Consider the following 55,005-nt stretch of genomic DNA (forward strand, 5'->3'; position numbering starts at 1 on the left):
CCCCGTCCGCTTCTCGGCAGTGACGTTCCGTGACACTGGAAATGTCGTTGATCCAGCTCATGGTTGCCTTGAGGTGGAGGCCGGCGTCGTAGCCCTCGGGGGGTTTTGTCGTAGCGGGTGGGCCGCCCCTGCGGCCTCTGTTCTTGCGGTGGGCGGCGTGGTTCATATCCCCGGCCTTCCTGGTCCCGCACGGCTTCCTCCAGGGCCTCCAAGGCCTCGGGATCTATTGCGTCAGCTCTGAATCCGCTAGGAAGGCGCCCGGTTCACCACGTTGCTCCATCCGGTGCCGGTGGCCGGTGGGGTAGCAGGAGGCGGAACGTACAGCCTTCGCCCGGCCGGTTGCCCAGTTCGAGGCGGCCGTCGTGCGCAGCGGCGATCGCTGTGGCGATGGCGAGGCCCAGCCCGGAACCCGGTTCGGTGAGCCCGTCCTGGGACGCGGCCCGGTAGAAGCGGTCGAAAACATGGGGGGCGTCGTCGGGCTGGATCCCGGGCCCTTCGTCCGCGACCTCGACGACGCTGACGAGCACGCCTGCCGGAGCCCCAGGCCGGTCGTCCGGGCGGGAGCCGACCCGGACATGGACCGGCGTGTCCGCCGGGGTGTGCGTGCAGGCGTTGGACAGGAGGTTGTTCAGGATCTGGGCGAGCTGGTGAGGATTCCCCGGTGCCTCGATGACGTCGAGCTCGGCGGTCTGCGCGCCGGGCCCTGCGGGGTCGGCCGTGAGCGGCTCCAGGGTGATCGTGCGGCCGGGGTGGCGGACAGCGGTGGTCGCGATGGCCTCGGCGGCCAGGGAGAGCAGGTCGACGGGCTCGTGGTGGGGGGCGGGGGTGTGGCCGAGCTTGGCCAGCAGGAACAGGTCGTCGACGAGCCGGCTCATGCGGTCGGCGTTGTGCGCGATCAGGGTGTGCGCCTCGTGGCGGCGGGGTCCGTTCATCACAGGGTCCGTCAGCAGCAGTTCGGCGAAGCCCTGGACGGCGGTGAGCGGGGTCCGCAGTTCGTGGCCCGCGTCTGCGAGGAAGCTCCGCAGCTGCTGTTCGGAGTCCTCCGTACGGCGCAGGGCGGTCCGCAGCCGGTCGAGCATGGTGTTGAGGGCCACCGCCAGGCGCCCGAGCTCGGTGTCGGGGTCCTCGACGGGAACACTGAGTTCCAGTGCCCCGTCGGTGATCTGCTGCGCCGTTTGTTCCACGCGGGTGAGGGGGCGCAGGCCCAGCCGGATGACTCCGTTGCCGAGGATGACCACGCCGGAGGCGACGGCCAGGCAGAGGCCAAGGCTGAGCCAGAGCAGTTTGGCCGTGGCGCCGTCCACGGTGTCGAGCGGGAGGGCGACGACTGACCGCGTCTGGCCGGGTCCGGCGTGGGAGACGACGCGCCAGTCGGATCCACTGTCGTCCTGCCCGGGCAGGGTGCTCGGCTTGCCGAAGGGCAGACGGAGATCGGTGGCTCGGCCGGGCAAGCGCGGCCCCGGCTCCTCACCGGTTCCCAGGGACCTGGCGAGCAGGCGTCCGTCCTGGTCGTAGAAGTAGACGCGGTAGTCCGAGGGCAGCGAGTCGCCGGGTTTCGGCGGTGGACGCAGGGCTTCTCCGCGGGCGAGGTCCTCGTAGACGCGGTCGGGGGGACGGAAGTGGCCCAGTCGGTCGTCGACCTGGTCCATCAGCCAGCCGCGCAGCACGGTCAGCCCGGCGAGCTGGCACACCAGGACGGCGGCGGTGGCCAGCAGTCCGGAGATCAGGACCAGGCGGGTACGCAGCGAGCGGGGCCGCAGTCTGTTCACCGGGCTCGTCACGGCGCCGTGGGGGACTCGTCGCGGGGCAGACGCAGGCAGTAGCCGACACCGCGGACCGTGTGGATCAGTGCGGGTGGCTCCTGGTCGATCTTGCGGCGCAGGTTCTTGACGTAGGTGTCCACGATCCGGGTGTCACCGGAGAAGCCGTACTGCCACACCTGCTGGAGGATCTCCGCCTTCTCCAGCACCCGCTCGGGCTGCGTGAGCAGGCAGGCCAGCAGCCGGAACTCGGTCGGCGACAGCTTCACCGGGCGGTCGGCCCTGTGCACCTCGTGGCTGCTCTCGTCGAGGGTGAGGTCGGCGTACCGCAGGGGCGGCCGGGTGGAGCCGGCGGACGGGGGTGTGTTGCTGCGGCGCAGGATGGCGCGGATGCGCAGCAGGATCTCCTGGACGTGGAAGGGCTTGGTGACGTAGTCGTCGCCGCCGGAGCTCAGGCCGATGATGCGGTCCTCGACGCCCGTGCGGGCGGTGAGGAACAGCACGGGGGTGTAGACGCCCTGGGCGCGCAGGTCGCGGATGACGTGGAAGCCGTCGGTGTCGGGGAGCATGACGTCCAGGACGATCAGGTCGGGCCGCCGGCTGCCCGCCTCCAACATGGCTTCCTGCCCGCTGCCGGCACTCGCCACCGCGTACCCGGCCGCGGTCAGCGCGGAGGTCAGCAGCGTACGGATGCTGGTGTCGTCCTCCACGACGAGCACGGTGTGCCGGGCCCCCGGCCGGTCGGGAGGGAGATGTTCGTCGATCACGTTCTGGCACCTCGGGAAACGGGGAGTGGAGCTGCGGAGTGGCGTTGCTCCGCCGTGGTGCCCGCGTCAGGCCGGACCACCGTACGCCGGACATTGCCGGAAACCGCACATGGGGTGTGCCCGGCACCCCGGTCGGCGCCCGGTCGAGGACGCTTCCGGGGTGCCGGGTTGATCAGCCGGTCACGTCCTTGTTCTTGGCCAGGGCCGCGGAACGGTCGGTGACCGTCTTGGACAGCTTGTCCACGGCGGCGTCCAGGTCGGCGGAGTCGACGCCCGCCGAACGTGCCTGTTCGGTGATGTCCTTGAGGTTCTCCGTCGCCGTGCCGGAGGCGTAGAACTTCTGGTACAGCTCGCGGTACGCCTTGTTGTAGACCTCGTCGAAGGCGTCCAGGGCCAGGAACTTGGTCTTCAGGATGTGCGACATCCCGCCTCCGCCACCGCCGGGCCCGCCCTGCTGGTTGCCTCCGCCACCGCCGGGCCCGCCCTGCTGCCTGCCGCCGGCGCCGCCGGGTGCTCTCTCGGGCATCCCTTCCGGCATGGTGCCGGGTCCGCCCCGTGCGGCGCCGGGCGGGGCCTGACCGGTGTTTCCGCCGGGGCGGGCCCCGCCGGGCATGCCGCCGCCCCTGCCGGTGGAATCGTCCGGGCCGGCGGCCGTGTCCCCGCTGAAGGTGAGGTTGTAGTCCCAGCCCAGGACGGAGAACTTCTTCATGTCCAGGTCGTACCAGAGCAGGTAGTTCTTCCCCGGGCCTGCCATGTCGTCGAAGTTCAGCAGCAGGTTCTGCGACGCGATGTACCGCGCGAGGGAGTCCACGTCGACGTATTTGCCGAGGTCGCGGGCGAACTCCTCGTCCGAGGCGCTGTTCGCCCACTTGATCAGCTTCATGACCGGTTCGAGGTCCTGGCTGCCCTTTCTGTTGAGCTGCTCGAAGGAGTTCTCGTACTTGGTGGGGTCGTCGCCGCGGTACTCGAAACTGCCGCCGGCCTTCGCTTTGTAGAGCACACCGTTGCCGTCCGTGATGTCCGCGGCGTAGTCGGTGTCGGGTGCCTCGACCATGAGGCGGGCGGTCGCCGGACGGTCGTTCACCTCGAGCTTGGTGAAGGCGTACCGCTCCGCCTTCTGGCCGCTCGCTCCGGTCAGCGAGAGGGACAGGGCCTCGTTCAGGGGAACCTGGACGTTGCTGCCGGGCCGCAGGGAGATCTCGCGCTCGCCCTGATAGGCGCGGCCCTCGACGAACTCGTCGATCTTCACGAGCCAGGGCAGTTCCTCGGGCTTGTCCGCGGAAAGGTTGTACTGCACCATCCCTCCCGCCCCGCCACGCCCGCCTCCGGGTTCCTGACCTTGTGCCGTGCCTCCTTGGCCGCCCGGTCCCCGGCCTCCGGCTCCCTGCTGCCCGGGGCCTTCCGTCGCCCGGCCCTCGGTGGCCTGGCCCTGGCCGCCGCCGGGAGCGCCCTGAGGGAAGCCGCGGAGGTTCCGGTCGCCGCCGACTCCACCGGCCCCGACTCCACCGGCCCCGCCTCCGTCGCGCATGCCCCGGTTGCCGCGCAGGGAGGACAACGTGGAGTTGCCCTTCAGCCGGATCCCCACGTTGTCGAGGTAGACACCGTCGATGACAAGGTCGGCCGCGATGTAGTCCTTGTTCCCGTCCTCCTTGAACTCCTTCATCATCTTGTCGAAGTCGGTCTGCTTGTAGGTGAGCTGGATCGAGTGCGACACGGAGGTGTCGTACAGGCCCACCGTTCCCCGGATGTCCTCGGTGATCGGGTCGCCCTCGGCGCGAGAGGCGGAGGTGACGTACGGGGAGATCCGCACGTCCCCGAGGAAGAACACCATCGCGGCCAGGCCGACGCCGAGCGTTGCGGCAGGCTTCCAGTGGTGACGCAGCCGGACCGGGACACGGTCCTTGAGCCGCCGCTCGCGCCGCACGGCGCTCCCGGTCTCGCCGCCCATCAGAGGTCCGTGGTGTCGTAACCGGTCAGGACGGTGACGCGCTGGCCGGACGTGCGTTCCTGCAGGGCGCTGACCAGGTCACCCGGCTCGGCGCCCTTCTTCAGGCGCACGGTGTAGAAGATCTCGCACAGGGCTCCGCCGCGGATGGTCTCGGTGCTGACGAGCTCGAACTCGCTGGTGTACTTGATCAGCACGTCACGGATCTGCGGGGTGTAGTCGTCACCGGCGGGAACCTGGACCTTGACGACCTGCCGCTGGACATTGAGCGCGAACCAGTTGAACTTCGACATCGCGAGAATGACGGAGCAGATCACGACGGCGCCGACCGCGGCCAGGGTGTAGAACCGGGCGCCGCATGCCATGCCGATGGCCATGGCCAGGAAGATGAAGCCGACGTCCCTCGTCTCCTTGACCGCGTTGCGGAACCGGACCACCGACAGGGCACCGACCAGGGAGAACGCACGGGCCAGGTTCGAGCCGACGACCAGCATGATCAGAGCGACGATCATGCCGACGATGACGAGGGTCTGCACGTAGGACTCGCTGTAGGAGATGTTGCGGTGCGTGTACCGGTACACGTAGCCGATCAGCGTGGACAGGATGAACGACAGCGCCATCGCCGCGACGACGTCGGCGACACTGAAGGTGCCGCTCAGCTCCTGCAGATTGAGGTCGAAGTTCACTGGGCTCCTACTTTCGACGACGCGTCGTGCTGCGCCGGCTGCTTGTGAGTGGGGGTGGGAGGCGGGTAGTCGGCCTCGTTGACGTGGAAGACCGAGCGGGGGGCCAGCCCGAATGCCTCGACGGACTGCACGTACTTCGAGATCCGGACGAGGTTGAGGTTGCGGCGCGCGGCGAGGTCGGTGATCCAGTTCGGGGTGCGCTCGTTGACCTTGATCTCCATGACCGACATGTGCGGCGGGATGGTGAACCGGTTCTCGGGGGTGGTGATGCCGAAGTGGAAGTCCCGGTCCCGGCCGCGGACCCGGCGGTCGAAGGTGACCCGCAAACCGGTGTCGGCATCTCGGCCGACCAGGGCCTCGCGCTGGTAGCCGGTGATCGCCGTGGGCTGCAGGTTCAGCCGCACGATCAGTTCGAGGACCTCCTGCACGAAGGCACTCTCCCGCGGGGAGTGGTCCACCATCCGGCGCTCGTCGCACAGCCCCCGAGCCACGCCGTAAGGCAGGGTGATCCGGCGCTTCTGCGTGACCCTGTTGACCCGCTGCTTGATCTCCACGCAGACCGGGGACTCGTCCGTCACGGCGTCCAGGTCGCCGTAGTGGCGGATGCGCAGCTTGCGGCGGAACTTCAGGCCCTCGATCTTCTCCCAGTAGAACCGCAGCTGGGGGGTGTCGTAGTACAGGCTCCACACGCCGTACCCGCCGACCGGGCTGTGCAGGTCCCGGTCCATCCGCTCGGCCAGCTCGTCCCGGATCTCGGCCGCCTCCTCGACGGGGACCAGGTACTTCAGCTCGAACCGGTTGAACGCGTGCAGCCGGCTGGCCACGTGCAACGGCTCCTCGGCCGTTCCCCCCTGGTCGGAGGGCGCCCGTACGGCGTCACCCGGGCCTTCACCGGCCGTGGCCGTCCTCGACAGGAACACCATGCGCCTCCACTGCTCGTGCCTTCCTGGTCAACCGGCTGGACACAGCCAAACAACGGCGCATGAGGAGCCCATGAGAATCACGGGTCGATTCCAGGAGTCTTCCAGGGCGCGAATGGGTTAACGGAAGGTGTCTTCATCCCTGTGCTGTGGGCAGCAAGCACGAAGTACCGCCCATGGGCTCACCCGTCCCACCCCGACCCGAACAGCAGTTCCTGCGCGGCAGGTCCGCCAGCGGCTCCAGTACCAACCGCCCGGCCCGCGTCCGGGGTTCGACCCGGCCGCACCGGTCCGCGATCCGCAGACCTGCACGACCTCGCGCTTGGCCGGCAGGCAAGCCGAGCGGGCAGGGGGCGAGTACGGCTCCACCGACTCAAAGATCTTCACGGGACGGCCCTCAGCCTCCTCGCCGGGTCCCAGGCATTTGACAGGCGTCTCACAGACATGGCACGGATGATGTGCGGATGAGCTCGAAGGCATTGAGGGACGCCATCCATGAGATGCACGCGTCTTTCGACGTGATTCACGCATACATCGAGCTGGCGCACCGCGGTGTGAACTCGGAGCAGGTGCAGGCCATTCTGGAGCGGATCGAGGCCGAGGCTCAGCGCGGCGGCAGCGCGGCGCACGAGGCGTGGCTCTGCACGCACCGATCCCCCTGACAGCGCATCAACCGGATCTCAGACGCTCATAGCGCGGCAAAGCACTGACGGCCCGAGGGGACTCTGGAGCCGTCAGCCGGGTAGTTGCAGCAGGGATCACGAGGGAAGTTGGCGGCTGCTGGACGGCGTCGTCTCACGCCGCCTCAGTCGGAGAACGTGCCACCTGGCGTAGGAACGTGGTGGACCGGGCACCTTCACAGCGGATTCAGAGCGGACGCAAACGCGTTTCTCATACCGGATTTCTAGCGTCGCCTCATGGCACGCCACAGGCACTCTTCCCCGTCCCGGAGACCCCGCTACCTCGTGATCGGCACGGTGGCCGCGCTGAGCGCTGCGATCGGCTTCGTCCACGCGGAGTCAGGACCTCAGGCGGGTGGGAAGCCGGTGAGGACCGCCGCCGCGGTGACCGAGCTGCCGAGTCCGTCGGCGACTGCGTCCGCCCAGGCCGATGCCGAGGCCGACCGGCAGGCTGAGCTCGCGGCAGGCGTCGAAACCGCGGTCCGGGAGGCTGCGGAGGGGGCCGGAGGGAACGCGGCCGTGGCGGTGCTGGACCTGTCCACCGGCACAAGGGCGTCGGGCGGCACCGCTGACGCGGACGATCACGAGTTCGACACCGCCAGCATCGTCAAAGTCGACATCCTGGCCGCCCTGCTGCTGCAGGCGGCTGACGACGGGCGGGCGCTGACCGCACAGGAACGCCGGCAGGCAACGGTCATGATCGAGAACAGCGACAACACGGCAGCGGACGCCTTGTGGAACGCCATCGGCGGCGCGAAGGGGCTGGCGGAGGCCAACACGCGGCTGGGCCTGACCGAGACCGTACCCGGCGACGGGCCCTACTGGGGTCTCACACAGACCACGCCGGACGACCAGCTGCGACTGCTCCAGGCGGTGTTCGGCGAGGACTCGGCCCTGTCCGCGGACGCCCGGTCCTATCTGCAAGGTCTCATGGGCTCCGTCGCGGCCGACCAGGACTGGGGCATATCCGCGGCTGCGGACGACCCGGACACCGCGCAGCTGAAGAACGGCTGGCTCGCGCGCAGCGGGACGGGGCTGTGGGTGACCAACAGCATCGGCCGGGTGGAGGTCGCCGGGCACACCCTCCTGCTGGCCGTGCTGTGCGACGGCCAGCCCTCGCAGGAGACCGGCACGGCCTTGGTCGAGGACCTGGCGGTGGCGGCGAGCCGCCCGTTCGCCGACAGCACTGCTACCGGCGGGTGACCCGGCCGGGCGGGCGATCCCGCCCGGCTGTGGACGGAACCGGGGTCCGGGGCGTCCTCGGTGGCAGGCAGTCAGGCAGATGGGACCCTAGCGGGGCGGTGACGGCACCGTCCGCAGCTCGTCCCCGGTCTTCAGCGTGACGGTCTTGCCGTCGGACGTCTTCACGGTGACGGATTCGTCGGTCACCTCGGTGATGGTGCCCTGAAGGAGGCCGGGGATCTGCCGGGCACCGCCCGGGGCCTGCTGCCCGAGGGCCTGCCCCTGGCCGGTTCCCCGTCCGGGGAACCGGCCCTGCCCGCCGCCGGCCGGGGGTTCGCCCTGTCCGAAGCGTCCGGCAGACGCTCCGGGGCCGCCTCCGGTGTCCTTCTGTCCCCAGTTGCGGTCGGCGTGGATGCCGGCGACGAGGCCGCCGACGCCAAGGACGCCGACGGCCAGGAACGTGGTGAGCAGGGGCAGCTTCTGCCGGGGAGGATGGGCGGCAAGCGCCTCTTCGAGGCTGCCCTCGAACGGTGAGGTCCTGAGGATGTCGTGAGGATCGGTCTGCTCGGGCATGGGCGCGAGTATCGCCGAACTCCCTGTGAATCAGTTGGTCAGGAGCTGTGAGTTCAGTGAGAAGATCAGGCTTGAACCTCCACCGTCACCACCTGACCCGCCCGGACCGTCGCCGGAACGCTGTCGAGGGACACCAGGACGGTGTAGCGCACGACCTGCGTCGAGGACTGCTGCATCCCGCCACCCGTACCGCTGCCCGAACCCTCCGACGCGACGGGGACGGGCGATACGGAGGAAACGGTGCCCTTAACAGAGGTGTTCAAAGCACCGAAGGACACCGTGGCCTTCTGGCCGTCCCTCAGCTTGACGACGTCCGCCTCGGTGAAATCGGCACTGACCTGCAGCGCGGACAGGTCGGTGAGAGTAAGGACCGCCGCTCCACGGGCCACCGACTGGCCGGCCTCGGCATCGACCGCGGTCACCGTGCCGGCGAACGGAGCGATGATCTTCGTCCCGTCCACCGCGCGCTGGGCCTTGCGGTAGGCGTTGCGGGCCTTGATGAACGACGCGTACGCCTTGTTGTAGCTCTCGGTGCCGCTTTCGGCCTCTTCCAGGGTCTCGCAGGCGACGAGGTAGGACGCGTAGGCCGCCTCCTTGCTCTCGACCGCCTCGGTGGAGTCGAGCTGGGCCAGGACGTCTCCCTTGGCGACCTTCTGGCCGGCCTTCACCTTGACCGTCGTGATCGTCCCCTCGGTCGTGAACGACAGCGACCGGGAGGTAAGGCTCTCGATCGTCCCCGACGCCGAGGGGCCCGTGCTAATTTCCGCGTCCGGGACGGCCGTGGAGGGATCCTTGACGGACGGGGAGGGAGTCGTTCCGTCCGCGTGGGCCGGAATCGCCGCGCTGCCCATCAGTACGGCCCCGAGCATCCCGTACACGGCGCCCAACCGGCGTCCGTTTCCGGCCGGCGCCGTTCGGCGCCTCTTGCCTGTCGCCATGGTCAGCCTCCGCTCTGCTCGCCGTTGGCTCCGGAACCGCCGCCGCCTCGCTGGGGCCGCAGGGAGGCGCAGGCCTGCATGGCCTCCTGCTGTTCCGCCGACATGCTCGGCATGCCGGAAGGCCGCCCAGACGGCGCACCTTCGGGCCGGCCACTGGGCATGCCCTCGGGCCGCCCGCTCGGCATGCCGGAAGGCCGTCCGGACGGTGCGCCTTCGGGGCGGCCGCTCCGCATGCCCTCAGGACGCTGGCCGCCCCGGTCGGGCATCGTCACGCCGTGCTGCTTGAGGCACTCCTGGAACGCCTGCATCGGATCGGACGAGGGCTTCGGGTCGGCCTTCTCACCGCCGCAGGCCACCGTGGCCAGCAGTATCCCCGTTATCGCAGCTGCGCCCAGCATCTGCTTGACCGTGCTCACTGCTGCGCTCCTTGGGTCGGGGCGGGGGACTGGGTCTGGGGCCGGAGCATGACGGAGTCGCCGGTCTTGACCTCGACGGTCTTGCCGTCCGGGGTCGTGACCTCCACCACCCCGTCCTTGATCTTGCTGATCGTTCCGGAGGACATCCCCTGGCGCCCCTGGCCACCGCCCCCGCCGCCCTCTCCGGTCGCACCCGGCAACCGGCCCTGCGGCCGGTTGCCGGCCGCAGCGTCACCGCCGGGCATCTGGCCTCCGGAGGGGCGGGCGCCGGAGGTGTCCCCGGTGCCCTTCTCCACGTACACGCCGCCGATGAATCCGCCGACGGCCACGACGCCCGCGGCCAGGAACAGCGCCACTCCCGGCAGCCTCCGGCGTGCGGGTGCGGCCTTGAGGTCGGCGTCGAGGTCCCCCGCGAACGGGGAGCCTGCCAACAGATCGGTGTCTTGGTTCACTGCACTGTCCTCACTCATGGCGCAGCGCCTCGATGGGGCGCAGGCCTGCGGCACGGTTGGCCGGGTAGCTGCCGAAGAAGAGGCCGATGGCGACCGAGACGCCGAGCGCGAGGCCGATCGACCAGGGGGCGATCACCGGCTGGACGCCGACGATCTCGAACTGGCCGCCGATCACCCCCGCGGCGACGCCGAGGACGCCGCCGATCAGGGAGAGGATCGTGGCCTCCGCGATGAACTGGCCCAGGATCGCGCCGCGCGGGGCGCCGATGGCCTTGCGGATGCCGATCTCACGGGTCCGTTCGGTGACGGTGACCAGCATGATGTTGGTGACGCCGATGCCGCCGACCAGGAGACTGATCGCCGCGACCGCGCCGAGCAGGACGGTGAACGTCTCGCTCGATTCGGCGACGGCCGACTGCAGGCTGGCCTGGTTGAAGACCTGGAAGTCGGTGCCGCCGTGCCGCTGGTCGAGAACGGTGGTGATCTCGGCCTGCGCCGCGTCGACCACGCCCGCGGTCTTGGCCTGCACGACGATCTGGCTGAGCGCGCCGTAGCTGGTGAGCGTGCCCTGGACGGCGGTGTAGGGGGCGATGGCGATGTCGTCGGCGTCCTGGAACCCTCCCGAGGAGGAACCTGACGTGGCCAGCACTCCGGTCACGGTGAAGAAGGCGCCGTTGACGTTCATCTTCTTGCCGATCGGGTCGACCTGTCCGAAGAGCTGCTCGGCGACGGTCTGCCCGATGACGGCGACCTTCGCCCCGGCGGCCACCTGCTCGGCGGTGAAGAGCGATCCGCGCTGGATCGTCTTGTTGCTCGCCTTGAAGTACGCCGCGTCGCTGCCGACGAACTGACCGATGCTGTGGCTGGTGGTCAGGTAGGTGGTGGTCTGGGCACTGGCGTTGACCACCGGTGAGGCGCTCTCGATGGACGGCGTGTTCACCGGGTCGACCAGGGCCTTGGCGTCGTCCACCGTGAGCTTTTTGGCCTGTGTGCGAGGCCCCGTCGCCGTCTGCTGCTGGCCCGGGGCGGCCTGGCGTGCTCCGCCCGCCTGTCCGGTGGTGGACGTGGAGACGGTCAGGGCGCCGGCGCCGAGGCGGGTGATGCTGTCCTGGATCTGCTGGGACGAGCCGTTGCCGACCGCGACCAGGAGGATGACGGCGCCGACACCGATGAGGATGCCCAGGGTGGTGAGCCCGCTGCGGAGCTTGTTGGAGCCCAGGCCGCGCAGGGCGAACCGGAGGATCTCGAAGGGGTTCACTGTCTGCGGTCCTCCACGATGTCGCCGTCGACCAGGCGAATGACGCGCTTGGTGCGCATGGCGACCTCGTCCTCGTGGGTGATCAGGACGATCGTCCGGCCGGATGCCGAGAGCTGGTCCAGAATGTCGAGGACGTCGAGGGTGGACTTGCTGTCGAGGTTGCCGGTCGGCTCGTCGGCCAGCAGCAGGGCCGTCGCGGTGGCCAGGGCCCGCGCGACGGCGACACGCTGCTGCTGTCCGCCGGACAGCTCGTTCGGCTCGTGACCGGTCCGCTCGGCCAGCCCGACCATCTCCAGCGCCGCGAGCGCCCGCCGCCGCCGCTCGGCCGGCTTGACACCGCCGTAGGCCAGCGGGAGCTCGACGTTGGCCAGTGCCGTCATCCGCGGTATCAGGTTGAAACTCTGGAAGATGAAGCCGATCTTCCTGTTCCGCAGGATCGACAGCTGCGTCTCACTGAGCCCGCTGACGTCCGTACCGTCCAAGAGGTAGCTGCCGCCCGTCGGTACGTCCAGGCAGCCCAGGATGTTCATCAGCGTGGACTTCCCGGAACCGGACTGCCCCATGATGGCCACGTAGTCACCCTGCTGCACCGTCAGGTTGGTGCCGCGCAGCGCGTGGACCTCGGTCTCACCCTGCCCGTAGACCTTGGTGAGGCCGCGGACGTCGATGACCGGGGTGCTCATCGGCCACCACCGCCGCCCGGCGCGCGACCGCCACCGCCGCCACCGAACCCGCCGCCACCCAATCCGCCGCCGCGCGGCTGCGTACCGCTTCCGCCCGTGCCGGTGGTGACCGTGATCTGAACCTGCTCGCCCTGCTGCAGGCCGGATTTGATCTCGGTGCCCGAACTGCCGGCGATCCCCACGGTGACGCGCTTCACGACCGGCTTGCCGTTCTCCACCACGGTCACCGTGTTCTGCCCTCCGGCGCTCGTGACCGCCGTGCTGGGCACGTACAGGGCGTCCTTCACCTCGGAGACGGTCACCGTCGCACTGGCGGTCTGCCCGATCCGCACCTGCTCGGGCTTGTCATTCAGAGCGATCGTCACCCCGAAGCTCACGACGTTGCTCTCCGTCGTCGGAACGCTGTCGATGGCGGCGACCTCGCCCTGCGCCGTGACGCCCGACAAGGCGGCGAAGGTGACCGTGGCGGCCTGTCCGACCTTCAAACGGGTGGCGTCGGCCTCGGTGAACTTGCCCGTGACCTGGACCGCGCCGGGGTCGGCGAGCTCGATGAAGCCACCCGACGAGGAGCCGCCCGACGAGGAGCCAGCCGAACCCGAGGACGCGGAAGACCCCGAGGACCCGGAAGCCGATTCCCCGACGCTGCCGTTGACGGCCGTGACCGTCCCGTCGATCGGCGCGTACAGCACCGTCCCATCGAGCGCCCGCTGCGCCGCGCTCACCGCGTTCTTGGCCTGCACATAACTCGCATTGCCCTGCGCGGTACTGGTGTCGCCGTCGGCGGCCACGACAAACTGCGCCTTCGCGGCGTCGAGCTCTTCCTGGGCCTCGGTCGGGTCAAGCTCCGCCAGCTTCTGCCCCTTCTTCACCGTGGCACCGACCGCGACATGGATCTTCGTGACCGTGCCGGAGCCGCTGAAGGCCAACGCGCGTTTCGTCGCGCTTTCCACCGCCCCGGAGGCGGACACCGAAGCGGTCAGGTCGCCGCGCATCACCTGCGTGGTCCGGGTGGTGGCCGAGGCAGTTGCCTCCTCGTCGCCGAGCGACACATACGCGAAGCCGACGCCCCCCGCCAACAGCACGGCCAGCGTGCCGTTGACCAGGACAGCCCGGCCTCTCCTCACAGATCTCATGGACCGTGAGACTGGCCTGCGCACCTGTGACCGCAATAACGATTGTCTGTGAATGCCATAAGAATCCGCACCGCGAAGACCTCACCACGTGACTTTGTCTGAATGAAGTAGGTCTGTCATCGACGTGTCCCTGACTTCAGGCCGCGGAGGGTGAGCCACGAGTCGCATCGCAATCGGCGACTCGTACGGCATCGAGCTCGCTCTGACGCCCCTCCATGGGCGGGCTTAGCTCGGCGTTTCGCTGCTCAAGTCGGGCAATTCGACCGATGAGCCCGTCGCGACGCCGTCGGCTGCCCCCGGGCCGGACGCGAAGGGCGGTGTCCGGCTCCCGCGCACCCGGCCACGCGGATCAACCGAGTGCTCTGGAGCGAGCCCCGGTCGATCCGCGTGGCCGACGACAAGGGGTACTCCTCCCGCGCCAACCGTGCCTACCCGCGCAGACGCGGCATCGAGGCCGTCGCGCGGAGAAGGGGGGTCGGGCCGCCCATCGCAAGAACAGGGGTCGCGGGGGCGGCCCACCCCTCACCTGGATGCGGCATCTCGAATGACGTACCGGCGACATTCTGGGTGGCGTGGAGCGCCGGACGCCCCTCAGGCGTGCGTCAAAGGCCGCACGTAGTGCCCATCGCGCACGTAATGCACATCGATCTTGCGTCCGCTTTGCGCCTCACGCGCCGCTGACCTGTGGCTTTCCTTGACCTGTTTCGGCTCTACATGTTTTTTGTGACGCATCATGTCGAGTGCGTCGCGATCCTTGAGCCCGCCGAAAAGGGCCGATGACCTGCGGCTTTGCCGAGTGTGCATGATGTGCGTTACGTGCGTTACGTGCGTTACGGGCGATATCTTGACGCATGTCTGACGCACGTGACGCACGTTTGACGCACGGATGGCCCGTTGCCTGACGGGTCGTCATGCGTGGTTTGAGGCTGCCGGGCGGGGTGCTTGCCTGTGTGGAGGGAGCCCCCGCGACGGAGCGGTGAAGCCGGCTGTCGAGCGGTTGGCCGGCCCCGCCCCTTCGCTTCTCGGCCGTGACGTTCCGTGATCCTGGGGCGGGTGTCGGACGGATGCCGTGTCAGGGGCCGTAGGGGCCCCAGTGCCCGTCTTGCGGTCATGAGAACTGAGGGGTGCTGGCTCCGAACCAGGCATAGCCTGAAATTGTCCCGAGCTCTCCTACGGGAGGCGTCATGACATTCGTACAAGTCATCGACTGCGAGACGAGCAGGGCCGATGAGTTGAACAAGCTGATGGACTCCTGGGTCGAGGCGACCCAGGGCAAGCGGACGGCGCCCCACTCGATCGTGGGCCGGGACCGCGCCGACTCCACTCACGTGGTGGAGATCGTGGAGTTCCCCTCGTACGAGGAGGCGATGAAGAACTCGCACCTTCCGGAGACCGACCGGATCTTTCGGGAGATGGTGGCCCTTTGTGACGGGGAGCCGTCCTTCACGGACCTCGACGTCATATGAAGCGCCGTGGACTCACAAGGGCTCTTCCCGACGTGACCGCAGTGGGGGCAGCAGGATACGCGCCGTGCGCGGCAGTTCAGCCGAGGCGACTCGTGCGCCGGCTCAGGGCTTGGTCGCGACGTAGTAGACGTTGAGCGGGTCGCCCTCCACGGTCTTGCTGTCGATGCTCTCGAAGCCGGCGTCCCGGAGCATGCGCTCCGCCGTCTCCTGGCCCCAGGCCGTGCCCAGGCCTGCACCGCCGGTGCTGAGCGAGGTCGTCATGCAGTAGAAGACGGAGAACGTGTAGAGCGCCGGACCGAAGGGGTGCTCGATGTTCTCCTCCAGCCTGCTGGAGGCCGCGATGTCGCCCATGAGGAAGGTGCCGCCCGGGCGCAGGGCCTTCGCGATCGCCGTCAGGGTCTCGGCCGGCCGCGCCAGGTCGTGGATCACGTCGAACGCGGTGATGACGTCGTACTCCCCGGTGATCCGCGTCGAATCGGCGAGCGTGTACCTGAGGTTGTCGAGCCCGGAGCGCGCCGCCTCGGCGCGTGCGGTCTCGATGGCGGATTCCGACTGGTCCAGGCCGTTGAAGCGGCTGGCGGGGAACGCTTGGGCCAGCACGAGCGGAGCGTGCCCCTGCCCGGTGCCGAGGTCCAGGACGTCGATGCCCTCCCTCAGCCGCTCGGCGAGGTCCGGCACCAGCGGCACGATCGTGTCCACGAGCGCCAGGTCGTACACCCGGGCGCTTTCCTCGGCCTGGAGCGTCTGGAAGCGCGGATACGCCGAGTACGGTACGCCGCCGCCTTCCCGGAAGCAGCGCACCACCTGCTGTTCGACCTCACCCATGAGTCCGATGTACTGCATCATCCCCGCCAGGTTGTCGGGGCCGGCCGCGGTCGTCAGGCAGGCGGCGTGTTCCGGCGGCAGGACGTAGGTCCGCCGCTCCGGGTTGTACTCCAGGAATCCGCCGACGACCATGCCGCCCAGCCACTCGCGCACGTATCTCTCGTTCAGGCCTGCGGCCTCGGCGATCTCGGTGCTGGTCGACGGCGGGAGGGTGGCCAGTGTGTCGAACAGGCCGCACTGGTGACCGGCGCTGGTCAGCAGTGCGAGGGCGCTCTTGTTCAGCACGTCGAGAACTTCGCCGGCGAACGCCTCCTGCTTGGCGGCATCGACGGGAGGCTGCGGTGTTTCGGGAGCGGACATGGCCATTCCTTCCACCAGACGTAGGTGGGCGCGCCGAGAGACATCTGTTTTCACGATAAGTCTGGACTGCTACATCGGCCGTGCTGGCCCGATTGCTGCGGGTCAGGCCGCAAGTGCGAGAGCAGCGGCGATGACGTCGGTGATCTTCAGCGGTGCGTCGGCTGGGAGGAAGAACACCACACAGGGGATGGCCGCCACGCCTGATGCTGAGCGCTGTGCGACGGCTTCGCCGGCTTCCTGACTCGTACGACCATGCGGGCATGCGCGTCGTCAGTCAGGTGTTCCGCTCGGCCCGCCGCCGCGCAAGCCGGGAGGCGGCCATGCCGGTCAGGAGGGCGGCAAGCGGCACGACGATGTTCATCCAGGGGTCCCGGACGGGTTTGTAGGAGGCGGTTCCGCCTTTGATGACGATGAAGCCGCGGGGGCGGGCCGCGGCTCCGCCGCCGCCCCCTCCGCCTTCGCCGTTCTTGGCCGACGTGGTGTCGCGGCCCGCGCCGCCGCCGAAGCCGTAGGCGATCTCGGCGACGGGGATGACGGTGACGCCCCCGCTGGTGACGGGCTCGCCGTAGACGGCCCGCACGGAGGCCCGCGCGCCGAGCTTGTCGGCCAGGTGTTCCAGCAGGTCTGCGGAGGCGCGAGCGATGGTCGACTCCGCCAGTGGGGTGGGCTGGGCCTTGTCGTCCGGGGCGGTCATCGCTTGCCTCCGTGGTCACTGCGTACGGCGGTGCCGAGGATATGGGTGCCGGCCGGCGTTGGGATCCGGGTCTCCGGGAAGTCGAAGCGGCCGACGGTGGTCAGGGTGAAGCCCGCTCCGGTGATGGTCGTCTGAGTGTCGCGGCCGGTGTGGCAGCCGCCCATCAGTCGCGGCCAGACGGTGGCGTCGAGGGCGCGCTGGACACGCCGCATCGCGGGAGTGTCGGCCTGGACGTGTTCGAAGAACCGCAGTTGGCCGCCCGGTCGGAGGGCTCGGTGGAGTTCGGACAGTGCCGCATGCGGATCGGCGATGGAGCAGAGCGTGAGGCATACGACGGCCGCGTCGAAGGAGGCGTCGGGGAAGGGGAGCCGCTCGGCGCGGGCATCGCGCATCTCTACGGGGAGGGAGGTGTCGGCGGCCCGGTTCTGGGCCAGTGCGCGCAGGTTCGGTTCCGGTTCGACGGCGATGAGCCGTGTCACTTCGGGCGGATAGTGGGGGAAGTTCAGACCGTTGCCCGCTCCGATCTCGATCACCTCGCCGGTCAGGCCGGCCAGCAGCCGCCGACGGTGTTCGGCGACGCCCGCCTTCTCGAGGGCGGGGCCGGCGAGCCGGGCGTAGAAGCGGGCGAAGAGCGGGTGCGGCTTGATCGGTTGCGTCATGGCGACCGTCTCCTCTGCGGCAGCCCCCGGAGGCTACTCTAGTATGCGGAGGTGCTACATAGTGAAGTCACTTCACGATATGCCGGACCGGCCCGTTCCCGCCAGGGCTGCGCTCGACCGGCTGTTTGAGCTGGCTGAGGTCCTGGGCGGGATCATGCAGCGGGGGATGGCCGAGAAAGGGTTGACCACGGCGCGCGCAGGGGTGCTCTGGGCCCTGTTCCACGGCGGGCCTGTGACGCAGAGGGCCCTGGCCGCGCGGCTCGGGGTCACGCCACGCAACGTAACGGGGCTCCTCGACGCGTTGCAGGAGGACGGGCTGGTGGTTCGCGGGGTGCACCCCACCGACCGGCGGGCCACGCTCGTCTCGCTCACGCACGAGGGGCGTTCGGTCACGTCGGCGCTACGGGGTGGGCGCGATGAGCTGGCCGCCGTCCTGTTCGCGGACGTGCCCGCCGACCAGCTCGATACCTTTGTGGCGACTCTGGGGCTGGTGACCGAGCGTCTGAGGGCCGTCGGCGCCGACAGCCCTGAGTGACCGGCTGAGCCGGCGGTCGGGCTCGAGTCGCTGCGGCCGGGTGTCAGGGTGTGTTCCTGTGCCAGGGTGCGTCGGGCCTGGTGCCGTGTGCGTCGGCCGTGAGCCGCAGGGCGTAGACCTCTCGTCCGGCGGGGTCGGCGACGGGGCCGAGGTAGTGGTGGCCGGTCATGTGGCACCAGGCGGGCAGGTCGAGCGGTGCGGCGGGGTCGGTGGCGATGACGTGGACGACGGTCTCCGGGGCGGCGCCGTCGATCTCCTTGCGCAGTCGCAGCAGGAGGGTGACACAGAGCAGGCCGGTGCCGTCGACGGTGATGCCGGGGGCGGGGCTTTCGGGGGTCGCTACGTTCATCAGTGGGCTTCCGATGGCGGTGGGGTGGTCGAGCGTCGGTCAGGGCTGGGCGCGCGTGCCTGACGAAAGGGCCGCGCGGATCAGGGCGGATGCCGCCGCTTCGATGTCCTCGGCCCTGGTCCAGCGGCCCAGGGACAGCCGCAGCGCGCCGAGCGCGCGGGCCGGATCGAGGCCCATGGCGGCCAGCACGGGGGAGGGGGTGTGGGTGCCGCTATGGCAGGCCGATCCGGTGGAGGCCGCGATCTGGCGGGCGGCGGCGAGGAGTTCGTGGCCGAGGACGCCGTCGACGCTGACGTTCAGGGTGTTCGGCAGACGGTTCTTCTCCGGGCCGTTGAGGTGCACGCGGCCCGGCAGGGCGGCTGTCAGCCGCTGGTGGAGGGCGCCGCGCAGGGCCGCGATCCGGGCCGGGGTGCCGTCGGCGAGTTCGGCGGCCGCGATCCGGGCGGCGGTGCCGAGCGCGACGGCCAGGGCGACGTTCTCGGTCCCGGCCCGCAGACCCCGCTCCTGGCCGCCGCCGTAGACGACCGGCTCCAGGGCCACACCCTCGCCTACGAACAGGGCAGCTGCGCCCTTCGGCGCGTACATCTTGTGCCCCACCAGCGTCAGCAGGTCCACACCCAGTCCCTGGACATCGAGCGGGATCTTCCCCGCCGCTTGAGCGGCGTCGCAGTGGAAGAGTGCCCCGCGCTCGTGGGCCAGGGTGGCGAGTTCGGCGACCGGCTGCAGCGCCCCGGTCTCGTTGTTCGCCGCCATCACCGACACCAGCACCGTGTCCTCGGTGAACGCGGCGGCCAGGGCAGCCGGCTCCACGAGCCCGTCCCGGTCGACGGGCAGGAGCGTCACCCGGGCGCCGTGAAGCCGCTCCAGTGCACGGCACGTCTCCAGCACGGCGGGGTGCTCGGTGGCCTGCGTGATGACGTGTGGACGGGGGCGGCCGGAGGCGAGGACCGCACCGCGCAGCGCGAGCAGGTCGGCCTCGGAGCCGGAGGAGGTGAAGACGACCTCGCCCGCCCTGGCGCCGATCAGGTCGGCCACCTGGGCGCGGGCCTCGTCCAGTGCCCGGCGAGGTGCCTGGGCGTACGGGTGGCTGCTGGAGGGGTTCCCGAAGAAGTCCGTCAGATGCGGCAGCATCGCCGCGGCGACGCGCGGATCGACCGGGGTGGTGGCGTTGTAGTCGAGGTAGACCGGCCCGTCGGCGAGACCCGGGTGTGAGGGAACGCTGTCGGGGACGTCGTTCATGCCGTCGCCCCGGCGTGCACGGGGAGGTCGGCCAGGCGCCATTCGAGCATGCCGTCGTTGAGCCGGACTGCCCGTCGGCCGTGGTCGGTGAGCAGGCGTACGGCGTCGTAGGCGAGGGCGCAGTACTCGCCACGGCAGTAGACGACGACCTCGTTCTCCTCGGGCAGCTCGCCGATCCGGTCGGCCAGCTCGGCGACCGGGATGCACACCGCCCCGGGGATGTGTCCCGCCTGGTATTCCTCCAGTGGTCGGACGTCGAGCACGACCACGTTGCCGACCTCGACCCGCGCCAGCAGCTCCTCGTGGGTGACCTCGGCGGCACCGTCTTCACCGAGGTAGGCGTCGCGGGCGGCGGGGACGGCGGCCTGGTGGCGGTCGGCGACCCTACGCAGCAGCGCGAAGAGCTGGGCGACGTCGTCGCCGGCGAGCCGGTAGTGGATGCGTACGCCTTCCCGGCGGGTGGCGACGAAACCGGCCTGCTTGAGGGTCTGCAAATGAGCCGAGGCGGTCGTGAGGTTCAGTCCGGCGGCCTTGGCCAGGGCGTCCACGGTGCGTTCGCCCTGGGCGAGTAGATCGAGCAGTTCCAGGCGTTTTCCGCTGGCCAGTGCTTTGCCGCTGGCGGCGAACGCGTCGTAGAGGGCGGCCTTCGTGCCGCTGGTGCTTGCGTCCCGCATTGCATCCTCCAAACATCTATGGATTACTGTAACTGATGTCGGGTGGCGATGCTCCTGCCCGCCCCTTCTTCTCGTGAAGGACAGTTCGATGGGTTTCCCCGAAGATCACCTGATCCCCCTCGTCGACGAAGGACTCGGCAACAGCGCCTACCTCCTCGACCTGGGCGATGGTCGCGCCCTCGCCGTCGACGCGAGCCGTGACCTGCGTGCCTTGCATGCCGCCGCCGAGCGGCGCGGTCTGACCGTGACGTACGCCGCCGATACTCATCTGCACGCCGACTTCCTCTCCGGTGCCGTCCAACTCGGCCACGACCACGGCGCCACGATCCTGGCGTCTGCCGCCGGCAACCGCTCCTTCGACCATCAGGGCCTCGTCGACGGTGATGACGTCGACCTCGGCGGGCTCACCCTGCGGGCACTCGCCACCCCCGGCCACACCGACGAGCACCTCTCCTTCCTGCTGCTGGACGGCCGGACCGAGCTGGGCGTTTTCACCGGTGGGTCGCTGATCGTGAACTCCGCCGCCCGTACCGACCTCCTCGGCGCCGACCGTACGGAGGAGCTGGCCCGCGCCCAGTACCGTTCCCTCAGGCGGCTGACCGCCCTGCCGGACGAGACGGCCGTGTGGCCCACGCACGGTGCCGGCTCCTTCTGCTCGGCCCCACCGGGCAGCGAACGTACCTCCACCGTCGGCGCGGAAAAGCGGGCCAACCCGCTGCTCGCCGCACCCGACGAGGACGCCTTCGTCTCCCAGCTCATCGCGAGCCTGGGCACCTACCCCGCGTACTTCGACCGGCTCGGCGAGGCCAACCGGCGCGGCCCCGGCATTGTCACCAGCACTCCGCTGCTGAACGAGCTCTACGCCGAGCAGGTCCGCACCCTGGTCGCGGACGGCGGCCACGTCGTCGACATACGCCCGGCCGCCGACTACGCCGCCGGCCACATACCTGGATCGCTCTCCATACCGCTGCGGGGCCAGTTCGCCACCTGGCTCGGCTGGCTCCTGCCCGACACCGCCCCGCTCGTCTTCGTTACCGCCGACGGCCAGGACCTGGGCGAGATCGTCTGGCAGGCGTACAAGATCGGCTACGAGCGCCTCGCCGGCCGCCTCGCGGGCGGGACGAGCGCTTGGACCGCTGCCGGCCACCGGCTTGCCACCACTGCGTTCGTCACAGCGGACCGGACGGACAACCGTCCCTATGTCGACGTGCGGCAGGAGTCGGAGTTCGCCGCCGGACATGTCCCCGGCGCGGTCCACATCGAACTCGGCGGCCTCACCCGCTTGGCCGCGGACGCCCCCGGGGGCGCGGTCGTGGCCTGCGGGCACGGCGAGCGCGCCATGACCGCCGCCAGCCTCCTCGAGCGCGCCGGTCACACCGATGTCGCCGTACTCGACGGCGGACCGGCCGACTACGCCGCCGCCCACGACGAGCAGCTCGTTCAGGGTACGGAGGACACGCGCTCGTGAAGGCTGCCCCCGCCTCGACGTCACCGACGGACGCCACCAGTCGTCCGGTACGCCTCGGCCTGCGCGAGAACTGGCTGCAGTTCACCCTGCTGGTCATCGTCAACATCTGCGTCGGCGGCTTGGTCGGCCTGGAACGCACCACGGTCCCGCTCATCGGCTCCGAGACGTTCGGCCTGACCAGCGACCTGGCCGTCTTCTCCTTCATCATCGCGTTCGGTCTCACCAAGGCCCTGACGAACCTGGCGGCCGGGGCGCTGACGGCGCGCTTCCGACGCAAGCAGTTGCTGGTGGCCGGCTGGCTGATCGGCATCCCCGTCCCCTTCACCCTCGCCTGGGCGCCCTCGTGGGGCTGGATCGTCGCCGCCAACGTACTGCTCGGCCTCAACCAGGGCCTGACCTGGTCGATGACCGTCAACATGAAGATCGACCTCGTCGGCCCGGCCCGCCGCGGGCTCGCCACCGGGCTGAACGAGGCCGCCGGCTACACCGCGGTCGGCGTCACCGCCCTGCTCACCGGCTACCTCGCCACCGCCTACGGCCTGCGCCCCGTCCCCGAGCTCATCGGCGTCGTCTTCGTCGCCGCGGGCCTCGCCCTGGCCCTCGTCGTCCGCGACACCGCCGCCCACGTCGCCCTCGAACTCGCCCACCACGCCAAGCCGTTGCCTACCGGCGAGGACACCGGCCTCAAAGCCACTTTCACCCGCACCTCCTGGCACAACCGCTCACTGCGCGGCGCCAGCCAGGCCGGTCTGATCAACAACCTCAACGACGGCCTCACCTGGGGCGTCTTCCCCCTGCTCTTCACCGACCACGGCCTCGGGCTCGCCGCAGTCGGCCTGATCAAGGGCCTCTACCCGATCCTCTGGGGCCTCGGGCAGATCCCCTCCGGGCACCTCGCCGACCGCATCGGCCGCAAACCGCTCATCGTCCACGGGATGCTCGTCCAGGCCGCTGGCTTCGTCATCGCCCTCGCCCTGCTGGACCGGCCCCTGCTTGCCGGCATCCTGTCCGCGGTCGCGCTCGGCCTGGGGACCGCCATGGTCTATCCGGCCCTCATCGCGTCCGTCTCCGACCACGCCCATCCGGCCTGGCGGGCCAACGCGCTCGGTACGTACCGTTTCTGGCGGGACATCGGCTACGCGGCCGGTGCTCTGATCGCAGGCGTCCTGGCCGATTGGCTCGGCCTCAACGCCACCGTCATTGCCGCCGCCGCCCTCACGGCCGCTTCCGGGCTCCTCGCCGCCCGCTGGATCAGTGCGCCGAGGCCCGGGGGACTGGGGTGATGCGGGCGAAGGCGCTGCGGGCGTTCCAGGTGGGGAAGGCACGTACGAGCTCGGAGGGACCGTGGAGTTGGATGCGGCCGTCGCGGGTGGCCTCGGCCCAGGCCTGCCGGCCCGCGTGCCATTTGACGAAGGCCTCGGCCTGCGCCGTGATGTAGAGGTCCTCGTCGAGGCCGGGGTAGGTCTTGCAGATCTCGGTGTCCCCGTGGTCGATCAGCAGCCAGTACCGCTCGGGGCGTCGGCGACCGGTGAAATCGAAGCGGATCACGACCCGCCGGTCCGGGAGCCGGTCCTTGCGGAGCATGTTGCACATCGACCACAGCGCCACGAAGGGATCGAGGTGCTCGGGCGCGATCTCCAGCCAGGCGGCACCCCACTCGCCGAGCGACACGCACACCTTGAACAGGTCGTGCCCGGAGGGCGTGAGCGAGTACCGGCTGCCGTGCCCGTCGGCCTTGGGTGCGGAACTGACGATCCCGGCCCGTTCGAGCTGCTTGAGCCGTTGCGAGAGCAGGGTGCGGGAGAGCCCGGGGGCGCCTTCGAGGATCTCGCCGAAGCTTCCGCAGCCCAGGTACAGGTTGCGGATGATCACCGGCGTCCAGCGCTCGGCGAAGATCTCGGCACCGCGGGCGATGGGGCAGTACTGGCCATAGCTCCGCACGGCACCAGTGTCCCTCCCGCCGGCCGGCCCCGCAGTCCAGATTCTTGACTTCCCGGGCACGGCCGACCGGTGATCCCATGGAGATGGGCACCCTCCCGAGGAGGCGATCACCGTGCGGACCGACCTGCAGATCGATGGCTTCCGGGGCCGGCTGATCACTGCCGACCACGCCGAGTACGACACCGCCCGCGCCATCTGGAACGGCGCCGTCGACCGGCGTCCCCGGCTGATCGCCCGCTGCGGCGGGACCGCGGACGTGGCCGCGGCCGTGCGCTTCGCCCGCGCACACGACCTGGAGATCGCCGTCCGGGGCGGCGGCCACAACGTGGCCGGCACCGCGGTGTGCGACGACGGCATCGTCATCGAACTCTCCGCGATGCGGGCCGTCTCGGTCGATCCCGCCGACCACACCGCCCGCGTCCAGGGCGGCGCACTGTGGGGCGACGTCGACCACGAGACCCAGGCGTACGGCCTGGCCACCACCGGCGGGATCGTCAGCCACACGGGCGTCGCCGGGCTCACCCTCGGCGGCGGCATCGGCTTCCTGATGCGTACGTACGGGCTCGCCGTCGACAACCTGCTGGCCGCCGAGGTGGTCACCGCGGACGGCAGCGCCCTGCGGGCGTCCGCCGACGAGCACCCCGACCTGTTCTGGGCGCTGCGGGGCGGCGGCGGCAACTTCGGCGTGGTCACCCTGTTCCGGTTCGCGCTGCACCCGGTCGGGCCGACCGTCCTGGCCGGCCCCGTCTTCTGGCCGGCCGAGGACACCGCCGACGTGCTGCGCTTCTACCGGGAGTTCGCCGCCGCGGCACCCGACGCGCTGGGCACCGTCGTCCGGCTCGGCACCGTCCCACCGCTTCCGGTCGTGCCCCCGGAGCTGCACTGGCGCCCGGCCGTCGCCGTCGCCTGCTGCTACTCGGGCCCCGTCGAGGACGGCGAGCGCGCGGTACGCCCCTTGCGCCGCTTCCGACAGCCGCTCGTGGACCTGCTCGGCCCCGCCCCGTACGCCGCCTTCCAGGCGGGCCTCGACGACACGACCCCGCACGGCTGGCACTACTACTGGAAGGCCACGGACCTGGCCGGCCTTTCCGACGACGCGATCGCCGTCATCGCCGACCACACCTACCGCGCCGGCTCGCCGCGCTCGTACGTGGCGATGTTCCACCTGGGCGGCGCCGTGGCACGGGTCCCGCGCGACGCCACCGCCTTCGCCGGCCGTGACACGGTCCACAACATCGTCATCGACGCCGTCTGGCTGCCCGGGGAGTCCGCCGAGCACGCCGTGCCCGAGACGGCGTGGGCCCGCCGCTTCCTCCGGGCCCTCGAACCGCACCGCGCGTCCGGTGTCTACGTCAACTTCCTCGACGCCGACGATGGCGCAGGCCGGGTCCGGGCAGCGTACGGGGAGCACACCCACCGGCGACTCGCCGAGATCAAGGCCAAGTACGACCCCGGCAACGCCTTCCACCACAACAAGAACATCCACCCCGGCTGAGCGGCGCCGGCCGTGGTGCGCGTAGGCAGGCATCCGATAGGACTGCTCAGGTGTCCGCGCGGCGGACGGCGGTGGCGAGGGCCTGTCGGAGCTGGTCGACGCTGGGTGATCCGGACAGGCCGTCGGGCGTACGGTAGATGCGGCAGGCGAGCGACGGCGTGGCGTGTGGGTGGGCGAACGGGTCACGGCCGTTGATGAGGATGGTCGGGGATCCGGTGAAGCCGGACCGCTCGGCCTCCGCCGCGTCGGTGATCACCCGGCTGGCGAAGGCGGTCGCGCCCAGTCCCTCGTCGTCCAGAGCTTGGCGTAGCCGTTGCTCGGCAAGTTGCCGGTGTGGACAGTCGGGCACCACCAGGACTTCGATCTCCATGGCTCCAGGATCCTGTTTGCGGTCGGCTCAACTGTCCGCCGGGCTGCGGGTGGTGGGCGGCCTGCTGCTCACGGTTCGCTGATGTCAGCCGGCGTGGTCGGTGAGGTGTTCGGCGTCGAGGACGGTGATGTGGCCGCGGGCGAGGCGGATGAGGTGCTGGTCGGCGAAGTCGCGCAGGACCTTGGTGGTGGTCTCGCGGGAGGTTCCGGCGAGTGCGGCGATCTGCTGGTGTGTGAGCGCGATCTGGGGGCTGCGGGCTCCCAGGACGCGGGGCCGGGTCTCGGCGGCGAGGGTGAGCAGGGTGGTGGCGATGCGCTGGGGGACGGACTTGAAGACGCTGTCCGAGAGGCGCTGTTCGAGGTCGGTCAGGCGGCGGCCGAGGATCTCGGTGATACGGGCGGCGATGCGGGCATCGGAGAGCAGGAAGCGGTGGACGTCGGCGCGGCTCATGACGCAGACGGTGACGTCGTCGAGGGCTTCGGCGAAGTTGTCGTACATGCGCTGCCCGAGCAGGACCATCTCGCCGAAGATCGTGCCCGGCCGGATGATCGCAGTGGTGAGCGCGCGGCCCTCGGCGGAGACCCGGAAGATGCGTACCCGGCCCCTTTTGAGGATGAAGAGCACCTCGGAGGGCTGGGCGGGGGAGTAGAGCAGTTCACCGGCGCCGCAGGACTTCATGGGGGCCGCGGCGGCGATCGCGTCCATCTCCGCTTCGGTCAGGTCGGTGAAGATGTCGACCTCGGAGATGCAGAAGGTCTTCTCGGCGTCGTCGCCGGCGTGGTTCATGTGGTGCGCTTCCTCGCGTCGTCCCGGTGCCCAGGGTGGGGGCGCTGTCCCCCAGGGCGGACTGGCCAGCGCGCCCGCGCCGTGGGCCAGACAGTAGTCCTGCGGGGCACCGGCGCGGGGTTCGGCGCCCCGGAGCGGCGCGCGGGGGCCGGGTGCGGACGCCGTCGGTGGTATCGGCGTGGTCATCCCGCGGTCCGGCCGGTCGGCCCGCACTCCGGGCGATGGTGGCGAAGGTGAGGCCGGCCAGCAGGCCGAAGACGAGGTGGGCGCCCAGGCTGGAGGCGGTGACGTCGTTCCATGCGAAGACGGGCATGCCCATGTTGGCCGGCATGATCCACAGAGCCCCGAGGGTCCACCACACCGCGCCGTAGACCAGGCCGAGCACGACCGCGGGCACGAGGCGCTGCGCGAGGTGGCCGAAGACGATGCCGAACGTGGTGCCGGCGAACAGGGCGATGGAGAGGTGGACCAGCCAACCGACGAGGGCGTTGGTGGAGCCGAGCAGTCCCGCGACCATCGTGATCATCGCGGTGTCCATGGCGGGCCGGGACACCGACATCCAGATGCCCATGCCGACGCCGCCGACGAGTCCGGCCGCGGCGCCCCAGACGGCGTATACCGGAATCGCGGCGGTCTTCGGGGATACGTGTGCTGCCGTGGTCATGATGATCGTCCCATCCGGTGCGTTCGTTCTGTCGCTTCCACCGCCGACGCTAGGACGCCCGCCCTGGGCGGTATGTGACCGTCCTTACCTACGCGCTGGTAGTCACGCGCGGGCCCCGGTTGCCGCAGCCCCAAGGGGGTGGGTCCATGGAGGTGGGTCCCGGCGGGAAGGCGAGTAGGGGCAGCCGATGGGAATCGACGTGACCGTGGAGCGGGTGCTGCCGCTGCCGTGCGAGCAGGTGGCCGGGTACGCGATGGACTGGCGCCATGACGCCGAGTGGACCCAGGGCATCCGTACGGCGGAGCTGACCCGGGAGGCCGACGGCGGTGGTTTCGGGGTCGGGGCCGAGGTGACGCGGACCGCGTACTTCCTGGGCCGGCGGATCGACTACGTGCTGCGCGTCGCCGCGTACGAGCCCCCGAGGCTGCTGGACATGGTGTCGGTCGCGGGCCCGATGCCGATGCACGTGACCTACACCTTCACCCCGTCCGCGGACGGCGGCACGCTCGCCCGGATCCGTGTACGGGGTGACGCGTCCGGCCTTTACGGGCTCGCGGCGCCGCTGATGGGGCGCAGGGTGCGATCCTCGCTGGTCAAGGACCTGCGGGACCTGGAGCGGCGGCTGAGCGCGTCGCAGGACTGAGGGCGAGGGCGGTCATGGCGTTCGACGAGGGACTGGCGGAACGGATCCGGGCCCACTTCGGCACGGATCCGGCCATCACGGAGAAGCGGATGTTCGGCGGCCTGGCGTTCCTGCACGCCGGCAACATGGCCGTGGGCGTGATCGGGGACGAGCTCATGGTCCGGGTCGGCCCGGACGCCACCACCGCCGCACTCGCGCGGCCCGGGACGAGGCCCTTCGACTTCACCGGTCGCCCGATGCGCGGCTGGGTCGTCGTCGCCACGTCCGCCCTTTCCGAGGACGAGGATCTGGCCGGCTGGATCGATCAAGGTCATGCGTTCGCCGCCGACCTGCCGCCCAAGTGACGCGGCGAGGCGGCCGCGGCAGGAGTCGCGGCTGCCGGAGGCGCGCTCTAGCGTGGAAGGAGGGGTGTCGGTTTCGCTCGGCTGAGAGGAGTGGTCGCCATGGCGGGCCGTACCCGGAGCGAGGTCGAGGCGGAGATCAAGGAGACCCTGGGCCTTGTGCCTCATTTCTTCTCCCGCATCCCCGATGACCTGATGGATTACGAGTGGGAGATCTTCAAGAAGCTCGAGCTCGGCGAGACGCTCATCCCGAACAAGTACAAGGAGCTCATCGGGATCGCGTTGCACTCCGAGACGAAGTGCCGTTACTGCACGCTCTTCCACACCGAGGCCGCGAAGCTGTTCGGGGCCACCGACGAGGAGATCCAGGAAGCCGTCCACTACGCGAAGAACAGCCTCGGCTGGAGCGCGTACCTCAACGGGGTCCGTGAGGACTACGACGACTTCGAGCGCGAACTGAGTGAGATCAAGAACTACCTCGCCTCGAAGGGCTGATCGTGCACCTGGAGTGGGCCCGGCCCGGGGTCCTGCGTGCGACCGGCCACGCCTTCGAGTTCGCGGCACTGGTGGCCGCAGCCCGCTTCGTGGCCGAGTCCGCTCCCTCCGACATCCCCGAGGATTCACTGGAACAGCTCAGACACGTTCTCAGCGACTACGACACCCAGGCACGCCATCTGCGAGACCTGCCTCCTCCCGACGGGGCCTGACGAATTCGCCGCCGGGCGGCGCGGGTCTCCGCGAGCAGGCCCCGGTCGTGGGTTCAGCCCGCCAGGAATGCGAGCCGCGGATCGGTGAGGTTCGGGGCGATCTCGATGATCTCGGCCGAGACGACCTCGTGGGCGACGAACGGATCGGCCGCAACGCGCTGTCGCAGGACGTCCAGGGTCGTGTTGTGGGCCAGCACGGCACCGCCCTGTCCGGGCTGTATGCCTCCGATCAGCAGGAAGATCCCGTCATCCATGCCTTGCCGGATCCATGCCTGATGGCCTGCCATGTGATCCGGAGCCTGGCTCTTGTTGGTGGCGAATCGGAGCAGGACGACGAACACTCGAATCTCCTTCGTTTGCTGGTGGTGTGGCCGGGCGGCTCAGTGGCGGGAGCGCGGTGACGTGTGATCCGCGAGGCACTCGTCGAGCCAGTCGTGGAGACGGTTGACCTCGCGCTGTACGAACTCGCCGTCGTGGAAGGCGTTGGACAGCGTGGCCACGCCCTGGCTGAAGGCCAGGACGTGCATCGCGTGCTCGTCGGCCTCGGCCGTGGACCCGAGTGCCTCGAACTGCTCCCGCAGCCACGTCCGGAACAGCTCGAAGACGCCGACGGCCTGGCGGCGTGCGGGGTGATCGAGTTTGGCGAGTTCGTTGGTGAGGGTTCCGACCGGGCAGCCGTAGTTCCGGATGTCCGCACCGTTGGTGATGACGATCTCGACGAAGCGCCGCACCCGCTCAGCGGGACCTGGTTCGTCCCGGTCCCACTCCGCGAGCATCGCGCGCGTGCTCCGGAGTCGGGCTTCTATGACCGCGCCGAGGATCTCGTCCTTGGTCTTGAAGTGGTGGTAGAAGTTGCCCCGCGAGATGCCCACTGCCTCGGCGATCGCCGCGAACGACGTGTGCTCGAAGCCCTTCTCGTAGAAGAGCCGGTTCGCGGCATCGACGATCTGGCTACCTGTGCTCCCGGCCACCGCGCAACCTCACAGTCCCCACCTGTCGCTAGGACACCTGTCCCAGTCGTGATCGCCACTCTAGGACAGGCGTCCTAGGTGGCGTCAAGATCGAGGGAGGACTTCGTGGGGGCTGCCGCGACTTCGAGGGGGATCTCGGAACGCTCGTGGCCGCCGCCCGCTTCGTGGCCGGGTCAGGCGACCCCAGGGTCCCTTTCCGCAATCAGCAAGGCGTACCCCAGGACTCCGTCCACCACCGCCGCGCGGGCCGCCTCCAGGACGGCGGGCGCCGCCGTGAGGTCCACGCCAGCCTCGGCGAGGCGGGCCGCGGCGGTGATGCGCAGCAGGTTCAGCCGTGCCTCGATCTGGTCGATCATGCGGAGCATCGCGGCGTCGTGCCGCTCGGTGCGCAGGGTACGTAGTCCTGCGGCGGCCAGGATCTGGGCGTACTGCGGGAGCGGCCGGGCGTCGGCGATGCAGGCGATACGGGCGCCGAGGCCGGCGAGTTCGGGCGGGAGGCGGGCGGTTTCGGCGGTGACGTCGGTGATGCCGAGCCGACCGCCGGGCTTCAGGACGCGGGCGAACTCGGCTGCCGCTCGGGCCTTGTCGGGGAAGGTGCACAGCGCGCACTCACACACCACCGCATCGAACACCCCGTCTGGGTAGGGGAGATGCTCGGCGTCCCCGGTCGTGAACCGGGCCCGGTCGGCGAGCCCCGCGGCCTGCGCGGCACCCTGGGCGAGGGCGGTGTTCGCCGGCGCGTAGTCCACCCCGTCGACGTCGCAGCCGTAGGCGTCGGCCAGGAGCAGGGCGGTGGTGCCACGCCCGGAGGCGACATCGAGCACCCGCGCCTCCGGAGTCAGAGCGAGGCCGTCGGCGAGGCGGCGGGTCAGGGCCGTACCGCCGGGGTGGTACGACGCGCCGAGGAGCAGGGCGACGACGTCCGAGGAGTACGCGGCGGCACAGCACGCCTTCAGGTCCTGATCGTCAGGCGGCCGGGTCATGACGAGAACTCCGCTTCTTCGCTCATGGTGTGCGCGGTCTTCGAACCGTGCGGGGTGGTCGTCAGGCGGTCGGCGAGCGGCAGGGCGTTCGGGGCGAGCGGGGCGACGGGCACGCCGGAGAGTTCGGCGCGGACCTGTTCGCGGTAGCCGACGGAGTTGTACGCGCAGAACGGGATGAGCCTGCCGTCCGGGGTGATCTCCTCGACGCAGCACTTCATCAGCTGTTTGACGTTGAGGGTGTAGGGGTCCTGGAAGTCCTGGACGACGATCATGAACGTTTTGTCGTTGAGGTTCTTCACGGCCTGGGGCAGGTCGATGCCGCAACTGTCCGTGCAGTCCAGGGCTTCGGCGGTGGCCCGCAGCTTCTCCTCGGTGGTGGCCGTGCCCATGAACGCGGAGGCTGACCACAGCTTCTCCAGGGCCTCGCGGATCCCGGCGTCGGGCAGGACCCGGTTGTTGACGTAGTCGAGGTAGTCCTCCACGTTCAGCAGCCGGGGGATCGGCACCACGGTGCGGTTGCCCGGTTCGCCGTCGACCAGCAGGTAGGTGATGGAGCGGCAGGTGGGGAAGCAGCAGGGCACGGGGAAGAAGTCGCCCTTGCGGAACCAGCCCGGCCGCTGCTCGTTGATCAGCCGGATGACGTCGGGGTTGGTGAGCCGGTTCAGCGGGTCGAACGGCACGTGCCGGCCGGAGTGGGTGACCGGCTGGAAGGCGACGGAGCGTACGGCGGGATGGTCGATGCCGTATTCGATGATCGCCCCGAGCTCGTGCTCGTTCAGGCCCCGCTCGACGGCGGCGACGAGGGTGACGGTCAGTCCGGCCTCCGCGCAGTTGTCCAGCGCGCGCTGCTTGAACGTACGCAGGTCGCGGCCCCGGATCTCCAGGTGGGTGCGCTCCTCGAAGCCGTCGAACTGGAGGTAGACGTTCAGCGATTTGCCCGCCGCCCGGTTGCGTGTGCCGAGCTCGGCGACGAAGTTCTTGTCGGTGGCCATGCGGATGCCGTTGGTGTTGAGGGTGACGTTCCTGATCGGGCGGGCCTGGGCGAGGTCGATGAAGTCGAGGATGTGCTTGTGGATGGTGGGTTCCCCACCGGAGAACATCACCACCTCCGCCTCACCCTCGGACTCCACGTACGTGTCGAGCATCCGCTCGCACTGCTCGTGGGTGATGGAGTAACCGTCGGGTTGGTGGCCGGAGTCGGCGAAGCAGATCGGGCAGTCGAGGTTGCAGCCGGTGTTGACCTCGATGATGCCGAGGCACGCGTGCTGTTTGTGCTCCGGACACAGCCCGCAGTCGAGCGGGCAGCCGTCCCGTACCTCGGTTTGGAAGGCGAGCGGGATGGTGCCGGGTTTGTTGTACCGGGCCGAGGACAGGTACTCCTCCGCGTCCCCGTAGACGAGTGCCTCGAACTCGCCGTGGTCGCGGCAGCGTTTGCGTAGATAGACCTTGTTCTCGCGGATGTTGACCTGCGCGTCGACGGGCGTCTTGCACATCGGGCAGATCGATTTGGTGAACTCCACGAACACTTCGTCGCGGTCCACCTTGCGCCGGGGCGCGGATGCCTGAGTCATCGGATTCCCTTCTGCGGGGCTGGTCTCAACGGTTCGGCGGGCGGCGCGGGCCTGGATCGCCATCGTCGAGTGACGGGCCTGGGACGGTCGGGCAGCGGTCCTGATCTCCGGTGCCACGGCGACGGCGGACCCGGCACCGCAGGACGTAGCCGGCCCCCATGAGGAGCACCACCACTCCGACCGTGATCAGCCACGGGTTGCGCAGAACCCCGCCGACGGCGCGGAGCGCCCCGCCGGCCATCAGCAGCGGGCCCGCACAGCACGCCACCATGAGCAGTGCGGCTCCCACGGCCGCCGCCACCTCGCCCAGGCCGGATCGTTCACGGGATACGGACACCACGCCCCACCTCCTCCCGGTCCGCAGGCTCACGGGCCGACACGGTGCGGGCGGCGCGCAGCAGCAGTCCCGCGTACAGCAGGGTCAGGGCGTCCTGAGCCAGGACGAACCAGCTCAGCCGCTGGGTCAGGTAGGTCCCGAAGCAGCCGCAGTTGGCCACCGTCAGCCCGCGTGCGTACGCCTGTGCCGCCAGAACCGTCCACACCACCGACACGCCCGTGTAGACCCACACCGGTGCCAGAGCTCTGGAGCGGGGGCGGCTAAGGAACCAGACGCCGCACACCAGCTCGCCCATGATCAGGCCGATGGCCAGCGCGGTCGCGCCGCCGCCGGTCACCAGCCCGTACGCGGACAGGACCCCCGGCATCCGGCCGAAGGAGGCGAGCTGCCCGATGGCCATCGCCGTGTACACCGTGCCCAGCACGATCCTCAGCACCATGATCCGAACGTAGACCCCTGATGGGGGCGAGAACTGTAAGCGCGCTCACCGAACCCCCGTCTCGCGCGCGGGACGATCAGCAGTGCGACCACCACGCTGATCTGGGGCGCCTCCAGGAGCGCCGGCCCCGTGCAGGACACCGGCCGCCCGGACGGCCCCCGCAAACGACACAGCCCTGCCTGGACGGGGCAGGCATGGACCGCAACACCGGCACAACTGATCCAGGGAGGCCCTCATGGCGAGGGAGCGGGAAGTGGACGTCGTGGTGATCGGCATGGGGGTGGGCGGTGAACATGCCGCCGGGCGCCTGGCCGCGGCCGGACTGGAGACCGTCGGTGTGGAGGCCGAACTCGTCGGGGGTGAGTGCCCGTACTGGGCCTGTATCCCGAGCAAGATGATGATCCGCGCGGGCAACCTCCTCGCCGAGGCCCGCCGCATCCCCGGCATGGCCGGGCGCGCCGAGGTCACGGCCGACTTCGGTCAGGTCGCGGCCAGGATCCGCGACGAGGCGACCGACGACTGGAACGACCAGGTGGCCGTCGACCGGTTCACCGGCAAGGGCGGACGCTTCGTCCGCGGGCACGCGCGACTCGCCGGTCCCGGCCGGGTGGAGGCCGACGGCCAGGTGTTCGCCGTACGGCGTGGCGTGGTGCTCGCCACCGGGAGCCGTCCGCAGATTCCGCCGGTGCCGGGCCTGGACGCCGTGCCGTACTGGACGAACCGGCAGGCCGTCGCTGCCAAGGAGCCCCCGGAGTCCCTCCTGGTGCTCGGTGGCGGCGCCATCGGCGTCGAGCTGGCTCAGGCGTTCGCCCGATTCGGCACGGTCGTCACCGTCGTCGAGGCCATGGAGCGGCTGCTGCCCGCGGAGGAACCCGAAGCGGGCGCACTCGTCGCCGACGTGCTCAGAAGCGAAGGCATCACGGTGCGCACCGGGATCCGGGCCACCGCGGTCCACCACCTCGGCGCCACCTTCCACCTCACCCTGGACGGCGGGGAGGAGCTCACCGGCCGGCAGCTGCTGGTGGCCACCGGACGCCGCCCCTACCTCGCCGGACTCGGCCTGGAGGCCATCGGCCTCGACCCCGGCGCCCGCACCCTCACCGTCGACGGGCAGATGCGCGCCGCAGACCGACTGTGGGGCGTCGGCGATGTCACCGGGCTGGGGATGTTCACGCATGTCGCGATGTACCAGGCCGAGATCGCCGTACGCGACATCCTCGGCGAGCCGGGACCGGACGCGGACTACCGGGCCCTGCCACGGGTCACCTTCACCGACCCCGAGGTCGGCTCCGTCGGCCTGACCGAACACGCGGCTCGCGAACAGGGACTGCGGGTACGCACCGGCACCGCGCGGGTGCCGTCCTCGGCACGCGGCTGGATCCACAAGGCCGGCAACGACGGCGTGATCAAACTCGTCGAGGACGCCGACCGCGGAGTCCTCATCGGGGCGACTTCCGCCGGCCCGGCCGGCGGCGAAGTCCTCTACGGGCTGGCCGTGGCCGTACAGGCTGAGATCCCCGTCGACCGGCTACGCCACATGATCTACGCCTACCCCACCTTCCACCGCGGCGTGGAGGACGCACTCGCCGACCTCGGCCACGGCTGAGGTGCGTCCCCTCTGGGGTGACCGGCAGGGCTGCCCCGCGCCTGGATGGCCAATGGTCGCCCGCGGCGTCGGCCGTCGGTGACCGCCGTGCTGGTTCGCCAGGCAGGAACCGCTCAGCCGAGGGCCGCGCGTCGTTCCGCCTCCTGCTTGACCGCTGACAGCGATGCTGCGACGGTCGCCTCCCAGCGTGGGGCGACAACACCGCCCCACCAGCGGCCGAGCGCCCACAGGTCGGTGCCCAGCTCACCGAGGTACACCAGCCGCGTACCCGAGGCCTCCTCGGTGAGGTTGAACGTCTCTGCGACCGCCGGGACGGGTCCGCGCACCAGGCGGAAGTCGACCCGCTCCGGCCGGGTGAACCGTACGGTCTCCACGGTCGTCGCTGTCAGCCGCCCGCCCGCGACGGGCGTGCGGTGCGCGGCGAGCACCATGTCGCTGCCCCGTTCCAGCACCGCGACCTTCTCGCGCATGGCCCGCGTGGCCCGGCCCAGATACGGCTGGGCGATCACTTCGAAGACCGTCTCGCGCGGTGCGGCGATGACGACGTGCTGCGGCCCCAGAGGCCGTGTGCGCCGCCCCACCCCGAGATCCAGGGGCACAGCCCCGGTCACCAGCCCTACATAGCCCGCCGCCGCACCGCCCATCGCACCCACGGCCATCAGCCGACCGGCCCACGCCATGTCCCTCTCCACCTTCCCCGTCCCGGTTCTCCTGTCGCACCGCCAGGCTAGGGCTGATGACGTCCATGGCTCGGTGACCACGCTCACCGTCAACGAGCAATCGCATGCATACCGTGAGGGGCAAGCGATCACGCACAGTGCGAGAGGACCAGCCAGTGGACCCCGTATCCGACATGGCCGACAGCCGCGCCGCCACCGACGCTCTGCTGGCCGGTCTGCGCCGCGGACCTCTCACCCCGCAGGCCACGATGCGTTTCCTCGGGCGAGCCGCCCACCGGTCACTGCGCCAGGCCGCCCGCCGTCCCGCGGCACTGGCCGAGCTCACGGCCCTGCACGCCGTGTTGTTCACCCTGGCCATCGGCAGACGCCCGGGACGCCGCTGGGTGAGCGTCAGCTGGGCCCTCTCCGCCATCCACCTGGGCCTGCTCGAAGGCCGTACCCACCTCAGCGCCGCCGACGTCCTGACCCTGATCCGCGCCAACCTCCCCGCCCTGCCCGGCGGAGCCTCCCGCTGGTCCGGAGCACTGGCCATCGCCGGCGACCTCGCCGACGGCCGCCTCGCCCGCCACCAGGGGACGGCCTCCCCGTTCGGCGACTACGCCGACACCTTCGCCGACGCCGCGTTCTGGACCTGGCTCACCCTGACTCACGAACCCAGCCGGCCGCTGCGCGCGGCGGCCGTCGCGGCCTGGGCACTGCCGATCGCCACGGTCACCGCGATCGCCATCCGCCGCGGCACGATGCCCGAACGGCCCCGCCCCACCCTGCTGCGCCCCGCGGCCGCGATGCAGGCCGTCGTGGCCGTGCGCCACCTCTTGCGCCGCTCACTCCTGGCCTCCGGCCCTCACACGGTGCCGTTCCTGGTGCCGCTGTCCGGTGCCGGTTCGGGTGTGCCTTCGATCCGGACGCCCTGCCAGAAGGCCACGTGGTCCTTGATCTTTCGGGCGAGGGGACTGGGCCTGGGGTAGTACCAGGCCGCGTTCGGATTGGTCACCCCGCCGACTTCCAGCGTGTAGTAGTGGGCGATGCCCTTCCAGAAGCACAGCGACCTGCTCCGGCTCCTGACGACGTACTCGTGGTGCAGCGACCCGGGCGGGAAGTAGTGATTGCCCTCCACCACCACGGTGCCCGGTGCCTCCGCGATCACCACGCCGTTCCACACAGCCCGCATCATGGCCTCTCGCCCGCCTTCCCGTCAGCCGCAGGAACGTCACACCCACGACGCTACGCACGGGAGGCCACCCGGTTCGGTGACCGGGCTCACCTTCGGAGTGGGCGGGGTGCAACCCGCCGCGAGCCGGGCACGCGGGCCCGCAGGGATCGCGGCGAGGAGCCGTGACCGCCACTTGGACAGAGGCGGCACGGAGTGGACGAGACGTCGGCGGCTCTGGACGCGGGTGGGCGGGGAGTACGGATTGCCCGGGCGCCGCCCCGGTTCAGGCCTCCACCGCGCCGAGTTGCTTCAGCAGGCCGAGGTCGTCGAAGTTCCACCAGCTTTCCGCGATCTTGCCGCCTGCGCAGCGGAAGGTCGCGTGCGCGGTTCCCGAGACCTCGCGGCCGGTGGCTTCCATGCCTTGGTACGCGGCCACGTGGCGTCCCTTGAAGGACGCCCGGACGCACACCGTGTCACCCTCGGCGACCATGCTCTCGATGGTGGCCTGCGGCTCGAAGGCCGCCATGGTCTCCCGGTTCTCGGCCTTGGCCTGCTCGAGCCCCACGTCGTACGAGGACAGGGAGGGGTCGTGCTCCTGGTAGTCGGCGGTGCAGATCGCATCCGCGGCGTCGACGTTCCCCGCGTTGATCACGTCCTCGAAGAAGCTCCGCACCACGCTCTTGTTCAGCTGCTCGTCGCGCATCACGTCGAGGTCCGTGAAGGACGGCTCGCCGTCGCACAGGGCCACCATCTCCCGGAAGATCCGGTCGGTCTCCGGAAGGTGCGAGTTCTTCATCGCCTCCTCGTACGAGGGGAACTCCACGATCTCCACCACGTGGGTGGAGTCGGCGCGGTCGCGCCCCACGATCGAATGGGTTGCCGTCCGCTTGCCCCGGGTCGCCTCGACCCAGGAGTCCATCAGCCTGTTCAACTCATCGGCCCTGCTCGTCTTGCAGTCGATGACCTGCACGAACGTCATCACGCCTCCCGTAGTCCGAGACAGCCCGGGACAGTTCCAGGCTAGGCCTGGACCCCGTCCCGCGCCCGTCAGGTCGTCGTGGGCGCGGTCAGGGCAAAGGGTGCTCAGCGGGCCGCCCGGCGCGTCGGGCGGTGGGGGCAGGGGCCTCTACGAGTCTGCGCCGCTGCTCGGACGGATGTTGTGGTTGAGGTGGAAGAGGTTGGTCGGGTCGTAGGCGTCCTTGAGCGCCGTGAGGCGTGCGTAGGCGTCCTCTCCGTAGGCCTCGTGCACCCGGTCCGGTTCGGGCGTGAAGTTGAGGTAGGAGGCCCCCGTGGCGAAGGGCCGCATGAGGGTCGCGAAGGCGCGGCCGGCCGCGATCATCCGGGTGTCGTCGGCCGGGTCCGTCCACACGCAGATCGGGTGGAACAGATAGCGGGCGTCGCGGTGGGAGAAGGCGGTCGCCCCGTCGGCCACCGCCGCGACGCCCTGGCCGATGCGGAAGATGATCGCCTGGCTCAGGGGTGCCCCGAGCGCGGTGACCTCCGTGGCCCGGGCGAGGAAGGTGTCGATCGCGTCGTCGACGAGTTCGCGCAGGTACTCGCCGCGCCAGTAGCTGCGGACGCCCCACGGTGCCATGGCGTCGGTGACGGCCTGGAAGGCGGTGTACGGCATCGGGCCGATGAGGTCGACGGCGGGGCCGAGGTCCTTGAGCGGCTGGATCACGGCGGCGCCCCGGTCGGCGTCGCCGACGTACATGGCCGCCATGCCCAGGACCTGCTTGCCCCGCAGTTCCTCGGGGACGAACGGCTCGGGCGGCGCGGTCAGGACCACGACCGCCGTCGCGAGCTCGTCGGGTGCGGCGTCGGCCCGGTCCCGCCAGCCACGCAGCACCTCGGGCGCGCGCTCGATCGGGAACAGCGCGAGCCCGGCCAGGACGGTCGGGCCGAGGGGGTGCAGCCGGAACTCGAACTCGGTGACGACGCCGAAGTTGCCTCCGCCGCCGCGCAGGCCCCAGAAGAGGTCGGCGTGTTCGTCCTCGCTCGCGCGCACCACCCTTCCGTCGGCGAGGACGACCTCGGCGGAGAGGAGGTTGTCGCAGGCCAGTCCGTACGTGCAGGAGGTCCAGCCGTAGCCGCCGCCGGTGGTGAAACCGCCGATCCCCGTGGTGGTGACGCGACCGCCGGGCGTATGGAGGCCGTGTTCCTGCGTGGCGGCGTCGAACTCGCCCCACAACACGCCTCCGCCGGCCCGCGCCGTCCGTGCGACGGGGTCCACGATGATCGTCTTGAGCCCGCTGAGGTCGATCAGCATGCCGTCGTCGCAGGTGCTGAGTCCGGCGACGCTGTGGCCGCCACCTCGGACCGCCACGACGAGCCGGTGGTCGCGGGCCACCTCTACGGCGGCCACGACGTCCGCGGTGCTCGTGCACCGGGCGATCACCGCCGGCCGCCGGTCGATCAGCGCGTTGAAGACCTCGCGGGCCTCGTCATAGCCCGGTTCCCCGGGCAGCAGAACCTGGCCCGAGAACCTCTCGCGCAGTGCTGTCGCCGGGTCGGTGACGGTCATGGCTTCTCCTCCGGTCGTCTGCCTCTGCCGCGGTCGTCTCCGGGGTGGCGCTGCGCGTGCGTCTCGGGCGATGGGCCGTCCGGACCGCGTTTCTGTCTGCGGACGGCCAAGTCGAGCAGTGAGGCTGCCTGCGTACTCGCCTGAGCACTGCCGCAGTGACCGGGCTTCCATCCTGCGTCCTTCCCCCGACTCCCGCGATCCGACCTGCCGGTCGGACCACAGGACCACATCCGGGCCGGTCCTGCGCGGGGGCCTTCGTTGTTCGTCGGCAGCGGTTCGTGATCGAGGGCTTCGCAGAGGTCGTGGACCCGCAGGGGTCCCGTGGCCCGGTTGAGGACGGCGAGCGCTGCCACTGCCTGCGCCTCCCGTCGGCCGCGGGTCATCGAACAGTGCGGCCGCGCACCTCGGTCCGCCGGGCAGCAACGGCACGTAAGGGAATCGTCATCCGCCCGAGCTGGAGGCCGGGGCGGGCCCCGGGGTTGAATCGGTCTGGATCACAGGTAACCGGAGGGAAGGTCGCAGTGGTGGCACGGAACGGGAAGCGGCGGGCACTGGTTCTCAGCGCGGTGGTGGCAGCAGTGGTGCTGGCGGGCGTCGGCCTTTACTGGTTCCAGCCCTGGAAGCTGTGGACGGACGAGAAGGTCAGCGAGGCACTCCCGAGCACGTCGGCCCTGCCGCCGGCGCCTGCCGCTTCGCCCTCGGCCGGCTCCACGGCCACGCCGTCCGCACCGGCCGGACCCCGTACCGTCGCTCAGGGAGGGCTGATCAGCCACGAGCACACGACCACCGGCAGGGCCAGGATCGTGCAGCTTCCCGACGGGTCACGGACGCTCCGGCTGGAGAACCTGGATACCAGCAACGGCCCGGACCTGCGGGTTTGGCTGACCGATGCCCCCGTGAAGGAAGGCAAGGCGGGCTGGCACGTTTTCGACGACGGGAAGTACGTCAGCCTCGGCAAGCTCAAGGGCAACAAGGGCGACCAGAACTACCCGATCCCCGCTGACGTGCAGCTCGCGGACTACACGAGCGTGACCATCTGGTGCGACCGGTTCGACGTCTCCTTCGGCGCGGCGGAGCTGGCCTAACGGCGACGGTGGTCTGCCCGGCGAGGGCAGGCAGACGCCTCGTCCGTCAAGGCCTCACGTCTGCACCGGGGCTGACGTGGCGGTGTGGGTGAGGCGGCTGCGCAGGGTCGCTTCGAAGTCTCCGGCCCGGGAGAGTTGGACGCGGAGCTTGTCGACCTGCTCTGCGGCGGCCTGCTGGTAGGTCCGTACGCGCTCCAGCAGGGCTTCCCGATCGTCGGCGTCGAGGTCGGCGCCGGCGTCGAGGCGGTCGGTGGCGTCGAGGAGGTCGCGCATCTGGTCGAGGGTGAAGCCGAGGGGTTTCATGCGGCGGATGACCATGAGCCGGGCGACGTCGGCTTCGGTGTAGAGGCGGAAGCCGCCCTGGGAGCGGGCGGAGGGGACGACCAGGCCGGTCTCCTCGTAGTGCCGGATGGTGCGCAGGGACAGCTCGGTGCGCGCGGCGACCTCGCCGATCTGCATGTGCTTGCCGTCCACGCCCGTGCTCCTCTGGCCCTTCTCGTCGTCGTCGGCGGCCTCGGCCCGGTGGGCGCCACCATTCTCTACTCTAACGTTAGGGTAGAGTTGCCTGGTGGTGAGGGTGGCCGGCCGCTGTCCCGCCGTTGCCGTGTCGGGGCCGATGCCGCCCCCGGCGAACCTTCCGATTCTTGCAGGAGAGACGCGTGCGCGAGCCCATGACGCCCGGCGCCGCCGCCTGCCCGCCGTGACGCTCCGCCCCCGGACGTGAGGTAAGGCCGCGCCCTCGCGCAGGCCCGCCCCGTCCGCTCTCGACTTCCGGCTCCGCAGCTCGCGAAGCCGACCCGCGGGGTGCCGGCCCGGCCCCTCCGCGTCCTCCCGCACGACCCGGCCTGCCGCAAGGGCGTGCCCGAGTACGACAGGTTCCGTCTCCCTTGTCTTCTGCTGTCACCGCTGTGTCCCCGGCCGCGCGTCTACGCGGCCTGAAGCCCGACTGGCTGTCCGATCCGAAGGTCTGGCGCACCGAAGTCCTCGCGGGCCTGGTCGTCGCCCTGGCGCTGATTCCCGAGGCGATCTCGTTCTCGATCATCGCCGGTGTCGACCCGGCCATCGGCCTTTTCGCCTCCTTCACCATGGCCGTCGTCATCTCGATCGTCGGCGGACGCCGGGCGATGATCTCCGCCGCCACCGGTGCCGTCGCCCTGGTGATCGCTCCGCTGAACCGGGAGCACGGCTTCGGCTACCTCGTCGCCGCCGTCATCCTCGCCGGCCTCTTCCAGATCCTCCTGGGCGCGCTCGGGGTGGCGAAGCTGATGCGGTTCATCCCCCGCTCGGTGATGGTCGGCTTCGTCAACTCCCTCGCCATCCTGATCTTCATGGCCCAGGTGCCGGAGATGCGGAACGTCCCCTGGCCGGTCTATCCGCTGCTCATCGGCGGCCTCGCGCTCATGGTGTTCTTCCCGAAGATCACCACTGTGGTCCCCGCGCCGCTCGTCTCGATCGTCATCCTCACCGTGATCACGGTGGCGGCCGGCATCGCCGTCCCGACGGTGGGCGACAAGGGCGAGCTGCCGTCGTCCCTGCCGGTGCCGGGCCTGCCCGACGTGCCGTTCACCCTGGACACGCTGACGACCATCGCGCCGTACGCGTTCGCCATGGCGCTGGTCGGGCTGATGGAGTCGCTGATGACCGCGAAGCTCGTCGACGAGATCACCGACACCCACTCGAACAAGACCCGGGAATCCATCGGCCAGGGCATCGCCAACGTCGTCACCGGCTTCTTCGGCGGCATGGGCGGCTGCGCCATGATCGGCCAGACGATGATCAACGTGAAGGTCTCCGGCGCCCGCACCCGCCTGTCCACCTTCCTCGCCGGGGCGTTCCTGATGGTGCTGTGCATCGTCTTCGGCCCGGTCGTCTCCGACATCCCCATGGCCGCCCTCGTCGCGGTGATGGTCATGGTGTGCTTCGCGACCTTCGACTGGCACTCCATCGCCCCCAGGACCCTCAAGCGGATGCCCGCGGGCGAGATCGCCGTCATGGTGATCACCGTCGCCTGCGTCGTCGCCACCCACAACCTCGCCATCGGCGTCGTCGTCGGCTCGGTCACCGCCATGGTCGTCTTCGCCAAGCGCGTCGCCCACCTCGCCGACGTCACCGCCGTGGTCGACCCCGACAACACCACGGTCGTCTACCGGGTCACGGGTGAACTGTTCTTCGCTTCCTCCAATGACCTCGTCGGCCGGTTCGACTACGTGCGAGACCCGCAGAGGGTCGTCATCGACCTGTCCGGGGCCCACATCTGGGACGCCTCCTCGGTCGCCGCCCTCGACGCCATCGAGCACAAGTACGCCCAGCGCGGCAAGACCGTCGAGATCACCGGCCTCAACACCCCCAGCGCCGACCTTCACCGCAGGCTCAGCGGCGAGCTCGCCGCCGGTCACTGACGATCACCGGCGCCACCCCCGGCCCCCGGCCGCCGAGCCGGAGGGCCGGGCTCGCACGTCAGGAGTCCGGTCCGCGCCCGAGCCTGGCCGAGGTGGAGGTGCGGCGCTGCTTCCAGCGACGTCGTGCCCGGTCACCCACCTCTCCGACCGCTGCCAGCAGGGCCGCGGAAGCAGCGCATCCCGGGATCGACGCGGGCTGCCCCACGGCCATTCCCGCCAGCCACAGGACGGCGGTGAGCGTCGCCCACCAGGCCACGAGCGGCCAGGACGGCAGCAGCCGAGAACGCCGAGGGCTCATGCGGTGCCCTCGACCTTGCCCAGGGAGAACGCGGCCAGCAGGCACCCGGTCACAGCGAGGACCGTGATAACGGCCCAGCCACAGAGGCGCATAGGTGCGAGCTGGTGACGCAGGCGGGCCGGGGCCCAGCCGGCAGCCATGGGAGCCCGGCAGGCAGCAGGGTTACTGAGAAGGCCATCAGGCCGATCCACTGCCAGGTCATGATCGGGGCTCCCGGCACACCGCGCGCTCTCTTCTTGACGCGTTCCTTACACCCTATGCAGCACACCGCGCACGCCTCGGCCGGTCTCAGCGGCCGCCCGCCCGCTTGGGCCCGATGCCATGGCCGGGCGGTGACGGCGGGAGCCGGCCGGCAGACGGGCCGGTGGCCCTGGCGGACTCCTCGTGCTCCTCGTGCGGGGCCTGGGACAGCTCGCGGCGCCAGTCGGCGAACCGGCCTCGGATCGCGGCAGCCACTTGTGCGTCGATTCCATAGGCGGCGAACTGCTTGTCGGTGTGATGCTCCACTCGGGCGAGGGCGGAGACGTACTCCGACAGGTTAGGTTCGGCCTCGTTCAGAGCGGCGAGTTCGAGCAGGCGGGCGCGGCTGTACCCGGCTCGCAGGAGTGCGTCGACATCGATGGCGTCGCGCACCTCGGCCCGGCCGAACAGGGCGCCGGTCTTCGCGGCCGCCAAGTCGTCCAGATGGAGGACGGGACCGAGGTCCGAGTCGACGGGTGGATGGTGCAGGAGATCACCGACGAGCTTGACCTTGGACTGCGCGCCGGTCCCCGGATCGGTGACGTGCAGGCGTGCGTACACCTGGGCCTGCTGCGTGACCTGGACCTTGTACCCGGCCGACTCATACGCCTCGACGAGCCGGGCAATCGCCTGAGGAAGCTCGCCCTCGGCGCGTGCGATCGGAGTGAAAAGGTCGACATCATCGCTGACCCGGCTGACGAGACGGTGGGCCTGGACGGCGTACCCGCCGGCGAGCCGGTAGCCGAAGTCCTTCGCGAGCGCTTCCAGACCGATGCGGATGAGCCGATGGTGCAGGTCTTCCACTACGCGGCCGCCGCCGACGTGCTGGCGAGCCCGGGGAAACGGGCCTCCCAGGCGGCTCTCGCCGGACCGGGCAGGAACAGGGTGCGCCAGTGGGTCCGCAGCATGTCCACGTTGAGGTGGGCGTGCAGGTCCTCCGGCGTCTGCGCCTCGCGGATCACCCGCTCGTACATCAGCAGCACGTCAGCGTCGTCGGCCAGGTCGAATTCGTAGTGCGGGCCCCAGTCCAGATGCCTGGGCAGGACCACGATGCCGCTCCCCGGACCCCTCAGCTGCCCGAGCGAGTCCGGCAGGGCATACGGCCGGAGCTGTGCGTACCTGCTGCTCATGCTCCCCAGCATGCCCGAAACCGCAGCACCGCGGTACACATACCTGCGGACGCGGCGTCTCGGCAGCCGGCCGAGTGCAAAGCCGCCTCTGCGCTGGGCGCGCATGGTCTGGCCTAGCGGGCGGGCCATCGGCTCCGCAGAAGAGGCGCGAAACCAGCCCCGAGCCAACCTCGCCGACCGGCGCCGCCGAGCCGTGGTGCTGTGTGCGCCGGGCCGATTTCGCGGGCACCATCAGGCCCAGACGGATGCGAGAAAGAAGCGTCAGCGCACTGCACGTATCGCCCACTCTGCCCGTAACGCACACTGGAACCCTGTCCGGTTTGCTCTCCGCGGGCTGCTGACCTGCGGTTTCCTTTCACATGTTTTTGCTAGATCGTATTCCGATGACGAAACACGTTGAAGGAAAAGCCGCGGATCCCCGATTCGTCACCGAGGATCCGCTGCCGCGGCCCGCCGACCTCATCTGCCGGGCAGGGGGCTGTCGGCGCGCGCTCTGTGGTTTTGCATGACGGCTGGCCGGGTGCTCGGTCGGTCCCCTCGGTACCTCTAGCGCTGCCTGTGCTGGGTCTGGACATCACGAGCTGGGCGGCTGGCCATAGTGCCGGAAGCAGGGTGTTCCGGTGGGTCGCCCGGGAGCCACTGCGCCAGCAGGTATTCGGCAGTGGCAGCGTTGCCGTGTGCGTTCAGAGGCTGGATCGGCATCGAGGACGAAGCCGTTGCGGTCAGTTGTTCAGCAACGACGTGAGGTACGAGCAGGGCGGCCGTGCCAGCGGTGGGGTTGAAGGCGATCTGGTAGGAGGCGATGACCGAGGCTTCCCAGGCGGTGAGCGGGTCCTGGGCACGCTCGCCGAAGCGAATGTGAGTGAGTGGGGGCACTTTGACGCCGACGTGGCGCCAGGGTGACTTCATGCTTCGGACCGCATGTACGCGTGCCTGGACAGTCCACTCTGCTGTGAGTTGACTGAAGGACTCCAGCGCCTCTGCCAGCCCTTTTCGTCGGCGACCGAAGGCATCTCGTACGACGCATGAAACGGTGAAGTCGTGGTCTTCCAGCCGGCTCCAGGACCATGTGGCACTGTGGCTCCACTCGAACCAGGCGCGCTGAAAGGTGCGCGCTGCATCGGTACCCAAACCAGCATAGGACGGTCCGGGAGCGAACTCTGGCTTGGGTAGGTGCCGTACTGCTGAGGCTTCGTGCAGGGAGGTTGGCTGGAGCAGGGAGGCGAAGGCGCGCCGTTGCTCTTCGAGGACCAGGAGAAACTGCCGTTGCAGATCAGCGGCCCAAGGGGCGAGGTATGGGAACTCAGAGACGGCCTCGTTGCTCTCCACCAGGTAGGTGTGGAGTCGACGCCAGTGCTCGTATCGGTGGGTGCGGATCCCGCGGGCACGTTCGTAGCGCGCGAACTCCTCGGTCCGGTCTTCCTCGGCGACACCGTCGTCGTCTGACGAGGGCGGTGGGAACTCGCCTGTCGCCAGGGTTGCGGCGGCGTCGCGCTCCTCGTCGAGGTCTTCCAGGGAATCGCCTTCGCGATCGAGCCAAAGGCCGAGTGTCGCGATCGCGGCCACGGCTGCTCCCAGAGAAAGAATGGGGCTGTCGACTGGCAGCGGCCAGCGGTGCAGAGCCGCCCCACGGCTTCATGGAAAGGGAGCGCGACCTCCATCGTTCCGTGCCTTGCACGAAGCTTCCCGCACTCCCGGGTTCCATGGAGCTTGCCTCTCCCTGACACCGAGCTATAGGAAGTGAGGGTAATCTCTCCAGTTGGCCCCAGCGGAATCTCCTTGGAGAACACCCTGCCGAGGACGAGGGGACGGGTTTCGGGCTCCCCGTTGTGCGGGGCGGCCAGATCACCCAACTGCTTCAGGTTTTTTGAGGAGTGTGGGTTCATCTTCTTTGGTCCTTGCGTGGTCTACGGGTCCCGGGAGGATCGCGCCGGCTCCTCAGGGCGGATGGTCATGGTGCATGGCGCGGCCGGGTGGCATCAGGCGCAGGCGTTGTCGCTGTGACCCCTCTCGGCTGGGTCCAGGGAGGCGGCGAGACGGTCGGCTCCGTGAGGTGCTGAGTTTCAGGCGGCCAGACCGAGGTTTAGGGCCCTGGCTGCCTGCCCGAGCGACCCAGGCATGAGGTGCCGGTAGATCTTGAACGTGATGTCGATGCTCTTGTGGCCCATCCATTCGGCGACATCCGTGATGGGGATGCCATGGCTGAGGCAGTTCGAGGCGAAGAAGTGACGGAGGCTGTAGATGACCACGCCGTCAGGGATGGCGAGTTTCTGCTCCTTCTTGAGCCGCTGCCATTGGTTTTGCAGGAGATATGGCTGGAACGGGCGGGTGGTGTCCTTGGGGTGCCGGAGGAGGTAGCCATCGGTGGTGCCGTGCTTGTCGACGTACCGCTCGATGGCGTCCTTGATGCGCGGAGGAAGCGGGACGTCGCGGTACTCACCGGGTCTTCGGTGTTTGAGCGGTCCGTACGTCTTGGTGGTCTGATTGACCTGCTCAGTGACCCGGTAGACATCATCGGCCACGATGTTGCGGATGTTGGCCGCAGCGGCCTCGCCGTTGCGCAAGCCGCAGCCACTCATCAGGCCGACGAGCAGCTGGAAGGAGTCGTCGCCGCCGGAACGTATCGCTGCGAGCTGGCCTGGGGTCGGGATGACGCTAGGACTTGGCGTGTACTGAGGAGGGTTGACGCCTCGTAGAGGGTTCTCATCGAAGATGCCCAGGCGATGCGCATCATGCAAGATGGAAGCGAGCTTGTCGAAGGCGTTCGATTGTGTGGCCGCGCCGACGCAGGAAGTCTCCATATTGCGTACGAAGCCTTCGACCACCTTGTGGTCGAAGCTGTCCATGCGCCGGCTTCTGAGCGCTGGTAGGAGGTGGTTCTCCAGCAAGGAGTCGAGGTGCCTGGCTGAAGACTCAGCCAGACGGCGCTGCCCTGCCCGCCACTCGGCAACGTACTCGCCAAATGACATGCGTCCGAACTTCTCGATGCGTTCGTGCTTCGCCTGACTGTGGGGTCTTCTCCTCTTTGTGTCGTAGATCTCGGTGAGCCTTCCGATGGCCTTCTCTTGGGTTTCGAAGCCAGATTCCTGAATCTGGCGTCCCGATGTGCCTCGGAACCGAATCTTGTAGTCGTGCGGACACTTCGACCACCTGGTCTGTGGGTGATCGCATGACTTGAAGAACGTTCCCATCCCGCGAGCCAGGTTCCTCGTGGCCACCTTGTGATCTTCCTTCGTTGCGTGGGTGTGCTTTCAGCGGCGGTTGGGTCTACGTGGGACTGGGCAACTTCCTTTGTCCGATCCACGCTTGGACCTCGGACGCCTTGAATTGGATCTTCGCGTTGCGGCCCGTGCCGAACTTGTAGGGCGTCAGGCCCGATCGCGCTGCCTCTCGATAGACCCAGACCAGCGACATGTTGAGGTGCGCCGCAAGTTCCTTCGCGGTCATGAACTGCGCTGGCATGGCGCCCCTTTCGTTTGCTGGAACTTCGTGAGATCGATGGTATGGAGAATCCCCGGTTTGGCTAACCGGCGATCATCGGCTATGCATGAAGGGTCATCCGCCGGGTTGCCGCAGCGTGGGCTGCTCGGCGCGTCCAATCGGTCGGCGGGAGTTCGGTTCGCCCCGGGGGCCGTTCTGGAGCCTGTGCTGAGAGCTCTGGACGGTGGGGGTGCACGTCACGCGGCCAGACCGGCGTTGAGGAGCTTGGCGGCTGTGCCGATCGAGCCGGGCATGAGGTGTCGGTAGATCTTGAAGGTGATGTCGATGTTGTTGTGTCCCATCCATTCGGCGACGTCGGTAATGGGGATGTTGTGCCTGAGGCAGTTCGAGGCGAAGAAGTGGCGGAGGCTGTAGATGACCATGCCGTCGGGTATGTCGAGTTCGCCCCGCCTCTTGAGCCGCTGCCACTGGTTCTGCAGGAGGTACGGCTGGAAGGGCCGCCGGCCAGGGTCCTGCGGGTGGCGCAGGAGGTAGCCGTCTGTGGTGCCGTGCTTGTCGGCATACCACTCGATGGCGTTCTTGGTCCGTTGGGGAAGCGGGACGTCGCGGTATTCGCCGAGCTTGCGGTGCTTGAGTCGGTCGTACGTCTTGGTCGACTGGTTGACCTGCTCGGTGACGCGGTAGACGTCGTCAGCCACGATGTTGTTGACATTGACAGCGGCCGCCTCGCCATTGCGTAGCCCGCAGCCGCTCATCAGGTCCACCACGAGTCGGAAGGTGTCGTCCCCGGCTCCCCGCAGGATCTGGAGCTGGGCAGGGGAGGGGATGACGGCACGCTTGGGGTCGTACTGAGGTGGCTTGACACCCAAGAGGGGGTTGTCGTCGAAGAGCCCCAGGCGATGTGCGTCGAGGAGTATCGACTTCAGCTTGTCGAAGGCGTTCGACTGGGCTGCGAGTCCCGCGCCGTTGCGTTCCATAGTCCGGATGAACCCGTCCACCACCTTGTGGTCGAAGGTGCTCATGCGGCGGGTGGCGAGGGCGGGGAGAATGTGGTGCTGGAGGAGTGAGTCGAGGTGGCTGAGGGACGCCGCTGCAAGGTGCCGCTGGCCGGCCTTCCACTCGGCGGTGTACTCCCGGAACCGCATCTGGCCGTACTTCTCGAGGCGCTCGCTCTTCGCCTGGTTCGCGGGGGCGACCTTCTTCGCTTTGTAGACACTGGTCAGTCGGTCGATGGCCTCGTCTTGCGTCAGGAAGCCCGACTCCTCGACCTGTTTGCCGCTGGGAGCCCGGTAGCGGACCTTGTAGAGGTGCGGGCACTTCGCCCAGCGGGATGCCTGGTGCTCGCAGTCCTTGAAGAAGGTGCCCATGCCTCGGGCGAGTGTCTTGGCTGGCATGTGCCTGGGACTCCTCGGATGCCGATGCTGACGGTTTGCTGACCGTCAGCGATCCGAGACCCATTTGACCTGCGAAAACGTTCCTGTGTCGCGCTTTGTTCTGGAACTGGATCGGCCGCTCGCACGACGACATCGCGCAGGCCCGCGAGGCCTGGATGAACGGGTCCCGATTCGGTGAGGTGAAGGGCTACGACGGCCCTCCGCTTCCTGCTCCGGATCTTCCTCCGACGCATCTGAAGCCGCGCGGTCGAGTCCGCTGACCTGCGGTTATTCGGACGTCCGACGGCGTGAACACCTACGGAAGGGAAAGGCTCAGCACTCCCGAGAGAGGAGCGAGGAACGCGCCTTCCTCGTTGCCCCCAGGTACTCGGTACATCCGTGCGGTCTGTTGGTGTGGTGGCGTGTGTTCAGGGTGCGGTCGCGCGGGTTGGCGGGGGGAAGTAGGAATCGAGCGCGCCGCGGCGACGGATGTCGAGGGTGGCGCAGTGGAATGACCCGCCGAACGGCGCGTAGTGCAGGAGGTCGCAGGGGACGGGCTCGAAGCCCCACCTCTCCAAGGCGCGCAGCATGCGGGTGTGGTGGCGTTCCGCGATCACGCGTTCGCCGTCGATGACGAGGACGTTCATGCTCAGCCACTTCCCGCACATGGAGGTGATTTTGAGCAGCCGTTCAGGGAGCGGATCGGGCTCGGGCGCGATCAGCACGTCCCACCCGTCGAGAACCGCGGGCAGGCGGTCGGCGTCGACGTACTCCGGATTCACCAGCACCTTGCCCGGGGCGAGGGGGAGGAACGTCGTGTCGATGTGCATCGGCGTACGGCAGCGGCTCTCGATCTCGTGGATGCGGTAGTCGGGCCCCAGGTGGCGGCGCAGCCACTCGATGCCCATACGGTTGGTCACGTTGCTCCGCTGGGCGAACAGGTCACGGCCCGCCCGCACGAAATCCGCCGCGTCGAAGACCGGCTCGAACTCCGTGGTCAGGTAGCGCACCTGCTCGTCAGCCCCGGGGACCTGGTAGTCCGCGTCGAACAGGGCCTCGGTGAGCTGCGGCTTGGGGGCCGACGTCCAGCGGGCGCCACGGCGGAAGTAGTCCTTGACGAGTGAGCGGTAGGAGAAGGTCTCGTAGTACCGGCACGGCCAGGCCATCGGGGTTTCGATGATCTCGTCACCGATCACCAGCAGACTGTCACGCGGACAGCTGTTGGCGAACCCGCGTGACGGCCAGTCGGGAGTGGCGTACCGCTGGCGGTGGTCAACAGGGTCGGGGCGCCTGACCGTCACACCCAGGGACTGCAGCAGGGCGATGAACCGGTCGAGTTCACGCTGGGCCGGCTCGACGATGGCGCGGGGATAGCGGACGCCGGCGGCCAGCCCCTGCAGCCGTCCCGCCCACGCCGGGACGTTGCAGGTCACGATCGGATGCCTCGACGGGAACGTCGCACCTTCCAGGCGCCCGACCACGACCTCCTCCAGCGGGTCCCATTCATTGTGCGAGCAGACCGGCGACGCGAGGGAGTGCACGCTGTCGTCGGCGGTTACGATCCGTGGCGATGACATCAGGCCTGAACTCCCCTCGTCCCAGCCGCTACCTCTCTGCCCCGCAACCGGGCACCCCAGGTGGAGCGGCGCCCCGTACAACCACGATGAAGGATCGTGGCGTGCTGCGCGCGCTGGGCGTACTGAGAAGGACCTGGTCGGTTTCGCTTGCGCAGGCTGCTGATCTCGGCGTCCCGCCTGGTTTCGCCGAGGGTCGTCCTGCCCTGCTCGGCGACGCGGGCGTCATGCAGCGGCGCAGACGGTCGAACGCGGCGGGGTGGAGCGCGGCCGGGTTCTGCACGGGAAGCGGGTCGCGGTCTGCCGAGATGACGTCCCTGCCCTGGGCGTTCGGCAGGTAGGTGCCGCAGAGGCCGGGCCGTCCGTTGACCGGGTCTCTGGGATACGCGACGCCGCTGCCGGGTGGGCCGCCATGCGGCAATCGGGCCGGCCCGAGCCGAGGCGCCCGCCCGGGCCGTTCACACGCGTCGGACAGCCAATCGTGACGGCAGGATCCGGCCCCGCCGAACAACATTGCCGGCCTGTACACCACTTGTCGGCCGGTGATCGGCTCAGTGGTTGTGGTGCGGCCGAGTGCGTATGGGGTAGTCGGCGTAGTCGGAGCAGTCGGGATTGCGGCAGGGGCCGGGCTCCCAGACGGGGACGAAGACCCCCAGGGTCTTGTGCCGTCGTTTGATCACCGTGTCGACAGGGCGCTTGCAGGTCGGGCAGAAGATCCTGCCCTGCGGCCCGGTCTCGTGTTGGTCTTTGCCCATTCTTTAACAATAGTCCGTGACGGGGGACCGTGGTAGTCATCCCTGGTCGCCAGCCGGTGCGGGGGCCCCAGTTCAGTGCGACGGTCGCGGCGGGTCGTCGGGTGGCTCATCTCGCTCTGTCCCGGCCTGCCGATCGTCCTCGGAGGCGGTGGTCTGCTCGGTCTCGGCGCCGCCGACTCCTGGCTGGTGGTTCGGGGCGGGCAGCCGCAGGCTGAACAGGATGGACAAGGCGAGCACGGCGGCGATGACGGCCAGGCTGACGGGCGAGGGGATCTCGGGGATCGCGGGGCTGATCATCTTGTGGGATGCCTGGAGGATGAGCTTGATGCCGATGAAGGAGAGGATCACCGCGAGGCCGGTGTTGAGGTAGTGGAAGCGGTCGAGGAGGCCGGACAGCATGAAGTACAGGGCGCGCAGGCCGAGGATGGCGAAGGCGTTGCTGGTGTAGACGATGAAGGCGTCGTCGCTGACCGCGAGGACGGCTGGGACACTGTCGACGGCGAAGATCAGGTCGGCAGCCTCGATCGCCGCCACCACCGCGAGCAGCGGCGTGGCCACGAGCTTGCCGGCCTCCCTGACGAAGAACTTCGCTCCCGCGTACTCGTCCCGGACAGGGATGATCCTTCGCAGCATCCGCACTGCGAAGCTGTTGCCCGGGTCGAACGTCTCTTCTTCCTCTCGGAGCAGCTTGTACGTGCTGTAGAAGAGGACGGCGGCGAAGGCGTACAGGACCGCGGTGAAGCGGCTGACCACGGCCACGCCGAGGGACAGGAAGATGCCACGGAAGACCAGGGCGCCGATGACGCCGAAGAAGAGTACGCGGTGCTGGTAGGCGCGGGGCACCTTGAAGTAGCCGAAGATCACGGCGAACACGAAGAGGTTGTCGACCGACAGGCTCTTCTCCAGCAGCCAGGCCGTCGTGTACTCCGTGCCGGCGGTCGTTCCGAGGACGAGGAAGACGACCGCGCCGAAGACCAGGGCGAGACCCACCCACAGCCCGCTCCAGGCGGCTGCCTCTTTGAAGCCGATGACGTGCGCGCTGCGGTGGGCCAGCAGGTCCACCGCCAGCGACACCACCACCGTCGCGGCGAACGCAACCCACAGCCAGAGCGGGACCTCAAGCACGTCGGCCACCATCCCCGCGGCCGGTGCCGGACGCACCGACCCTTATAAGCGAGTCTGAGGCATCGCGCCCCCGGCGTCGCGGCGGCAGCGGCAGGCGGCGGCAGGCAGCGGCAGGCGGCGGCAGGCAGCCGCGAGGCCGGGAGTCTCCATGACCGCACTCGGCGTGCCGGCCTCTGCCCGACCGCCAGGTGTGCGCCCTGCTCAGCCGGACCGGTCTCCGCCGCCGGCCCGCCTTCACCGCGCTCGTGGGAACTCCTCCGTGGCCGCTCTCAGCCTGTCCGGCACCGGCGGTTCCCGGCAGAGAGCCGACGGGGCCGTCGCCGCGGGGCGACCCGGCCCCCTCACCGCCCACGCGTCCGGGACGTACGGGCATCCGCGAAGAGCTGTTCGGTCCAGGGACAGGCCAGGGAACAGAGCCAGGCACAAGTACAGGACTGGCACGTGGCCGTGGTCAGCCGGGAGAGCGCAAGGGAACTGCGAAGTGACCCATCCGGCCCTTACCACGACGCTTCTGCTGTGCCAGCGTCTTGGACGGCAGGCGCACTTACGGCCATCGGGACCAGTGCCCGTGGAAATCGGGAGGGGCGCATGCCGGCTGGGCGGTCAGGCGGTTCGCATTCCTGTGACGCGGGATGTCGCACGCCTCGGCCACGCCGGCCCGGCGCCCCGCTTGCCGCCCGCGACCACACACGACGGAGGAAGCATGCGCGAGGACGAGCGCTCTGAAGGCGTACCGCTGACCGACCAGGAGCTCGGTGCGCTCGACGCGCACTGGAGGGCCGCCAACTACCTGTCGGTCGGCCAGATCTACCTGATGGACAACCCTCTGCTGAAGAAGCCGCTGGAACCGGCGCACATCAAGCCGCGGCTGCTCGGACACTGGGGCACCTCCCCGGGCCTCAACCTCGTGCACACCCACCTCAACCGCGTCATCAAGCGGTACGGCGTCGACGCGCTGTGCGTCTGGGGGCCCGGACACGGCGGGCCGGCCGTCCTCGCCAACTCCTGGCTGGAAGGCAGCTACAGCGAGATCTACCCCGACGTGAGCCGCGACGAGGACGGCATGGCCCGGCTGTTCCGGCAGTTCTCCTTCCCCGGCGGTGTGCCGAGCCATGTGGCGCCCGAAACCCCCGGCTCGATCCACGAGGGCGGCGAACTGGGCTACTCCCTGTCACACGCCTACGGCGCCGCCCTGGACAACCCGGACCTGCTGGTGGCATGCGTCGTCGGCGACGGTGAGGCGGAGACGGGGCCGCTCGCCGCCTCCTGGCATTCCAACAAGTTCCTCGACCCCGTCCACGACGGAGCGGTCCTGCCCGTCCTCCACCTCAACGGATACAAGATCGCGAACCCCACCGTGCTCGCCCGCCTCCCGGAGGCGGAACTCGACCAACTGCTGCGCGGCTACGGCCACGACCCCCTGCACGTCACCGGCGACGACCCGCACCAGGTCCACCGGGCCATGGCCGCCACGATGGACACGGCCCTCGACCGCATCCGGCGCATCCAGCAGCAAGCCCGGACCGGCGCCCCCGTCGGACGGCCGCGCTGGCCGGTGATCGTCCTGCGCACGCCGAAGGGCTGGACCGGACCCGCCACGGTCGACGGCGTCCCCGTCGAGGGCACCTGGCGTGCCCACCAGGTGCCCCTGGCGGGCGTCCGCGACGACGACGGCCACCGGGCCCAGCTGGAAGCGTGGCTGCGTTCGTACCGTCCTGAGGAGCTCTTCGACCAGACCGGCCGGCCGAGCCCCCAGGTACTGGAATGCGTCCCGGAGGGAGTACGGAGGCTCGGTGCGACCCGCCACGCCAACGGCGGCCTGCTTCTACGGGACCTCCCCCTGCCCCGGCTCGAACGCTTCGCCGTGCCCGTGGACCAGCCAGGCGAGACCCTCCACGAGCCCACCGCGGTACTCGCAGACCTGCTGGAGAACGTCATGGCCGCCACCGGCGAGCGCCGCGACTTCCGTCTCGTCGGCCCCGACGAGACCGCCTCCAACCGCCTCCAGGCCGTGTACGGAGCGAGCGGCAAAGCCTGGCAGGAACCGCAACTGGCCACCGACGAGCACCTCGACCGGCACGGCCGGGTCATGGAGATCCTCTCCGAGCACACCTGCCAGGGCTGGCTGGAGGGTTACCTTCTGACCGGACGTCACGGGCTGTTCTCCTGCTACGAAGCCTTCGTCCACATCGTCGACTCCATGGTCAACCAGCACATCAAGTGGCTCAAGACCTCCCGCGCCCTGCACTGGCGCGCACCTGTCGCCTCCCTCAACTACCTGCTCACGTCCCACGTGTGGCGCCAGGACCACAACGGCTTCTCCCACCAGGATCCCGGATTCGTCGACCACGTCCTCAACAAGAGCCCCCAGGTCGTCCGCGTCTACCTGCCGCCGGACGCCAACACCCTGCTGACCGTCGCCGACCACGCGCTGCGCAGCCGAGACCAGGTGAACGTGATCGTCGCCGGCAAGCAGCCCTGCTTCGACTGGCTCTCCCTCGACGACGCCCGCGCCCACTGCGCCCGCGGAGCCGGAGTGTGGGAGTGGGCGGGTACCGAGGACGGAACCTGCGAACCGGACGTCGTCCTGGGCTGTGCCGGTGACGTCCCCACCCAAGAGGTCCTCGCGGCGGCCGGCCTGCTGCGGCACCATCTCCCTCAGCTCGTCGTACGTGTGGTGAACGTCGTCGACATGACCCGTCTCATGCCCCA

General features: G+C 69.6%; 56 protein-coding genes and 3 pseudogenes (1 of these 59 cut by a window edge). 17 read left to right on the plus strand and 42 right to left on the minus strand.

The annotated features are described in order from the left end of the window. Positions 1–263: 263 nt before the first annotated feature. The 5 genes from BSL84_RS30215 to BSL84_RS30235 form a co-directional block, all read right to left on the minus strand. The gene (locus tag BSL84_RS30215; RefSeq protein ID WP_075972313.1) at positions 264–1,769 is read right to left on the minus strand and encodes a sensor histidine kinase; all 1,506 of its coding nucleotides are present in this window, start codon (positions 1,767–1,769) and stop codon (positions 264–266) included. An 8-nt stretch (positions 1,770–1,777) separates the two neighbouring features. After that, positions 1,778–2,527, minus strand: coding sequence for a response regulator transcription factor (locus BSL84_RS30220; RefSeq protein ID WP_075971626.1), 750 nt, complete (start codon positions 2,525–2,527; stop codon positions 1,778–1,780). A gap of 172 nt (positions 2,528–2,699) precedes the next feature. Further along, entirely contained in the window at positions 2,700–4,475 is a 1,776-nt protein-coding gene (locus tag BSL84_RS30225; protein ID WP_075971627.1) for a CotH kinase family protein, read from the minus strand. Further along, positions 4,475–5,158 carry a DUF4956 domain-containing protein gene (locus tag BSL84_RS30230; RefSeq protein WP_075971628.1) on the minus strand — a complete coding sequence of 228 codons (684 nt, stop codon included), beginning with the start codon at positions 5,156–5,158 and terminating at the stop codon, positions 4,475–4,477. Before BSL84_RS30230 ends, BSL84_RS30225 begins: the two co-directional genes overlap by 1 nt. Next, on the minus strand, positions 5,155–5,982 hold the full coding sequence (locus BSL84_RS30235) for a polyphosphate polymerase domain-containing protein (protein WP_075972314.1): 828 nt from the start codon (positions 5,980–5,982) through the stop codon (positions 5,155–5,157). Before BSL84_RS30235 ends, BSL84_RS30230 begins: the two co-directional genes overlap by 4 nt. Positions 5,983–6,542: 560 nt before the next feature. On the opposite strand from BSL84_RS30235, the gene BSL84_RS30240 reads away from it, so the two are divergent. Continuing rightward, positions 6,543–6,740, plus strand: coding sequence for a hypothetical protein (locus BSL84_RS30240; protein ID WP_075971629.1), 198 nt, complete (start codon positions 6,543–6,545; stop codon positions 6,738–6,740). A gap of 255 nt (positions 6,741–6,995) precedes the next feature. Beyond that, a complete protein-coding gene (locus tag BSL84_RS30245; protein ID WP_075971630.1) occupies positions 6,996–7,961 on the plus strand; it encodes a serine hydrolase in 966 nt (321 codons plus the stop codon). An 87-nt stretch (positions 7,962–8,048) separates the two neighbouring features. Here BSL84_RS30245 and BSL84_RS30250 read toward each other — a convergent pair whose 3' ends face one another. The 7 genes from BSL84_RS30250 to BSL84_RS30280 form a co-directional block, all read right to left on the minus strand. Then, on the minus strand, positions 8,049–8,513 hold the full coding sequence (locus BSL84_RS30250; protein WP_075971631.1) for a hypothetical protein: 465 nt from the start codon (positions 8,511–8,513) through the stop codon (positions 8,049–8,051). A 65-nt stretch (positions 8,514–8,578) separates the two neighbouring features. Beyond that, positions 8,579–9,451, minus strand: a complete 873-nt coding sequence (locus BSL84_RS30255) for an efflux RND transporter periplasmic adaptor subunit (RefSeq protein ID WP_079273353.1) — start codon at positions 9,449–9,451, stop codon at positions 8,579–8,581. A gap of 2 nt (positions 9,452–9,453) precedes the next feature. After that, complete coding sequence (locus tag BSL84_RS30260) at positions 9,454–9,867, minus strand: hypothetical protein (protein WP_075971633.1); 414 nt, start codon at positions 9,865–9,867, stop codon at positions 9,454–9,456. Next, complete coding sequence (locus BSL84_RS30265) at positions 9,864–10,319, minus strand: hypothetical protein (protein WP_075971634.1); 456 nt, start codon at positions 10,317–10,319, stop codon at positions 9,864–9,866. Before BSL84_RS30265 ends, BSL84_RS30260 begins: the two co-directional genes overlap by 4 nt. Before the next feature lie 10 nt (positions 10,320–10,329). Beyond that, on the minus strand, positions 10,330–11,577 hold the full coding sequence (locus BSL84_RS30270) for an ABC transporter permease (RefSeq protein ID WP_075971635.1): 1,248 nt from the start codon (positions 11,575–11,577) through the stop codon (positions 10,330–10,332). Then, positions 11,574–12,260: an ABC transporter ATP-binding protein gene (locus BSL84_RS30275; protein ID WP_075971636.1), complete on the minus strand. Its 687-nt coding sequence runs from the start codon at positions 12,258–12,260 to the stop codon at positions 11,574–11,576. The genes BSL84_RS30270 and BSL84_RS30275 overlap by 4 nt, the downstream gene beginning before the upstream one ends. Then, a complete protein-coding gene (locus BSL84_RS30280) occupies positions 12,257–13,393 on the minus strand; it encodes an efflux RND transporter periplasmic adaptor subunit (RefSeq protein WP_075971637.1) in 1,137 nt (378 codons plus the stop codon). Before BSL84_RS30280 ends, BSL84_RS30275 begins: the two co-directional genes overlap by 4 nt. A gap of 1,184 nt (positions 13,394–14,577) precedes the next feature. Here BSL84_RS30280 and BSL84_RS30285 point away from each other — a divergent pair. Further along, positions 14,578–14,856: pseudogene (locus BSL84_RS30285) on the plus strand (ester cyclase); the annotation flags it as partial. Positions 14,857–14,961: 105 nt separating this feature from the next. Here BSL84_RS30285 and BSL84_RS30290 read toward each other — a convergent pair. The 3 genes from BSL84_RS30290 to BSL84_RS30300 form a co-directional block, all read right to left on the minus strand. Then, positions 14,962–16,044, minus strand: a complete 1,083-nt coding sequence (locus BSL84_RS30290) for a class I SAM-dependent methyltransferase (RefSeq protein WP_075971638.1) — start codon at positions 16,042–16,044, stop codon at positions 14,962–14,964. A 274-nt stretch (positions 16,045–16,318) separates the two neighbouring features. Continuing rightward, positions 16,319–16,738: a GerW family sporulation protein gene (locus BSL84_RS30295; protein WP_075971639.1), complete on the minus strand. Its 420-nt coding sequence runs from the start codon at positions 16,736–16,738 to the stop codon at positions 16,319–16,321. After that, positions 16,735–17,397: a class I SAM-dependent methyltransferase gene (locus BSL84_RS30300; protein WP_075971640.1), complete on the minus strand. Its 663-nt coding sequence runs from the start codon at positions 17,395–17,397 to the stop codon at positions 16,735–16,737. Before BSL84_RS30300 ends, BSL84_RS30295 begins: the two co-directional genes overlap by 4 nt. Positions 17,398–17,458: 61 nt before the next feature. Between BSL84_RS30300 and BSL84_RS30305 the strand changes: the two genes are divergently transcribed. After that, a complete protein-coding gene (locus BSL84_RS30305; protein ID WP_199838767.1) occupies positions 17,459–17,932 on the plus strand; it encodes a MarR family winged helix-turn-helix transcriptional regulator in 474 nt (157 codons plus the stop codon). A gap of 43 nt (positions 17,933–17,975) precedes the next feature. Here the strand turns inward: BSL84_RS30305 and BSL84_RS30310 are convergent, their stop codons facing one another. From BSL84_RS30310 to BSL84_RS30320, 3 genes are read right to left on the minus strand one after another with little or no spacing between them, the layout of a single operon-like run. Then, positions 17,976–18,281, minus strand: coding sequence for a sulfurtransferase TusA family protein (locus BSL84_RS30310; RefSeq protein ID WP_075971642.1), 306 nt, complete (start codon positions 18,279–18,281; stop codon positions 17,976–17,978). 39 nt (positions 18,282–18,320) lie between these two features. After that, complete coding sequence (locus tag BSL84_RS30315) at positions 18,321–19,520, minus strand: cysteine desulfurase family protein (protein WP_075971643.1); 1,200 nt, start codon at positions 19,518–19,520, stop codon at positions 18,321–18,323. Further along, entirely contained in the window at positions 19,517–20,194 is a 678-nt protein-coding gene (locus BSL84_RS30320) for an ArsR/SmtB family transcription factor (protein WP_075971644.1), read from the minus strand. The genes BSL84_RS30315 and BSL84_RS30320 overlap by 4 nt, the downstream gene beginning before the upstream one ends. 88 nt (positions 20,195–20,282) lie before the next feature. Between BSL84_RS30320 and BSL84_RS30325 the strand changes: the two genes are divergently transcribed. Together BSL84_RS30325 and BSL84_RS30330 are read left to right on the plus strand one after the other, a co-directional pair. Further along, entirely contained in the window at positions 20,283–21,662 is a 1,380-nt protein-coding gene (locus BSL84_RS30325) for an MBL fold metallo-hydrolase (protein ID WP_075971645.1), read from the plus strand. Further along, on the plus strand, positions 21,659–22,945 hold the full coding sequence (locus BSL84_RS30330; RefSeq protein ID WP_075971646.1) for an MFS transporter: 1,287 nt from the start codon (positions 21,659–21,661) through the stop codon (positions 22,943–22,945). Before BSL84_RS30325 ends, BSL84_RS30330 begins: the two co-directional genes overlap by 4 nt. On the opposite strand, the gene BSL84_RS30335 is transcribed toward BSL84_RS30330, so the two are convergent. Beyond that, on the minus strand, positions 22,914–23,603 hold the full coding sequence (locus tag BSL84_RS30335; protein ID WP_075971647.1) for a winged helix-turn-helix transcriptional regulator: 690 nt from the start codon (positions 23,601–23,603) through the stop codon (positions 22,914–22,916). The genes BSL84_RS30330 and BSL84_RS30335 overlap by 32 nt on opposite strands. Before the next feature lie 112 nt (positions 23,604–23,715). Between BSL84_RS30335 and BSL84_RS30340 the strand changes: the two genes are divergently transcribed. Next, positions 23,716–25,098: an FAD-binding oxidoreductase gene (locus BSL84_RS30340; RefSeq protein ID WP_234363562.1), complete on the plus strand. Its 1,383-nt coding sequence runs from the start codon at positions 23,716–23,718 to the stop codon at positions 25,096–25,098. A 46-nt stretch (positions 25,099–25,144) separates the two neighbouring features. Here BSL84_RS30340 and BSL84_RS30345 read toward each other — a convergent pair whose 3' ends face one another. Together BSL84_RS30345 and BSL84_RS30350 are read right to left on the minus strand one after the other, a co-directional pair. Then, positions 25,145–25,468 (minus strand): DsbA family protein, encoded by a 324-nt coding sequence (locus BSL84_RS30345; RefSeq protein WP_075971649.1) that lies wholly within the window; start codon positions 25,466–25,468, stop codon positions 25,145–25,147. Between the two features lie 84 nt (positions 25,469–25,552). After that, positions 25,553–26,254, minus strand: coding sequence for a Crp/Fnr family transcriptional regulator (locus BSL84_RS30350; RefSeq protein WP_234363563.1), 702 nt, complete (start codon positions 26,252–26,254; stop codon positions 25,553–25,555). An 851-nt stretch (positions 26,255–27,105) separates the two neighbouring features. On the opposite strand from BSL84_RS30350, the gene BSL84_RS30360 reads away from it, so the two are divergent. The 4 genes from BSL84_RS30360 to BSL84_RS30375 all read left to right on the plus strand — a co-directional run bounded on the left by BSL84_RS30360 (position 27,106) and on the right by BSL84_RS30375 (position 28,609). Next, positions 27,106–27,561 carry an SRPBCC family protein gene (locus tag BSL84_RS30360; RefSeq protein ID WP_075971650.1) on the plus strand — a complete coding sequence of 152 codons (456 nt, stop codon included), beginning with the start codon at positions 27,106–27,108 and terminating at the stop codon, positions 27,559–27,561. 14 nt (positions 27,562–27,575) lie between these two features. After that, complete coding sequence (locus BSL84_RS30365; RefSeq protein ID WP_075971651.1) at positions 27,576–27,905, plus strand: TfoX/Sxy family protein; 330 nt, start codon at positions 27,576–27,578, stop codon at positions 27,903–27,905. 99 nt (positions 27,906–28,004) lie between these two features. Beyond that, positions 28,005–28,397, plus strand: coding sequence for a carboxymuconolactone decarboxylase family protein (locus BSL84_RS30370; protein WP_075972316.1), 393 nt, complete (start codon positions 28,005–28,007; stop codon positions 28,395–28,397). Positions 28,398–28,399: 2 nt separating this feature from the next. Beyond that, complete coding sequence (locus tag BSL84_RS30375; RefSeq protein ID WP_075971652.1) at positions 28,400–28,609, plus strand: hypothetical protein; 210 nt, start codon at positions 28,400–28,402, stop codon at positions 28,607–28,609. A 53-nt stretch (positions 28,610–28,662) separates the two neighbouring features. On the opposite strand, the gene BSL84_RS30380 is transcribed toward BSL84_RS30375, so the two are convergent. From BSL84_RS30380 to BSL84_RS30405, 6 genes are all read right to left on the minus strand, one after another. Then, positions 28,663–28,950, minus strand: coding sequence for a YciI family protein (locus BSL84_RS30380; protein WP_075971653.1), 288 nt, complete (start codon positions 28,948–28,950; stop codon positions 28,663–28,665). A gap of 39 nt (positions 28,951–28,989) precedes the next feature. Then, positions 28,990–29,580 carry a TetR/AcrR family transcriptional regulator gene (locus tag BSL84_RS30385; RefSeq protein ID WP_075971654.1) on the minus strand — a complete coding sequence of 197 codons (591 nt, stop codon included), beginning with the start codon at positions 29,578–29,580 and terminating at the stop codon, positions 28,990–28,992. A gap of 173 nt (positions 29,581–29,753) precedes the next feature. Further along, positions 29,754–30,563 carry a class I SAM-dependent methyltransferase gene (locus tag BSL84_RS30390; protein WP_075971655.1) on the minus strand — a complete coding sequence of 270 codons (810 nt, stop codon included), beginning with the start codon at positions 30,561–30,563 and terminating at the stop codon, positions 29,754–29,756. Continuing rightward, complete coding sequence (locus tag BSL84_RS30395) at positions 30,560–32,134, minus strand: radical SAM protein (protein ID WP_075971656.1); 1,575 nt, start codon at positions 32,132–32,134, stop codon at positions 30,560–30,562. The genes BSL84_RS30390 and BSL84_RS30395 overlap by 4 nt, the downstream gene beginning before the upstream one ends. Positions 32,135–32,159: 25 nt before the next feature. Further along, positions 32,160–32,474 carry a hypothetical protein gene (locus BSL84_RS30400; protein WP_075971657.1) on the minus strand — a complete coding sequence of 105 codons (315 nt, stop codon included), beginning with the start codon at positions 32,472–32,474 and terminating at the stop codon, positions 32,160–32,162. Continuing rightward, the gene (locus BSL84_RS30405) at positions 32,455–32,910 is read right to left on the minus strand and encodes a MauE/DoxX family redox-associated membrane protein (protein ID WP_075971658.1); all 456 of its coding nucleotides are present in this window, start codon (positions 32,908–32,910) and stop codon (positions 32,455–32,457) included. Before BSL84_RS30405 ends, BSL84_RS30400 begins: the two co-directional genes overlap by 20 nt. Positions 32,911–33,145: 235 nt before the next feature. On the opposite strand from BSL84_RS30405, the gene BSL84_RS30410 reads away from it, so the two are divergent. Beyond that, positions 33,146–34,516: a dihydrolipoyl dehydrogenase family protein gene (locus BSL84_RS30410; protein WP_075971659.1), complete on the plus strand. Its 1,371-nt coding sequence runs from the start codon at positions 33,146–33,148 to the stop codon at positions 34,514–34,516. Between the two features lie 113 nt (positions 34,517–34,629). Here BSL84_RS30410 and BSL84_RS30415 read toward each other — a convergent pair whose 3' ends face one another. Next, a complete protein-coding gene (locus BSL84_RS30415; protein WP_075971660.1) occupies positions 34,630–35,196 on the minus strand; it encodes an SRPBCC family protein in 567 nt (188 codons plus the stop codon). A 155-nt stretch (positions 35,197–35,351) separates the two neighbouring features. Here BSL84_RS30415 and BSL84_RS30420 point away from each other — a divergent pair, with 155 nt between their 5' ends. Next, a complete protein-coding gene (locus BSL84_RS30420; RefSeq protein ID WP_234363564.1) occupies positions 35,352–36,164 on the plus strand; it encodes a CDP-alcohol phosphatidyltransferase family protein in 813 nt (270 codons plus the stop codon). Positions 36,165–36,166: 2 nt separating this feature from the next. On the opposite strand, the pseudogene BSL84_RS37205 reads toward BSL84_RS30420, so the two are convergent. From BSL84_RS37205 to BSL84_RS30435, 3 genes and pseudogenes are all read right to left on the minus strand, one after another. Further along, a pseudogene (locus BSL84_RS37205) lies at positions 36,167–36,370 on the minus strand (DUF427 domain-containing protein); the annotation flags it as partial. 262 nt (positions 36,371–36,632) lie between these two features. Then, the gene (locus BSL84_RS30430; protein WP_075971662.1) at positions 36,633–37,328 is read right to left on the minus strand and encodes an ester cyclase; all 696 of its coding nucleotides are present in this window, start codon (positions 37,326–37,328) and stop codon (positions 36,633–36,635) included. Positions 37,329–37,475: 147 nt separating this feature from the next. Then, a complete protein-coding gene (locus BSL84_RS30435) occupies positions 37,476–38,873 on the minus strand; it encodes an FAD-binding oxidoreductase (RefSeq protein ID WP_075971663.1) in 1,398 nt (465 codons plus the stop codon). 524 nt (positions 38,874–39,397) lie between these two features. On the opposite strand from BSL84_RS30435, the gene BSL84_RS30440 reads away from it, so the two are divergent. Beyond that, on the plus strand, positions 39,398–39,958 hold the full coding sequence (locus BSL84_RS30440; RefSeq protein WP_234363565.1) for a DM13 domain-containing protein: 561 nt from the start codon (positions 39,398–39,400) through the stop codon (positions 39,956–39,958). 54 nt (positions 39,959–40,012) lie between these two features. Here BSL84_RS30440 and BSL84_RS30445 read toward each other — a convergent pair whose 3' ends face one another. After that, positions 40,013–40,432: a MerR family transcriptional regulator gene (locus BSL84_RS30445; RefSeq protein ID WP_199838768.1), complete on the minus strand. Its 420-nt coding sequence runs from the start codon at positions 40,430–40,432 to the stop codon at positions 40,013–40,015. 434 nt (positions 40,433–40,866) lie between these two features. On the opposite strand from BSL84_RS30445, the gene BSL84_RS30450 reads away from it, so the two are divergent. Beyond that, positions 40,867–42,357 carry a SulP family inorganic anion transporter gene (locus BSL84_RS30450; protein ID WP_075971664.1) on the plus strand — a complete coding sequence of 497 codons (1,491 nt, stop codon included), beginning with the start codon at positions 40,867–40,869 and terminating at the stop codon, positions 42,355–42,357. Between the two features lie 58 nt (positions 42,358–42,415). Here BSL84_RS30450 and BSL84_RS30455 read toward each other — a convergent pair whose 3' ends face one another. From BSL84_RS30455 to BSL84_RS30490, 7 genes are all read right to left on the minus strand, one after another. Further along, complete coding sequence (locus tag BSL84_RS30455) at positions 42,416–42,655, minus strand: hypothetical protein (RefSeq protein WP_075971665.1); 240 nt, start codon at positions 42,653–42,655, stop codon at positions 42,416–42,418. Positions 42,656–42,943: 288 nt separating this feature from the next. Then, a complete protein-coding gene (locus tag BSL84_RS30460) occupies positions 42,944–43,699 on the minus strand; it encodes a nucleotidyl transferase AbiEii/AbiGii toxin family protein (RefSeq protein WP_075971666.1) in 756 nt (251 codons plus the stop codon). Further along, positions 43,699–44,025, minus strand: a complete 327-nt coding sequence (locus BSL84_RS30465) for a hypothetical protein (protein WP_107484944.1) — start codon at positions 44,023–44,025, stop codon at positions 43,699–43,701. The genes BSL84_RS30460 and BSL84_RS30465 overlap by 1 nt, the downstream gene beginning before the upstream one ends. Before the next feature lie 546 nt (positions 44,026–44,571). Then, positions 44,572–45,591, minus strand: a complete 1,020-nt coding sequence (locus BSL84_RS36295; protein ID WP_159393592.1) for a hypothetical protein — start codon at positions 45,589–45,591, stop codon at positions 44,572–44,574. Positions 45,592–46,088: 497 nt separating this feature from the next. After that, positions 46,089–47,243, minus strand: coding sequence for a tyrosine-type recombinase/integrase (locus BSL84_RS30480; RefSeq protein ID WP_234363566.1), 1,155 nt, complete (start codon positions 47,241–47,243; stop codon positions 46,089–46,091). A gap of 49 nt (positions 47,244–47,292) precedes the next feature. Further along, positions 47,293–47,487, minus strand: a complete 195-nt coding sequence (locus BSL84_RS30485) for a helix-turn-helix domain-containing protein (protein WP_075971670.1) — start codon at positions 47,485–47,487, stop codon at positions 47,293–47,295. 215 nt (positions 47,488–47,702) lie between these two features. Next, positions 47,703–48,860 carry a tyrosine-type recombinase/integrase gene (locus BSL84_RS30490; protein ID WP_234363567.1) on the minus strand — a complete coding sequence of 386 codons (1,158 nt, stop codon included), beginning with the start codon at positions 48,858–48,860 and terminating at the stop codon, positions 47,703–47,705. Positions 48,861–48,955: 95 nt separating this feature from the next. Here BSL84_RS30490 and BSL84_RS30495 point away from each other — a divergent pair. Then, positions 48,956–49,120: pseudogene (locus tag BSL84_RS30495) on the plus strand (pirin family protein); the annotation flags it as partial. Positions 49,121–49,267: 147 nt separating this feature from the next. On the opposite strand, the gene BSL84_RS30500 reads toward BSL84_RS30495, so the two are convergent. The 3 genes from BSL84_RS30500 to BSL84_RS30515 all read right to left on the minus strand — a co-directional run bounded on the left by BSL84_RS30500 (position 49,268) and on the right by BSL84_RS30515 (position 52,293). After that, positions 49,268–50,416: an amidinotransferase gene (locus tag BSL84_RS30500; RefSeq protein WP_075971671.1), complete on the minus strand. Its 1,149-nt coding sequence runs from the start codon at positions 50,414–50,416 to the stop codon at positions 49,268–49,270. Positions 50,417–50,964: 548 nt separating this feature from the next. Further along, entirely contained in the window at positions 50,965–51,168 is a 204-nt protein-coding gene (locus BSL84_RS30510) for a hypothetical protein (protein ID WP_037660851.1), read from the minus strand. 72 nt (positions 51,169–51,240) lie between these two features. Continuing rightward, the gene (locus tag BSL84_RS30515; protein WP_075972321.1) at positions 51,241–52,293 is read right to left on the minus strand and encodes a TerC family protein; all 1,053 of its coding nucleotides are present in this window, start codon (positions 52,291–52,293) and stop codon (positions 51,241–51,243) included. A 703-nt stretch (positions 52,294–52,996) separates the two neighbouring features. Here BSL84_RS30515 and BSL84_RS30520 point away from each other — a divergent pair. Then, a protein-coding gene (locus BSL84_RS30520) for a phosphoketolase (protein ID WP_075971673.1) crosses the window boundary here: on the plus strand, positions 52,997–55,005 show its 5' portion. 391 nt of this gene lie beyond the right edge of the window; the window shows 2,009 of its 2,400 coding nt (coding positions 1–2,009); the start codon lies at positions 52,997–52,999; the stop codon falls past the right edge of the window.

This window comes from Streptomyces sp. TN58, from assembly GCF_001941845.1.
Classification (GTDB): Bacteria; Actinomycetota; Actinomycetes; order Streptomycetales; family Streptomycetaceae; genus Streptomyces.

Excerpts from the sequence above, each read along its gene's own strand:
- BSL84_RS30225 (WP_075971627.1), bottom strand. The coding sequence starts at position 4,475 with ATGGGCGGCGAGACCGGGAGCGCCGTGCGGCGCGAGCGGCGGCTCAAG.
- BSL84_RS30240 (WP_075971629.1), top strand. The coding sequence starts at position 6,543 with ATGAGCTCGAAGGCATTGAGGGACGCCATCCATGAGATGCACGCGTCT.
- BSL84_RS30245 (WP_075971630.1), top strand. The coding sequence starts at position 6,996 with ATGGCACGCCACAGGCACTCTTCCCCGTCCCGGAGACCCCGCTACCTC.
- BSL84_RS30250 (WP_075971631.1), bottom strand. The coding sequence starts at position 8,513 with ATGCCCGAGCAGACCGATCCTCACGACATCCTCAGGACCTCACCGTTC.
- BSL84_RS30255 (WP_079273353.1), bottom strand. The coding sequence starts at position 9,451 with ATGGCGACAGGCAAGAGGCGCCGAACGGCGCCGGCCGGAAACGGACGC.
- BSL84_RS30275 (WP_075971636.1), bottom strand. The coding sequence starts at position 12,260 with ATGAGCACCCCGGTCATCGACGTCCGCGGCCTCACCAAGGTCTACGGG.
- BSL84_RS30280 (WP_075971637.1), bottom strand. The coding sequence starts at position 13,393 with ATGAGATCTGTGAGGAGAGGCCGGGCTGTCCTGGTCAACGGCACGCTG.
- BSL84_RS30290 (WP_075971638.1), bottom strand. The coding sequence starts at position 16,044 with ATGTCCGCTCCCGAAACACCGCAGCCTCCCGTCGATGCCGCCAAGCAG.
- BSL84_RS30295 (WP_075971639.1), bottom strand. The coding sequence starts at position 16,738 with ATGACCGCCCCGGACGACAAGGCCCAGCCCACCCCACTGGCGGAGTCG.
- BSL84_RS30300 (WP_075971640.1), bottom strand. The coding sequence starts at position 17,397 with ATGACGCAACCGATCAAGCCGCACCCGCTCTTCGCCCGCTTCTACGCC.
- BSL84_RS30310 (WP_075971642.1), bottom strand. The coding sequence starts at position 18,281 with ATGAACGTAGCGACCCCCGAAAGCCCCGCCCCCGGCATCACCGTCGAC.
- BSL84_RS30315 (WP_075971643.1), bottom strand. The coding sequence starts at position 19,520 with ATGAACGACGTCCCCGACAGCGTTCCCTCACACCCGGGTCTCGCCGAC.
- BSL84_RS30320 (WP_075971644.1), bottom strand. The coding sequence starts at position 20,194 with ATGCGGGACGCAAGCACCAGCGGCACGAAGGCCGCCCTCTACGACGCG.
- BSL84_RS30325 (WP_075971645.1), top strand. The coding sequence starts at position 20,283 with ATGGGTTTCCCCGAAGATCACCTGATCCCCCTCGTCGACGAAGGACTC.
- BSL84_RS30345 (WP_075971649.1), bottom strand. The coding sequence starts at position 25,468 with ATGGAGATCGAAGTCCTGGTGGTGCCCGACTGTCCACACCGGCAACTT.
- BSL84_RS30350 (WP_234363563.1), bottom strand. The coding sequence starts at position 26,254 with ATGAACCACGCCGGCGACGACGCCGAGAAGACCTTCTGCATCTCCGAG.
- BSL84_RS30360 (WP_075971650.1), top strand. The coding sequence starts at position 27,106 with ATGGGAATCGACGTGACCGTGGAGCGGGTGCTGCCGCTGCCGTGCGAG.
- BSL84_RS30365 (WP_075971651.1), top strand. The coding sequence starts at position 27,576 with ATGGCGTTCGACGAGGGACTGGCGGAACGGATCCGGGCCCACTTCGGC.
- BSL84_RS30370 (WP_075972316.1), top strand. The coding sequence starts at position 28,005 with ATGGCGGGCCGTACCCGGAGCGAGGTCGAGGCGGAGATCAAGGAGACC.
- BSL84_RS30390 (WP_075971655.1), bottom strand. The coding sequence starts at position 30,563 with ATGACCCGGCCGCCTGACGATCAGGACCTGAAGGCGTGCTGTGCCGCC.
- BSL84_RS30395 (WP_075971656.1), bottom strand. The coding sequence starts at position 32,134 with ATGACTCAGGCATCCGCGCCCCGGCGCAAGGTGGACCGCGACGAAGTG.
- BSL84_RS30405 (WP_075971658.1), bottom strand. The coding sequence starts at position 32,910 with ATGGTGCTGAGGATCGTGCTGGGCACGGTGTACACGGCGATGGCCATC.
- BSL84_RS30410 (WP_075971659.1), top strand. The coding sequence starts at position 33,146 with ATGGCGAGGGAGCGGGAAGTGGACGTCGTGGTGATCGGCATGGGGGTG.
- BSL84_RS30415 (WP_075971660.1), bottom strand. The coding sequence starts at position 35,196 with ATGGCGTGGGCCGGTCGGCTGATGGCCGTGGGTGCGATGGGCGGTGCG.
- BSL84_RS30430 (WP_075971662.1), bottom strand. The coding sequence starts at position 37,328 with ATGACGTTCGTGCAGGTCATCGACTGCAAGACGAGCAGGGCCGATGAG.
- BSL84_RS30435 (WP_075971663.1), bottom strand. The coding sequence starts at position 38,873 with ATGACCGTCACCGACCCGGCGACAGCACTGCGCGAGAGGTTCTCGGGC.
- BSL84_RS30455 (WP_075971665.1), bottom strand. The coding sequence starts at position 42,655 with ATGAGCCCTCGGCGTTCTCGGCTGCTGCCGTCCTGGCCGCTCGTGGCC.
- BSL84_RS30465 (WP_107484944.1), bottom strand. The coding sequence starts at position 44,025 with ATGAGCAGCAGGTACGCACAGCTCCGGCCGTATGCCCTGCCGGACTCG.
- BSL84_RS30485 (WP_075971670.1), bottom strand. The coding sequence starts at position 47,487 with ATGCCAGCGCAGTTCATGACCGCGAAGGAACTTGCGGCGCACCTCAAC.
- BSL84_RS30490 (WP_234363567.1), bottom strand. The coding sequence starts at position 48,860 with ATGCCAGCCAAGACACTCGCCCGAGGCATGGGCACCTTCTTCAAGGAC.
- BSL84_RS30500 (WP_075971671.1), bottom strand. The coding sequence starts at position 50,416 with ATGTCATCGCCACGGATCGTAACCGCCGACGACAGCGTGCACTCCCTC.
- BSL84_RS30510 (WP_037660851.1), bottom strand. The coding sequence starts at position 51,168 with ATGGGCAAAGACCAACACGAGACCGGGCCGCAGGGCAGGATCTTCTGC.